The following is a 53,554-nucleotide window of genomic DNA, read 5'->3' as shown; positions in this document are numbered from 1 at the left end:
GCAGCTGTCCACCCCACACGGTACGGCGGTTGGCCCACAGGTCGGACCAGCGTGTCTCCTGCCCGAACACCGCGCGCGAATGCACGAAGAGCAGGCTGCGATCGAGCCAGGGCTTGAGCCAGAAGATCAGCAGGCTGGGCAGCCAGCCCGCGATCTCGACCGTGCTGAGTGCCAGCAGCACCGTCACGACGTACACCGGCAGGAATGTGCGCCACACCGAGCGCGCGTGGCTGCGCACCAGCTGCGCGCCAAGGTCGGCGGCCTCGGCCATGGGCCGCGGCCGCAACGCGATGGCGAGGCCGTCAACCTGCATGATCTTCCCCGGCCTGCGAATCAGTGGAGCGCGGCCGTCCCTGCCAGCCGAGGTACGCCAGCACCAGCACCCAGCAGGCACCGCCAACGCCGTACTTCACGGCCGGCGCGATCCAGCGCGCCGAGGACCAGAAGGCCTCGACCGCCGCGGCGAGCAGCAGCAGCCCGATGACGCCGTAGACGATCACCACCGCATGGCGCGCGGCCAGCCGCAGGGCTTCGAGCCGCGTGTGCCGCCCCGGCGCCACCCACGAGTAGCCGAGCCTGAGGCCCGCCGCGCCGGCCAGCACGATGGCCGTGAGCTCGAAGGCCGAGTGCGTGACGACGAAGGAGAGGAAGTTCCGGGCATGCCCCGAGCCGATGAGATAGCCGCCCACGGCCCCGATCTGCACGCCGTTGAACACCACCACAACCGCGCTGCCCACGCCGGCGAAGATGCCGGCAGCGAAGCAGCGAAAGCCGATGCCGATGTTGTTCATGATGTAGAAGCCGAACATCTGCCAGTCGTCGCCCGCGCTGCGCGTGCGGCCCAGCGACTCGGCACTGTCGCTGTACATCGAGTCGAACTCCTGCACCGAGTTGGCGTCGAGCAGGTGCAGGATGAAGCCCGGGTCGCGCCAGGCCGCCCAGCCCGCCACCAGCAGCGGCAGCACGAACATCAGCGCCGACACCAGCAGGTAGGCGCGATGCGCCCGCACCGCCTCGGGAAAGTCGACCAGCGCCAGCCGCGCGAAGCGCGCGAGGCCGTAGTCGTGCCGGCGGTAGATCAGCCGGTGCGCGCTTTGCGTGAGGCTTTCGAGCCGCTGCGTGAGATGGATCGGATAGGCCCGCGCCTGCGCCAGCGCGAGGTGCTCGCACACACGGCGGTACAGCGTGGCAAGCCGCGCGCCGTCGAACTTGCGCCTGGTCTCGGCCACGCGGATGACGGCCTCGAGCTCGGCCCACAGGGGCGCGTAGGCGGCTTCGAAATCGAGCGGCGTCATCGCCCTGCTCCCCCACGTGCATCGGCGGCGCCGGCACCGTTGCGACGGCCCAGCACCCATTGCGCCACGCCGAGCAGGCGCTGCGACGCGGAGGCGCCGGTGGTGTCGGGGCCCAGCACCGGCTCGGCGACACGGGCGAGCTCGTCGAAGCGCTCGGGTGTGAGGCGGGTGGCGCGGCCGGCCCACGACACAATGGCCATCTGCTCGCGCGCCGATAGCGGCCGCGCGGGCGCCTGCGGCTCGGCCACGGGCAGGCTGCCGTGCAGGCTCACCTGGTCGCTGAACACCACCAGCGTGCCGGCGGCGAGATCGCCCAGCCGCTTGCTGTCGTGCCGCCACAGCATCGACACGATGCCCGCGCCGTAGAAGGACGGCACGAAGTCGGCCGCGCGCAGCAGGTTGCGCGTGAGCGCGGCGGCGGGCGTCACCGGCAGGCCCGAGTCCATCACCACGCGCAGGCCCATCACGCGCTTGCCGGGCGTGGCCGCCGCGCGCGTGAGCTCGAAAACCACGGGGTAGAACCACTCGAGGCAGAAGTAGGCGATGAGCAGGATGCCGACGCCCATCTTGCCCATCATGCCGACGGCGAAGGAGATGGCGACGAAGATGCCGAGCCGGATCGCGAAGTCGATGAGGTACGCCAGACCGCGCGCGACCAGCCCGGCCGGGCGCAGCGACAGCGCGATGCCTTCCGGGGTCTCGGCGGTGTAGAGCGTGTCGAGGCTCACTGGCGTCGCGCCCGGCTCAGGCCTGCAACACGACGGTGTCGGCAATCTGGTCGTGCAGACAGCGGCGCGACGCGCGGAAGATGAAGAGGCAGTCGATCAGCACGTAGATCGGCCCCAGCAGCGGCCAGATGCTGGAGAAGAACATCGGGCCGTCGCGCAGGGCGAGGATGCGGCCGATCTGCGCACGCGATCCGTCGGGCCGGGCGATGCGGATCCTGAACAGCGCCTTGCCGATGGTCTGGCCGCGGGTGGCCAGCAGGTAGCCGTGCAGCACGAGATAGAGCACCATGCCGGCCGCCGCGCTGGAGATGCGCGGCTCCCACATGCCGAGGCCGTCGTCTTCCCAGAGGTTGATGGGCGTGAGCTTCGCGAGGAGCCAGATCACGGCGATGGAGATGCCGGCGTCGAGCATCGCGGCGAAGAAGCGCGTGCCACGCGATGCGAGCTCACCGGACTGAGCCCCTCCCGGCTGCAGCACGTCTTCCACATGGGATTGCGGCGGCGCGTAACGCGCGTCCTGCGACTTGTCTTCCATGCCCGTCCCTCTCCGAAACGAATGAATTTTCGGAAGATTCTAGGGCGTCGATGCCCCTCGCAGACTGTCGGACTGCTTCGGCGGACGCGGATCGAGGGCGCATTGCAGGCGGCGCAGGTCGTCGAGGAGCAGGCCCAGCGGCGCGGCGAGCGGCGCGTTCGCGGCGGTATCGCGGGAGTCCTGTGCACGGCGGCCGAGCTCGGCCAGATCCGGCGGCGGGCCCTTGCCCTCGAGCGCGTCGGCCATGCCGCTGACGGCCGTGCCGGCTGCCTGCGCGGCTTCGTGCCAGCCTGCATCGGTCCGGGCGCCTTGCGCCTGCCGCAGCACGCGGTCGAGCATCGCGGCGTCCTGGAAGATGCGCGCCGCCAGCCGTGCCTTGTCGCGATACGAAGTGCCGCGTGCCAGGCCACGGCGCCACCACCGCGCCTCCAGGTCGGCGCTGCCGGCCAGAGCGGTCAGTCGGCCCAGCGCCGCGCGCGTGCCTGCCTGGATGCGCTCTGCCTCCGCTGCATCCACAGGAGGCCGTCGCGAGGCGCCCATGCGCCTGCCGAGGCCACGCAGCAGCGCGGCGCAGCCCTCGTCGAAGCGGGCGCCCGCGTGGTATTCGGACATCACCGTCGAGACCGCCAGCGCCACTCCCACGCCGATGCCGATCTGCACCATGCGCAGCATCGCCACCTGCAGCGCCGAATGGCCCGGAATGCCGCCTGCCGACAGAATGATCAGCGCAGCCACCGGCGCGCTGCGAAGGCCCGGCACGGATGCGCCGGCAAACGACAGCAGCATGACAACGCCCAGCGTGGTCGCGAGCACCGGTGCGCCGTGGTGCTGCAGATAGACGCCGGCAAGCCCGAAGAGCGCGCCGGCGGCCGTGCCGCGCACGCGGTCCCATCCGGCATCGAGCGTGGACCCGGCGCTCGGGCGCATGACGATCAGCACGCTCATCACGGCCCAGAAGCTTTCGGGCAGGCGCAAGGCCGTCGCCACGCCCCACGCGATGGCCACGGCCACCGCGAGCTGCGCACCGGAACGCCAGCGGCCATGCCGCCAGGGGCCGGTGAGGCGCTGCAGCGCGCTCGAGCCGTTCACGGCCCTGGCTCCCTCGCTCCGCCGCCGAGCGTGGCCGCGATGCCGTCGATCAGTCCGCAGGCCTGCAACAGCAGGGCGCGCTGGTCGGCATCGAGCGTGGCGCCGATCGCCTCGGCAAGCGCCGCTTCGCGCGTGCGCATGATTGCCTTCAACCGGCGCGTGCCCTCGGCGGTGAGAGACAGCAGCCACTGGCGACCGTCGGCCGGATGCGGCGCGCGGCCGATCCAGCCTTCGGCCTCCAGTTCGGCCAGCAGCCGGGTCAGCGACTGGAGCTTGACGCGCTCGAGCCCCGCCAGCGTCGTGGGCGTGCACGGCCCATGCTGGTGAAGCTGCCCCAGCACGCTGAGCTTGGCCACGCTCGGCCCTTCGGGAGTGGCGCTGCCGCTGCGCAACTGGCGCGTCAGCAGCGACACGGAAGTGCGAAGACGCGAGGCGCACTGCGCCGGATCCGGGATGGTGGAAGCCATGCCCAGATTGTAAGACGTGTCTTGGTATTTTCGGCGCCTGGCGCCGCTCAGCCCCGGTTCGGCGACGAAGTCACCGGGTAGGTGACTGCAGGCGCGGGCACTGGTGCCGGCTGGGACGAGGAAGCAGCAGGTGGTGGCGATGCGGCCGGCGTTTCGGCGGGCGCCCCGGCCTCCTCTTCGCCTTCAGGCCCTTCGAGATAACGGTCGAGCAGCGAGAAGAACCGGTCGTAGAAGCGCTCGTCGGTCAGCGTCTCGCTCGCCACCTTCACCATCGCATCGTCGCTGCCCGAGAACGGCAGCGAGAGCGAGCCGATCGCGCCCACGCCGAGACTCGCCGAGTTGTTCACTTTCTTCAGGCCGTAGCGGTCCTGCAGTGCGGTTGCGAAGGCCACGGTGTTCCGGCTCGCCTTGCCGCTCCGGGTGCTCTCCCGCGCACAGACCACCCGGAACTCGACCTCCACATGCACTTCGGACGCAGGCTGGAAGCTCTTGCGCCCGGTCACGAGGTCGGCGTTGGCGGCCGTGATCATGTAGCCCTGGCTCAGCAGCGCGCGGCGCGCGGCCTCGCAGGTCTGGGCCTCGGTGGCCTCGTAGTCGCGGGTGTGGGTGGTGGTCGAGCCGAAGGCTTCGGGCTCGTAGTTCACCCGGCGGGAGGTACTGCCGCAACCGGCAAGCACGAGGGCGGAAAGCAGGCCGATGACGACGACCCGGGCGTGGACGACAGGAAGAAAGGAGGTATGCATGGACGGCATGGAGCGGCGAATGCTAACCGGCGCCTTGCCGGCAGGGCTTCGAGCGCGCGCCATGCGGCTGCGTTCCCCTCAGCCGTGCGAAATTTTGCGCAGGGATCAGGACCAGGGCAGCATGTGATGCGCACGCACCCGCGTCGCCGCAATCAGCCGCGCGTTCGGCGCATCGGTGCTCTCGACCCAGGCGCGCGCTTCCTCCGCGCTGCGGCCGAACTGCTGGTGGCGGCGCACAAGGCGCTCCTCGCGCACCGCGTCGTCGATGTCCACGTACCAGACCTCGTCGAGCATCGCCGCAGCGCCCGCCCACGGGCCGACGTCGTGCAGCAGGTAGTTGCCCTCGGTGATGACGAGCTGCGTCGAAGACAGCACCGCGATCGCACCGGCGATCGGCTCCTCGATCTCGCGGCGGAATTCGGGGGCATAGACGATGTCGCCATCGGGCCGCTGCTCGCGCAGGCGCTGCAGCAGGGCGACGTAGCCGGCGCTGTCGAAGGTGTCGGGCGCGCCCTTCCAATCAGCGCGGCCGAGCCGCTGCAACTCGACGTTGGCGAGATGGAATCCGTCCATGGGCACGACCTGCGCGCGATCGGCCCCCACCGCCTGCAGCAGCGCCGCCGCAAGCGTCGACTTGCCCGCGCCGGGCGCGCCGACCAGCCCCAGCAGCCTGCGCTGCCCGCTGGCCATGAGGGCCTGCAGGCGGGCGGCGCTTTCGGTGGGGAGAGGAGGAAGAGAGGGGAGCTTTTGCGCGGGGTTGGTGGTCATCCCCCGAGCGTAGCCTCCCCGGACGTCAAAAAAAGATCAATCAGGGATACAGGCCGCGTTCCTGGCGAGCCATCAGGATGCGCTCGCAGGCCACCGCGTACGTCGCCGTGCGAAGCGTGATCTTGTGCTTGTCCGCCGTGTCCCAGATGTGGTTGAGCGCGTTCATCATGATGCGATCGAGGCGCACGTTGATCTCGTCCTCGTCCCAGAAGAAGGACGAGAAGTCCTGCACCCATTCGAAGTAGCTCACGGTCACGCCGCCGGCGTTGCAGATCACGTCGGGCACCACCAGCACGCCGCGCTCGGCGAGGATGTCGTCGGCCTGCGGAACGGTGGGGCCGTTGGCGCCTTCGAGCACCAGCTTTGCGGTGGTCTTCTGCGCGCGCTCGGCGGTGAGCTGGCCTTCGAGGGCGGCCGGGATCAGGATGTCGCAGGGCGTGTTCCAGAAGTCCTCGTTCGGCACGATGTCGCCGCCGGCCTTGAAGCCGATCACGCCGTCGGTGCGCGAGATGGGCACCAGCTTGGCCAGGTCGAGGCCGTTGCTGTTGACGATGGTGCCGGTGTGGTCCTGCACCGCGACGATCTTGGCGCCGGCTTCGGCGAAGAGTTCTGCCGCGACGGAGCCCACGTTGCCGAAGCCCTGCACCGCGATGCGCGCACCGCGCAGGTCCATGCCCAGGCGGCGTGCCGCTTCGCGGCCGGTGACGAACACGCCGCGGCCGGTGGCCTTCACGCGGCCCAGCGAACCGCCGAGGTGCAGCGGCTTGCCGGTGACGACGCCGGTGGCGGTGCCGCCGACGTTCATCGAGTAGGTGTCCATCATCCACGCCATGATCTGGGCGTTGGTGTTGACGTCGGGCGCGGGAATGTCGGTGTGCGGGCCGATGATGATGCCGATCTCGCTGGTGTAGCGGCGAGTGACTTTCTCGAGCTCCTGCAGCGAGAGTTTCTTCGGGTCGACGCGGATGCCGCCCTTGGCGCCGCCGTACGGCAGGTTGACTGCCGCCGTCTTGATGGTCATCCAGGCCGACAGGGCCATCACTTCTTCGAGCGTGACGTCGGGGTGGAAGCGCACGCCGCCCTTGCCCGGGCCGCGGCTCATGTTGTGCTGCACGCGATAGCCCTCGAAGTGGGCGATGGTGCCGTCGTCCATCTCGATGGGCACGTCGACGATGAGCGCGCGCTTGGGGCGCTTGAGGGTTTCGACCCAGCGGGCCAGCGGGCCGAGGTACGGCACGACGCGATCGACCTGCGAGAGATAGGTGCCCCACGGGCTGTTGGCTGTAGGACTGACGAAGGAGAGTTTTTCGCTCATATGAGTTCCCTTGCTTGGTTTGTTAGGGTGGCCGCAACGATAGACCTCCGCCGCGCGTTGCGCCATGGCTTATGCGCGCCGCGGAGGCGGTTATGCAAGAGACGTTGGTCGGGCCGCGGCGCGCACATTGCGCCGATGTAATCGCAGCGTGAAGTGGCTGACGGCGTCGCTTCCTAGATTGGCATGGCATGCCGGCCAGTTTCCGGCATGGCCGGCGCCATGTCGGCGGCGGCGGACAAGCAACCAGGAGATATCGACTATGCTGCATCGCACACTTCTTTCCCCTCTTCTTGCCGTGGCCACCGGTGCCGCCGCGCTGGCGCCGCTGGCCGCGTCGGCCGCCGGCGAATACCACTTCGCGCCGACCGAGGCCGGCGTGACGCGCTACCCCGACCACGCGAAGCAGGACCCGTCGCGCGACCGCGTCGTCGCAGAACTGGCGACGGCGCAGAAGCAGCCCGCGTGGAACAACGTGAGCCGCGGCGCACCCTGGCCCGCCGCGCGCACCGGCCAGCCCGCCACGCGCGAAGCGGTGGAAGCCGAGGCCATCAAGGCCATGCGGGCGGGAACGATCCCGTCGGGCGAGCGATAGGCGAATTCCTCGGGCGGCGTAGATGACAGAAACGTCATCAACGGGTTATCGACCTTGCGGATCCGCTTCGTAGAGTTGGCTTCACCAACCAAGGCAAACCAACCAACCTCAAGGAGTTCACGAATGAGCAAGCAAGCTTCCGCCACCCGTCTGCTCGGCACCGCCGCCCTCGCCGCCCTGCTGGGCACGCTCGCCGCGCCGAGCTTCGCCGGCAACTACGCCGAGGGCGATCCGCGCCCCGCGCCGCTGGCCTCGTCGACGACGCGCGCCGCGGTGACCGCCGACGCGGTGCAATGGCTGAAGACCGCGCCCACGCAGGGTTACACCAGCGGCTACCAGCAGGAGCCGGTCGCGGTCTCGGCCAACAGCCGCGCCGCGGTGGCTGCCGACACGCAGTTGTGGATCCAGTCGGGCCTGGCGGCCCAACAGGCCAGCGAAGCCGGCGCCGATTCGATGAAGCCGGGCTACCGCGAGGCGGCCGCCGAGTACGCCAAGCTGCGCTCGAGCCCTGCCTACGGCGCCCTGGTCGACCAGTTCAAGAGCCGGCAGGCGGCGGCGCAGTCGCAAACGCAAGTTCGCTGACGGCGAACAGGACGCGCGGCGGCCCCTTGGGTAATCCGGGGTAGGCCGCCGGCTGTTCCTTGGTTCTATCTCCTATAGCCGGGATCCATAGGCCGCATCTTCCGCCACGATTCGAGGTTCGGGCCGGATAATCCTCCGATGCTCGACTTGGACCGCATCGATCTCCGGCTGCTGAAGATCCTTCAGGAGGACGGCCGCATCACCAACCTCAAGCTGGCCGAGGCGGTGGCGCTCTCGCCCACCGCGGTGCTGGCGCGGGTGCAGCGGCTCACGCGCGACGGCTTCATCCAGGGCTACGAGGCGCGGCTCGATCCGCACAAGCTGGGCCGCGGCTTCACCGTCTTCGTCGAAGTGCTGCTCGACCGCACCACGCCCAACGTGTTCGATCAGTTCAAGGCCGCGGTGCAGGTGCGCGACGAGATCATGGAATGCCACATGGTCGCAGGCGGCTTCGACTACCTGCTCAAGACCCGAATGGCCGACATGGCCGCCTACCGCGAGTTCGCGGGCACTGTGCTGTGGCAGCTGCCCGGCGTACGCGAGACGCGGACCTATGCGGTGATGGAAGAAGTGAAGAACAGCGCGCGGCTACCGCTCGGGGTCTGACGCACGAAGAGGCGATCAGGCCGGCTTGGCGTAGGTGCGCCCGCCGAAGATCGCCGTGCCCACGCGCACCATGGTGCTACCTGCGCTGATGGCGGCCTCAAGGTCCGCGCTCATGCCGAGCGACAGCGTGTCGAGCGCGATGCCCGCGTCGCGGATCGACTGGTAAACCGCATGCGCGCGCAGGCAGAGTTCGCGTTGCGCCTCGAAGCCCACCGCCGGCTCGGGAATCGCCATGAGTCCGCGCAGCCGAAGTTGTGGCAACGCCGCCACAGCGCGCGCGAGCGCCAAGGCCTCTTCCGGAGGCACGCCGGACTTGTTGGCGCCGCCGTCCACATTAACCTGAAGGCATACATCCAGCGGCGGCAGATGCGCCGGCCGCTGGGCCGAAAGACGCTCGGCGATCTTCAGCCTGTCGATGCTGTGGACCCAGTCGAAGTGCTCCGCAACCGGCCGCGTCTTGTTGCTCTGCAGGGGCCCGATGCAGTGCCATTCGAGGGAGGAACGCAGGTCGGCGAGGGCCTCGATCTTGTCCAGCCCTTCCTGCACGTAGTTCTCGCCGAAGGCCGACTGGCCCGCCGCATGCGCCTCGCGCACCGCCTCCGGTCCGAAGGTCTTGGACACCGCCAGCAGCCGCACTCCGGCCGGGTCGCGGCCGGCCGTTACACATGCCTTTGCGATCCGGTTGTTTACTTGCTGGAGGTCGTCGCCAATCATCGTCATAATCGTCCAAAATCGTATCAAAACGTCACCAGACTCGAGCCGAGGAGCCCCGTGGACATCACCCAATTGCTGGCGTTCAGCGTCAAGAACAAAGCCTCCGACCTGCACCTTTCCGCAGGCCTGCCGCCCATGATCCGCGTGAACGGCGACGTGCGCCGCATCAACGTCGACGCGCTCGACCACAAGGGCGTGCACGCCATGGTGTACGACATCATGAGCGACACGCACCGCAAGCACTATGAAGAGTTCCTGGAGGTCGACTTCTCGTTCGAGATCGACGGCCTCGCGCGCTTCCGCGTGAACGCCTTCAACCAGGCACGCGGCGCGGCGGCGGTGTTCCGGACCATTCCCTCGAAGATCCTCACGCTCGAGCAGCTGAATGCGCCGAAGATTTTCGGCGAACTGGCGCTCAAGCCGCGCGGGCTGGTGCTGGTGACGGGCCCCACGGGCTCGGGCAAGTCGACCACGCTGGCCGCAATGGTCAACTACCTCAACGAGAACGAGTACGGTCACATCCTCACGGTGGAAGACCCCATCGAATTCGTGCACGAGTCGAAGAAGTGCCTGATCAACCAGCGCGAAGTGGGGCCGATGACGCTGTCGTTCTCGAACGCCCTGCGCTCCGCGCTGCGCGAAGACCCCGACGCCATCCTGGTGGGCGAGCTGCGCGACCTCGAAACCATCCGCCTGGCCATGACCGCCGCCGAAACGGGCCACCTGGTGTTCGGCACGCTGCACACCTCGTCGGCCGCCAAGACCATCGACCGGATCATCGACGTGTTCCCGGGCGAAGAAAAGGAAATGATCCGCGCGATGCTCTCGGAGTCGCTGCAGGCCGTGATCTCGCAGACGCTGTGCAAGACCAAGGACGGCCAGGGCCGCGTGGCGGCGCACGAGATCATGCTGGGCACGCCGGCCATCCGGAACCTGATCCGCGAGGCCAAGGTGGCGCAGATGTACTCCACCATCCAGACCGGCCAGGGCTCGGGCATGCAGACGCTCGACCAGAACCTGACGGAACTGGTGCGCCGCAATACCATCTCGGCTGCGGAAGCCCGCGGCAAGGCCAAGATTCCCGAGAATTTCCCCGGCTAGTCATGAGGCCCCCCGGCTTTTCACTTCGCTGCGCTGCGTGTAACTCCACCCCCAAAGGGGGAGGCGCGGCCGCCTTGGGGCGGCCCGGCGGTCGGCCGCCAACGGGTTCAATCTAAACAGATCAAGGAGCGCTCTCATGGAACGCGATCAAGCCAGCCAGTTCATCAACGACCTGCTCAAGCTCATGGTGAGCCGCAACGGCAGCGACCTGTTCATCACCGCCGACTTCCCGCCGGCCATCAAGGTCGACGGCAAGGTCACCAAGGTCTCGCAGCAGGCGCTGGGCGCGCCGCACACGCTGGCGCTCACGCGCTCGATCATGAACGACCGCCAGACGGCCGAGTTCGAGCGCACCAAGGAATGCAACTTCGCGATCTCGCCGACCGGCATCGGCCGCTTCCGCGTGAACGCCTTCGTGCAGCAGGGCAAGGTCGGCATGGTGCTGCGGACCATTCCCGCCAAGCTGCCGACCATCGACGGGCTGGGCATGCCGCAGGTGCTGAAGGACGTATCGATGACCAAGCGCGGCCTGTGCATCCTGGTGGGTGCCACGGGCTCAGGCAAGTCGACCACGCTGGCGGCGATGATCGACTGGCGCAACGAGAACTCCTTCGGCCACATCGTGACGGTGGAAGACCCGGTCGAATTCGTGCATCCGCACAAGAACTGCGTGGTGACGCAGCGTGAAGTGGGCATCGACACCGACAGCTGGGAGGCCGCGCTGAAGAACACGCTGCGCCAGGCGCCCGACGTGATCCTGATGGGCGAAATCCGCGACCGCGAAACCATGGAGCATGCCGTGGCCTTCGCCGAGACCGGCCACCTGTGCATGGCCACGCTGCACGCCAACAGCGCCAACCAGGCGCTGGACCGGATCATCAACTTCTTCCCCGAAGAGCGCCGCGCGCAGCTGCTGATGGACCTGTCGCTGAACCTGCGCTCGCTGGTCTCCCAACGGCTGGTGCCGACGGAAGACGGCCTGGGCCGCGTGGCGGCGGTGGAAGTGCTGCTGAACACGCCGCTGATTTCCGACCTGATCTTCAAGGGCGAGGTGGGCGAGATCAAGGAAATCATGAAGAAGAGCCGCAACCTGGGCATGCAGACCTTCGACCAGGCGCTGTTCGACCTCTTCGAGAGCCACTCGATCAGCTTCGAAGACGCCATCCGCAACGCCGACTCGGCGAACGACCTGCGCCTGCAGATCAAGCTCAACAGCCAGCGCGCGCGCAGCACCGACCTGGCCGCGGGCACGGAGCATTTCGCGATCGTCTGATCGCCGCAGCGGAACGGTCAGTCGATCGTCCGCTGCCACGCGGCAAAGATGCCTGCCGCCAGCGCAATCACAGCCATCGCGGTGAAGCCGTCCAGCGAGGCCATGAAGGTGGCCTGCTGTTCGAGCGTGCGGTAGAGCGTGCCGAGCGCCATCGCATGCGCCTCGCCTGCCGCATGGCCGGCCGCGGCGAAGCCTCGGGTCAGTGAGTCCAGCGCCTGCATGAAGCTCGCGTTCGCGGGGTTGGCCGATTCGCTCAAACGCACCTCGTGCAGCGCCAGCCGGTGCTGCTGCAGAGCGATCACGGTCGACGTCGCGAACGAGATCGCCAGCTGGCGCACGAGATTCTTGAGCCGGTAGCCGTGCGCGAACTCCTCCGCCGCGAAGGGCTTGAAGGTGAGGTTCGCCACCGGCAGCACGACGAACAGCATCAGCAGTCCGCGCAGCAGCAGCGGCACCAGCAGGGCCTCTCGCCCGGCCTGCGGAGTAACCTTCGAGAGCCACCACGCCGCCAGCGCCGCGATGCCGAAGCCAGTGACGATGAGCCACTTCTTGCGCGCCAGCCGGGCCGAGTACTTCAGGTAGACGAACACCAGCAGCCCGGTCGCCAGCGAGGCCGCGCCCGTGAAGTAGCCGGTGTTGCCAACGGTGAAGCCGAGGCCGCCTTCCATCATCCGCGGCAGCAGATAGCTGAAACCCGTCGAGAGGTAGTAGTAGACGACGTAGAGCGCCAGCCCGATGCGGAACGACGCATTGCGCAGCGCATGCAGCCGTACCAGCGGCGCAGGATGCTGCCACTGCTGCCAGCCGAACCACGCGAGCCCCGCGACGCCGGCGATGGTGAGGCCGATGAGCGCCGGCGAGCCGGTGAACAGCTCGAAGTGCGAGCGCGTCAGCACCACCTGCAGCGCGGCCTGCGCGAGCGCGAACACCACGTAGGCGATGTAGTGCGGCTCGGTGCGTTCGTGCGGCTCGACGTCGCCGATGTCGGGCAGCGTCCAGAGCACGAGCAGCCCGATCAGCGCCGCGACGGGCGCGGTGCTCGCGAACAGCCAGCGCCAGTCGAACTCGGTCACGAGGAATGCGCCGGCAATGGGCGCCAGCGCGCCGCCGAAGACGATCAGCACCATGAAGGCCTTCAGCGCCTTGGCGCGGCGCGCGGGCGGAATGCCGATCTGGATCAGGATGCGGCAGGCGCCCAGCATCGGGCCGACGAAATAGCCCTGCACGGCGCGCGCGAGCGTGAGCTGCGTCGAGCTGTCGCACAGCGCCGCCCCCACGCCGCCCACGGCGAAGGCGAACATGCAGACGGCCAGGTAGCGCCGGTAGCCCAGCCGCTCGATCCACGCGTGCTGCTGCAGGATGCCGAGCACCGCGCCCAGCGCGTAGGCGCTCGAGGCCCACACGAGCTCGTCGGGCGAGGCGTTCACGCCGCCGGCGATGTAGCTGGCGAAGAAGGCGAAGAGCGCGTTGTCGAAGTAGTCGATGGCCGTGACGAGGCCGATGGCCCAGGGCAGCAGCGCGACCGCGGCGTTGCTGCCGCGCGGAGGCCACGCCAGGGCCGGAGAGGTCATGGTGCCGGCCGCTCCTTGCGGCGGCTTTCCAGCGCCTCCTCGACGGGCTCGCCGGCGAGACGGCGCTCCACATAGTCGAGGTCGCGCCTCAGCTGTGCCTGCATCGCCGCCGCCTCCTTGAGTTCCCTGCGGACCTGCGCCACGCGCGCGTCGAGCGTCTGCAGCTGCCCGGTGAGCGTTTCGCGCAGCGTCTTGAGCGAGGCATTCGACAGCCGCGGGCGGCCGCCTTCGGCCGGCGCCTCCATCGGCTGCTGCAGCATGGTGGTGACGGCCGTGAGCGAGAAGCCCAGCGAGCGCATGCGCAGCGCGCGCGCCAGCTTGTCGAGATCGGCCTGCTCGTAGAGGCGGTAGCCGCCCTCGCTGCGCACCGGCACCACGATGCCCAGCTCCTCGTAGTACTTGAGCGTGCGCGGCGTGACACCGAGCCGGGCCGCGGCATCGCGCACGGTGATGGTCCTGGCGGGGTTCGGGTCGGTCATGATGTTGGCATTTTACCCAAACCTGTACGTTCACGTATAGGTTTGAGCCATCACACCTGTCGTGGAATGGCCTTAAGCTGTCGGCCCATGAGCAGCATCAACCCCCGCACCTACGAATCCATCCCCGCCCAGACGGTGGCTTTTCTCGGCCTCGGCGTCATGGGCGGCCCGATGGCCGGCCACCTGGCCAAGGCCGGCCACAGCGTCACGGTCTACAACCGCACCCCCGCCAAGGCGCAGGCCTGGGCCGCCGAATTCGGCCCGCCCGGCCGCCACGCCGCCACCCCGCGCGAAGCGGCCGCCGGTGCCGACATCGTGTTCTGCTGCGTCGGCAATGACGATGACCTGCGCTCGGTGGTGCTGGGCGACGACGGTGCCTTCGCCGGCATGAAGAAGGGGGCGGCGCTGGTCGACCACACCACCGCCTCGGCCGACGTGGCGCGCGAACTCTCCAAGGCCGCTCAGGCGCTGGGCCTGCACTTCATCGACGCGCCCGTCTCGGGCGGCCAGGCCGGCGCGCAGAACGGCGCGCTCACGGTGATGTGCGGCGGCGACGCGGCGGTGTTCGAACGCATCAAGCCGGTGGCCATGGCGTTCTCGCGCGCGGTCACGCTGCTGGGCGAGAGCGGCGCCGGCCAGCTCGCAAAGATGGTGAACCAGATCGCCATCGCGGGCCTGGTGCAGGGCCTGTCGGAAGCCATTGCCTTCGGCCAGCGCGCCGGGCTCGACATGGAAGCCGTGCTGGGCGTCATCAGCAAGGGCGCCGCCCAGAGCTGGCAGATGGAGAACCGCGGCAAGACCATGATCGAAGGCAAGTTCGACTACGGCTTCGCGGTCGACTGGATGCGCAAGGACCTGGGCCTGGTGCTCGACGAAGCCAAGCGCAACGGCGCGCGCGTGCCGGTGACGGCGCTGGTCGACCAGTTCTATGCCGATGTGCAGCAGGCCGGCGGGCAGCGCTGGGACACGTCGAGCCTCATCACGCGGCTCAAGTAGCAAGCAGAGAACCAAACAAAAAAGCCCGCATCAGCGGGCTTTTTTGTTGGCCAGGCTCCGCTTGCTTCAGCGCACCGGCGAGGTCGTCGCGCCGCTCGAGGACGGCGTGGACGTGGAGGAGCCCGACGCGGGCAGCGGCTCCATCGGCGGCAACGGCACGCGCGAGGTGGAGGAAGAAGAAGACGACGAAGAAGGCGTCGAAGGCGTCGAAGGCGTTGCCGAGGTCACCGGCGCCGGTCCCGTGCCGCCGCGCTGCGCTGCGGCCTGGTTCGCCGCCTGGCTGGCCGCCAGATCGGCCTCGCTAACGACCTCGACCACGCGCACGACCTTGACCACGCCCGACACGCCGCGCGTGATTTCGGTGGCGCGATCGGTCTCGCGCCGCGTGGCAATGCCCATCAGGTAGACCACGCCGCGCTCGGTCACCACCTTGAAGGAATTGGCGAAGATGTCCTTGGCATCGAGCAGCGAGGCTTTCACCTTTCCGGTGATGTACAGGTCGTTCGAGCGGTCCTGGAAGGTGCTCGAGGAGCCGACGGTCAGCTCGTTGACCACCGAACGCACGTTCACGATGCGGCCCACTTCCTCTTCGACGCGGCGGCGGTCGGCGTCGCTGCCCACCGCACCGGTCAGCAGCACCTGGCGGTTGTAGCTGGTGACGCTCACGTACATCTGGTCGTTGGCGATGTCGCGCACGCGGGCCGCGGCGCGCAGCTCGATGCCCTGGTCGTCCAGTTGCGCGCCCGAACTGCGGCGGTCGGTGGCCACCATGCCCACGCCCACCACGGCCGCGCCGCCGACGACGAGCGGCACGCAGGCGGACAGGCCCGCGACCAGAGCGGCGCCCAGGGTCAGGGCAAGGGCGAAACGTTGGGTCGACGTCGTCGTCATGGTCTTCAAGGTCATGAGGAGGCTTCCTGTTCTCCGAGTAGTTGGGCATCCACGCCGTCGCACAGGCAGTGCAGCGCGATCTGGTGGATCTCGTGAATGCGCGCCGCACGCTCGTGCGGCACGCTGATCTGGACGTCGGTCTCGCGCAGTGCGCGGCCGATGGCGCCGCCCGAACCCGATGCGGCATTGCCGAGCAGGGCGACCACGGTCATGTCGCGCTCGTGCGCCGCGGCCACCGCGGCAAGCACCGCCGCCGACTGGCCGCTCACGCTCAGGGCAAGCAGCACATCGCCGGCCTGGCCGAGCGCGCGCACCTGCCGGGCGAAGCGATCGGCATCCGTGGCGCTGGCGCTGTCGGCTTCCGGGTCGGTGGCGTCGCCGGGCAACGCGATGGCGCCGAGCTCGGGACGTTCACGTTCGAACCGCCCCACGAACTGCGCGGCGAACTGGGCCGCCAACAGCCCCGACACGCCGGCTCCGCAGGCGAGCACCTTGCCGCCGCTGGTGACGCACGCCAGGATGGCCTGCATCGCTTGGGAGATGGGTTTGCTGAGGACCGGCCCGGTCTGGTATTTGAGGTCGGCACTGTCGATGAAGTGCTGCTGAATCCGTTGCTCGAGCATGAGGCGGGATGATAACTGGGGGTCGTGAAACAAGACGTTTGAGTTGTGGAGCCTTCGGCAACGCTTCAGTTCCCTTGCGGGACGCATCAGCCGGCGTCGAAGGCCGCCTGCAACCAGGTGATTTTCTCCTCGACCAGCACCACGTCGAAGCGGCACGGCGGCACTGCGCGCAGCCGGCTCAGGTAGTGCTGCGCGGCGAACACGATGCGCCGCTGCTTCGGCCCCGTGATGCTGCCGCCCGCGCCGCCGTGCGCGCCGGTGCTGCGCTGGCGGACCTCAACGAACACCAGTGTGCCTCCGGGCAAAGGGCGCGGATCGCGCATGATCAGGTCGATCTCGCCGCCGCCGCGCCCGGGCGTCCGATAATTGCGCGCGAGCAGCACGAGGCCGGCGTCCCGCAGGTGGTCGAGCGCGGCGTCTTCCGCCGCATCGCCCCGATGCTTCGTTGTTTTGTTGTCGGTCTTCATGGCCCTCCCTGTCTGCGGCCTGCTTGCGTTCTATTTTTCTGACTTCTTTTTCGTTCCGACGGAGAAACCTCTTGGCTTCACTCGCCCCTGCTTCTTTCGGCGCCGCCCTCGCGGCCGCGCACGACGCCGCGGGTGCGCAGCATTATCCGCAGGGCACGCTCTATGTCGTCGCCACGCCGATCGGCAACCTGGCCGACATCACGCTGCGCGCACTGCACGTGCTGCAACTGGTGGACGCCATCGCCTGCGAGGACACGCGCCACACGCAGGCCCTGCTGCGCGCCTACGGCATCGACCGCCCCGGATCCCGGCTGCTGGCGGTGCACCAGCACAACGAGGCCGAGGCCGCGCAGGCCGTGGTCGCAAGGCTCGCGCAGGGTGAACGAATTGCCTACGTCAGCGATGCCGGCACGCCCGGCGTGAGCGACCCCGGCGCGCGCCTCGCAGCCGCCGTGCGCGCGGCAGGGCAGCGCGTGCTGCCGCTGCCGGGTGCCAGCAGCGTGACCACGCTGGTCGGCGCGGCAGGGCTGGTGGCCGATGGTGGTGACGGCAATGCGAGCAGCGCCTTTGTCTTCGCGGGCTTCCTTCCAAGCAAGGCCGGGGAGCGCGACGCAGCCGTGCAGGCGCTGTCGCAGGAGCCGCGCGCCGTGGTGCTGCTGGAAGCGCCGCACCGCGTCGAAAACCTCGCGCGCGCGCTGGCCACGCTGGGCGAGCGGCGCGTCACAGTGGGCAGAGAACTCACCAAGCAGTTCGAGGAAATCGCCACCGTCGCGGCCAGCGCGTTGCCCGACTGGTTCAGCGCCGATCGCGACCGCACGCGCGGCGAATTCGCGCTGGTGCTGCACCCCGTGGCGGTGAGCGACGACGGCGGCGCCGAAGGCGAGCGAGTGCTGCGCCTGCTGCTGGCCGAATTGCCGGTGAAGACCGCGGTGAAGCTTGCGGCCGAGATCAGCGGTGCCCCGCGCAATACGTTGTACGACGCTGCGCTGCGCATCCGCAACGAAGCGGAACCGGACTAGTCGTCCGGCAGGAGAAACTCCGGCGGTACGGCGGCTGTCAGCCAGACCCCGTTCTCCGCACGATGGAAAACGCCGCCCAGCGAGTGCATGCGGCCCGCGTCGACCTTGAGCACATGCGCCTTGCCATGGCGCTGCCCCACCTGCACCGCCGTGGTCTCGTCGGCGGACAGGTGCACGTGCTGCCGCGAACCGGGCAGCAGGCCTTGTTCGCGGATCGCAGCCAGAAAACGCGTGGCCGTTCCGTGGAAAAGCAGCGAAGGCGGCGCGACTGCCTCGAAGCTGCGGCTGACCTGCGGCGTGGAATGGCCTTGCAGTGCGCGAATGTGCTGCCCGTCGGTCGACAATTCGTAACGCTTCTTCGCGCCTGAGTTCACCGCGCGCACGACATCCGCCGTCGTCAGATCGCGTCCCGCCGCCGCGGCCCCCGCCACCAGCGCCTCGATGCCTGCCCAGCCCTGCGCATCGAGCCTCAGTCCGATGGACTCCGGCGCATGCCTCAGCACATAGGCGATGAACTTGCTGACGTCTTCGGGCGTCATCGGGTCTTCCAGTGGTCGCCGTGCGCGAGCAGTGCGTCCATCAGCCGCTGCACGTGCGCGGTCGGTGGCCGGTCGGCAGCATGGAACACGTGGTAGTCGAGCGACGGATAGCCCTGCAGGGGAATCGCCACCAGGCCATTGGGAATGTGGCAACAGGCATTCACCACCGTCAGGCCAAAGCCCAACTGGGCGAAGCGCAGCATCAGCTCCCAGCCATTGGCTTCGAGCGATGGCTGCCACTGCACCGACTCGGCCTGCAGCAGGCGGCCGAGCAATTCGCGGTGCGGCCTCCCCGCCGGCGGCACGATCAGTTGTGCGCCTTTCAGGTCGCGCAGGCGCACCGACTTGCGCGAAGCCAGCGCATGCGCGCGCGGTACGACCAGCACCTGCCCCACGGAAGTCAATCGAACGGCGTGCAAGTCGGCCGGCACGGTGCCGAGCGGTGCGATGCCCAGCTGCGCCTGGCCTGCACGCACCGCCTGGATCGACTCGTCGCGATCGCGCGTGAGCAGTTGCAGTTGCGGCGATGCGCCCGCCCCTGAAAACCGCGACAGCGCCTTGCCCAGCAGGTAGAGGTATGCGCCCTCGCCGGCGGCCAGCGTGACGACAGGCGCGTCTTCCCCTTGGGCCAGCCCCTTCACGAAACGCTGGTTGAACGCGAGCAACTCCCGCGCATGCCGCGCGACCTGCTCGCCCGTGGCCGTGAGTTCGAGAGCACCGCCCACCCGTACGTAGAGCCTTGCGTCGATCTGCTCCGACAGCTTGCGCACCTTGGCATGCAGCGCCGGCTGGCTGATGTGCAGCAGGCGCGCCGACTCGCTGAAGTTCAGCGTATCGGCGAACACGGCGAACGACTGCAGCGCATCGAGGTTCGTGCGTGGAATGTCCATCTATCCATTTTATGGATAGCACATCCAATATCAGTAGTTCCTGGTGATGACTTTCATTTCTACGATCCGCCCACTTCAAGACAAAGAGGAACAAGAAATGAAACACGCATCTGCATCCGCATCCGGACTCCCCCGGCTTGGCATCGACATCGGCCGCGTGCTGATCGCGGCCGAAGGCGCCGGAGGCGCGGACACCTCCTTCATCGGCGGCTCGCTGCAGGACGCGCTGGACACGCCGCCCTACGAAGGCATGTTCGAGGCCGTGGCGCCGCTGGTCGAAAGATTCGAAGGCCGCGTCTGGCTCGTGTCGAAATGCGGGCCGAGCGTGCAGGCCAAGAGCCGCGCGTGGCTGCATCACCATCGCTTCTTCGAACGCACCGGCGTGCCTGCGGCGAATCTGCGCTTCTGCCTGCAGCGCCCGCAGAAGGCCGATCACTGCCGCGAATTGCGCATCACGCATTTCATCGACGACCGGACCGACGTGCTGCGCCATCTGGAAGGCATCGTGCCGAAGCGGTATCTGTTCGGCCCGCAGCGCAAGCCGGTGACAGTGGAGGGGCTGGTGCTGCTGCCGGCATGGAGGGACGCCGCGGCGCTCGTCGGCTGAGCGCACGGCCGGCGCTTGGCTGGCCTAGCCGTCCAGTTCGGCGTAGCGCCTGAAGATGCCGTCTTCGTTGAACGCGATGCGGCGAGGGCTCTGCAGATAGGCCTGCACACTCTGGCGTCGCCGGACATTGACGTGCAGCTTCTCGACCGCGGGAGTGGCCGCCAGTGCACGGGCCGTGGCTTTTGGAAACGCGTAGCGCAGGCCGTCCACCAGTTGAAACAGCGAAAGGTCCGCGTAGGTCAGCGTGTCGCCAACCAAGTGCAGGCTGCCCGCGGGATTGCATTGCAGCACCCGCTCGAACCAATCGAGGAATTTCGGAATGCGCTCGTCACGAAAGGCCCGGGCACGCAGCACCGCCGCATCGCGTTGGTCTTCGTAGTAGGCGCCAACCGAAATCGGATGGTGCGTGTCGTGCGCCTCGGCCACCGCGTCGGCGATAGTGAGCTGAAGTTGATGTGTCCACAGCCCGTCCGATTCGCCCACGCCCGAGAGGCCGAGCCTGGGGCCCAGGTACAGCAGGATCGCGGCGGTCTGGCCGACCACGATGTCGCCATCAACGAGGAACGGCGGCGCGAACGCCGGGCGCGCGCTGTTGAGGTCGCCCAGCCGCTCACCCAGCGCGGATTCGCCGCCGCCCTCGGCCTCGGGCAACCGCGCCACATCTACATAGTCCGCGCCAGCCGCCTCGAGCGCGAGCCGCACGAATTCACCGCGGCCCTGGATGGTGGGCCAGTAATGGAGTTGGTAGGGCATGCGGGGATGGTGGCACGGGCAGGGAGCGGGGGCAATCACGAGCGCCTCGCAGCAAGGGCACGGACTCGTGCGTCAGCACCAGCGCTCCGTGATCCAAGCATTTGCTCAAGTCCCTGCCCTTAAGGAGCTCGAGTGATTGGAGGAAGAAGTGAGCAGAAGGCACGCTCAATCTCTTTCGCTCTTGCGGGCGCCTTCAACACTTGCGGGTAGGTTTTGACCCTTCTCGTACCAACCGTGAAGCTCATCATGCGGAAGGATCTTTCTCCGTCATAAAAAATGATCCCATCCAATCCGTCACGGGCATTTGTCTCCAGATGCCTGAAGGAGCGCAACACATGGCTCAGTGCAGAGAAAGATTCACTATCGCGTTCGATGAAAACCTTTCTGAGCAAATCATCTGGAATTTTCAAGAGGCGATTGTTGAAGTACAACATCGAGTCATTGTTTTTCCATTGAATATCGCAAGCAGAGTCGATGCGATCGCTATTCGCAAACTCTTTAATTTTTCCTGCAATCTCTTGACTTTCCATGCCACCCCCGAGGCTACCCCATGCAACAAAATGATCGCTCCGCGACCCAGCAAAAGAGTCAATCGGAAGCAGAATGCAAATTGCAAGAGCAGCCATGCCTGCAACACGCCTCTGAAGAAGATTCATCATCTCATTTCCCCAGGGCAATCGCACACCCTTTGCCATCCAAGAATACTGACTCGAGCATCGACGCATTCGCACACGCAATTCACACGGCAATTACTTGCTACCTCCAACTCTATGAAGCAGGAGTAATCAAAGAAAAAGCAAACAGGAAGCATGCCTGATCAAGACTGCGGCAATTGGATGATTTATTTTTATGACGCCCTGGTGATGGGGGGCAAAAGAGCACAAAACGCCTCCTCCACATCCTCTTTCATTGGAATATTTCCCTGTGAAGCAACAGCCACAGATTCAACTCTCCGCGTCCTGACTGTAAAGCTCATTATTTTCATCTCGGGCTGGCGCGAGTAGACAATGATTCCATCAAGGCCATCGTGGTGCGGAAATTCTGCGTCCCTGTAGCTTCTCAATGCAGCATCCAATTGTTTCATTTTTGTTTTCTTTTTCCCCAAGAAAACATCCCGAACCAGCCCATCATCGATCGATGGTGGGCGCCTTTTCATATACAAAAGTGAATCTCCCATTTTCCATTGCCCATCGCACTCGACCGACTTATTTGCAAGAAAATCAACAATAATTCGATCGACCTCTTTCCCATCAGAAGAGCGATCAAGATTCACCCACACCACATACGGCCCACCAGCATATCCAGCAAAAGAAAAAATCGGAAATAGAACAACAAAGAGAAGCGCTCCTTGCCGCAACAACTTAAATGCGAATGATCGCAATCGAAAAACCAAAGCCATATCACCTGAAATTTGGAGTTGCATTTGCCGCACTAGATTTATCAGCCTCAATTCCCATCCCTTTATTAATCTCTGACGCGCTCCGCTCCTCTATTCCGGGATTCAGAAGATCTCTCCTGGCTTGCTCATAATAAGCAATCGGAACAAAATATTTCAGGTAGGTCGAGCTCCCCTTATGTCTGATGATTTCACCTTTTTTGTTTTTCGTCACATATGGAGCGACAGGCACAACATTGACATATGAGAAGTTGATCTGACTCCCCTGATTCCCTCCAAGTAAAACCAATCCATTGGATCCGCTCTTTGCGTATACAAATCCAACATGCTGCCCTGAACCCGCCGAAGACGTAACCATGGCAATGGCTCCATAAATCGGCCTTTCCAGCTCAACAAATAATGGATTTCTGATCTTTTTCGTCACCTTTTCCGACTTCTCTTTTGGTCCATCTACTTCGTAGAATCCATGCGCTCGTGCTTTCGCCACTTTGCGCCCCGGATAGTTCATGTTCTCGATGGGGTAGTTTGCTTGCATCAGACACCAATTCACAAAGGCCGCGCACCAGGCGTTACTCCTCCCGATCATGGATTTGATGCTGTCGTCAACTTCGACGTGATAGTTGATCTTGTCCTGCAGCGTGAACTCAGTCTCCCCGCGCCTGAGCTTTGCTTCGGCAATGGCAATAGGCATCCAAGGCGCCCGCCCCGACATCGGGTTGATGAGGGCAAGAACCTTCCCTGTTCCCTCTTTCGATCGCTCCGAATCCGATGACCTGATTCCAGATGAAACAGGCGGTGGTGCGGGAGCAGAAACACTTGCGCGCCTCGGAGGAGGCCCCAGACTCGGCGGTGCACTCACAGGTGGGGGCTTGGCGGCCAAGGGCGGAGGACTCGATGACCTGCCGTCCGGCTTTGCCTTGCCGCTCCCGGTGATCAACAGCACCTCACCGGGATAGATGCTGTCACTCTCCAATTCATTGGCCTCCTTGATGGCTTCCACGCTGGAGCGATACAGCTTCGCGATCTTCCAGAGACTGTCCCCAGGCTGCACCACGTAGCTCATGGGCTTCCTCTGCCCCGCCGTCGAGCTGTTGACCTTCTCCGATCCGGCAACGCCCTTCCATCTCCTGAATTTCGCCAGCAGATTGAAATCCTTCCCGACGTCGCCCTGAATGGTTCCGACCACCACGGCCTTCTTGCTCCTCGGCTCCGCCACCTTGACGTGCACGGCCGATTTGTCGGCAGGATGAATCACTGGAGGAAATCGCCCCGTGGCATCGGACTTGACCGTTTCCTCCTTGCCTCCTCTTTGCAGAATGATCTCGGCGCCGGGCAACGGCTGACTGCCATCCGTCGCATTGATCCTGCTCACGGCAACCCAGGTTTCCTTTCGGGTCTCGGCGTTGGCGTGATACCCCTCGATCTCCGCAATGCTGTTCACTATTTTTTCAAGTTCGGCATCGCTGCACTCGCCAATCTTTCTGCTGGCTGGAATGCCGCTCGTTTTGAGCAGATCGCGCGCATATTTTTCCGTGTCGTTTTCCTTCTTCGGGGCGTAGATGGGAATGGCTTCCGGGATCGTCCTGTCGCCGTGCAGTCGCTTCAGGTTCGCCTTCAGTTCCTCTCGCCCCGCATCTTCATCGGGGAAGATCAGGAAGGTCCTGCCCGATCTGGTCGTGGCGAATCCGACGTAGCCCTTTGCCTTTCTGGGCGCGGGCACCCCGTCGACCATCCGGGCTGTCAGGTCGCCGGGGTTGTTGATGCGCCATGGCAGCGTTCCGCCCGAGCGCAGCAGGTGCCGGCCGTCTTCGCAGATGAACTCGGCGACTTCGATATTGGGGTGGTAGGTAGCGGATATCAGCTTGGGCATGCTTGGTCTCTCGCGCTCAGGCCAGGCTGCTCAGATGAGCTTCGACCGCCGACTCGGTGAGGAAGCGACTGAAGGCCGAGGTGCCACCCGGCGGGACATATCTCGAATTTTCGGCATCGGGCGGTTCATCGTCCTCGTCGCCTTCGTCGCTGTCCGGACTGCCCTGCAGCGCGTGGATCGTCGGGACAGGCGCCCAGTCCCAAGCCTCTTCGCCCACGATCAGCACCGCCTCGTCGGGCGTCTCGAAGCTGATCCTGGGGAGCCGCCCGTCGTCGGGAATCACTCCCTCCGCCTTGATTTCCTGTTTCTCGCCGAGGATCCGGTAGGGCTGTCCCGCCATCTCCACGTGCTTGAAGACTTCGTCGCTGCCAAGAGGTGCAAAGCGAACGCTGTATTTGTCGTCATGGCTCACGCCCTGCATGCGAAGGCGCTTGTCCACGTCCATCGGCCCCGCATAGCTGTGGGTAGCGGCGTGTTCGCGCCAGAGGCCCCTGGTTCCATGCACGATGCCGGAGGCGGTCCACTTGCTGAAGCTGCCGCCTCCGTTGATCACGATCTCCTCTTTCGCGGTGATGCTGATCCTCTCCGCCTCCAGCTTGATATCCAGCTTGGCCAGCAGGTTGATGCTGTTCTGCAGCGCGACGATGTCGATGCCCGCGGTCGCGGCAGTCAGGCGGATGGCCTTGTAGGCGAACACGCGCGCGGCCTCTCTGACGCTCACCAGGAAGCTCTTGCCCGCGCTGATGCTGGTGTGGCCACCACTGCTCAGTGCGTTGTGCGTGATGCAGGCAATGTGGGTGGCGCCCGCTGCGGTGCTCTGGATGCCGGCCGCGCTGGCGAGCACCAGGTGAGGCTCGCTGAGCTCCGGAAACGTGCTCCGCCCCGAACCACCGCCCTTGATCGCGTCGTTCTGCTCCTTGAGCGCCTTGGTGACCGCGTCCTGGTCACCCCCTTCATGAGCCCTGGCCTCCTGCGCGGTCTGGCTCTGGCGCTCATGCAGATCGCGCGCGGCCGTCAGGCGAGCGATGGTTTCTCCGAGGTCGGTGATATGCGCCTGTGCGCCGGGCCGTGCCTCGGTGGTGAGCAGCAGCCCCAATGCGGCACGCACAGCGGCGTGGCCATCGGTACGCAATTCAGCGCCCTCGCCTCGGTCATCCTTGCGGCCCGAGGTGTCGTCGATGCGGCCGACATGACCGAGGCTCAGGCTGCTGCAGAGGTGATCGCTCTTGAGTTGCGCCTGGAGCTTTCCATGATGGTCATCCAGCGCCAGGTGATTACCCCTTGCCCCGCTCGGGCGGCCCGCGCCGTCGCTCGCGCCCAACTCGCGGCTGCGGATGCCCGAGAGATTCTTCTGGTCGGGCAGATGCCACGCAGGCATGTTCTCGGCGTTGAACACGCGGCCGGTGACGATCGGGCAGTCCGGGTCGCCGCTCAGAAAGTCGACGACCACCTCATGGCCGACCCGTGGCAACGCGACCGCGCCGAACGCATCGCCGGCCCAGGCCATTGACACGCGCACCCAGCAACTGGAGCTCTCGTCGTGTTGGCCGAGGCGATCCCAGTGGAACTGGACCTTGACGCGGCCGTACTGATCGACCCATATCTCTTCATTCTTCGGACCGACCACGATGGCGGTCTGCGGACCGCGCGTGCGAGGCTTCGGCGTGATGCGCGGGGGCCGCCATGCATGGTTGACTGGCTGCGCCTCGAAGCCGAAGCGCTGGATGGAGCCTTCGCCCGCATCGGCGCCTTCGCTGGCCCGGAGGTTTTCCTGCAGCTCGTAGTCGACGGCTGTCACGAGGTATTGCTGGTTCTGGTCGTCCCTCGGATGGCTCGCAAGCCGGAAGGTGTAGCCCGGTGCGAGTTCACGTCTGTTGGAACGCCCGCTCGCAGTGCAGCGTCCGGTCAGCTGCTCCTCGGTCCGGATGCGCGTGCAGGTCTCGCCGTCGTCGTATTGCCTGTAGCCGCCGGGCCATTCGTAGAGTTCGAAGTCGTCGTGCGCATGGCCTGGGCGCATCTGCCGCTGGCAGGAAAGATCCGCTCTCGGCTTGAGCGGGTCGTAGTCGTTGGTGAAGTGAAGACCCGACCGGATTTCCTCGCCGGACGTCCATTCGTAGATGCGCTCGTTCGGGCTCGTGCCCCCTCCGGTCATGCCCGCCTTCTCCAGGGGATGGAAGCGCACGACGTCTCCTCCCGGCAGCGGATCGTGCGAAGTCGCGATGTCGTCCGCGAACACCAGCATATGCCGTTCCGCTTCATGCCTGAAGTAGTAGCAGATGCCTTCCAGTTCGCACAGGCGCGAGATGTACGAGAAGTCGCTCTCGTGGTACTGCACGCAGTAGTCCCGGACGCGGTACTCGCGGCCGAGTCTTTTCTCGATGGGGTAGCCGTAGCCGCCGAGCACGTCGGCGAGGATTTCCGGAACCGTCTTGTTCTGGAAGATGCGGAAGTCGCTTCGGCGCGTCGCGAGCCACAGCCACGGGCGCAGCTTCAAGCGATAGAAGGAATGGCGGGCATCTTCCCCGGTCAGGCCGAAGGATGCGACGACACCGCCCAGATGGCGCGTGCCCCCGCTCTCCGTCTGCACCGCCACGCTGGCGGGCCTGCCAAGCAGCATCTTCGGGTCGACGCTGTTGCTGCTGCCCAGCAGGTCGACCTCGAAGTCATAGAGCTGGCTCAGCGCTTCGCGGCCCGTCAAGCGGTGGAATTGCAGCGCCTCCCCCGCAGGCGTTCGAATGGTGACGCGACGTGTCATCGCACCGCCGAAGACGCAAGAACGCACGCCGGGCGCATATGCCGGCACGTGCCATCGAAGATGGACATGGATCCTCCCTGAAATCGTCGCCGCTCTGATCGGCGGCATGTTTCGTCGGAGTATCCGAGGGCCCTGGGTCTTCCATCAGACAACGGCGAGATGCCGTGCCGATTCGTGAACGAATGCGCATGCAGCCGGCCGCACAGCTCCCTGCCGACTTGCACTTCTTATTTATTTACTTTTGTTATTTAAAGATAGTAGTAGTAGATAAGGGTAAACCCGCGCTGTGGACAGCACCGTTTTTTCCTTGCGCGACAAGGACTTGCGAATCGCATACCGTTGTGTGTGCGCCTGCTTCGGGACTGCACCGGAAATGGAACAACATCGCAGAAGCTGTTCCCGCTGTGGATAAGACCCGACTTGTGCCGAAACTGTCCCCAGAGTTGTCTGATACCTGGTGGACGCTCGCAAGCTGGCGGCTTGCGCAGTTTGCTGCGCTGAAAAACAAAAAAGCCGGACACCTTTGAAAAGTGTCCGGCTTGGTAGCTGGTCCCGCCGCCAGGAATCGAACCTGGATCTCAGCCTTCGGAGGGCCGAATTCTATCCGTTGAAATACAGCGAGGAATCTGGGTCCGGCATTCACCGGAGCCACGCATTATCGCCTATCAGGCGACGACGGTTTCGGCCTCGTCCGCAACGGTCGCGCCCGGCGGCTGCCGGGTGAACCCGAGCCCCGCAAGGTAGACCCTGAAAGTGCGCCTGCCCGTGGGCACCAGGTCGAAGGCCTCGGGGTCGAGCAGCCAGTTCTGGATGAGCCCGCTGATCAGCGCGTGGAGCCCCTGCGCCGCCACATGGCCCGGCACCGGCAGTTTGAGGCGGCCGCGGCGTGCGGCCATGCGAAGGGCCTTTTCGAAATCGGCCACGCAGGCGTTGCGGGCGTCGAGATGGCGCTGCTGCACGGAAGCCATGTCGTGCGTGTATTCGACCTTGTGGGTTGCGATGTCGAACACGCGGCGCACCTGCAGGTCGGTGGTCATGAGTGTGAGCGCATGGACCATGCCCTCCTCGATCTCCGCCAGCGGGTCGTCGACGCCGGGAGCGGTCGCCGCCGCCCTCGGCGTGGCCTCCAGGGGCAGGATGACGCGCTCCATCATCGCGTTGAAGAGATCGGCCTTGTCCTTGAAGTGCCAATAGATGGCGCCGCGCGTTGCGCCGGCCTGCTGCGCGATCTGCTGCAGCGTGGTCTGCGAAACACCCTGTGCCTGAAACAGCAGCTCCGCGGCATCGAGCAACCGATGCCGCGTGGCCAATGCTTCTTCCTTCGTACGACGTGCCACCAAGTCTCCTGATTTGTAAAGACAACGCCCTCTATGTATCGTGGGGCCATTGCGTGGCTGTCACTATACATCCATGAATGTATGTAAACTAGCCGGCTTCCCCGATGGCCGACCTGGCTGTACAGGTTTCCGGTTCGCACCGCGAGCCCGCCATCTCCCGTCTTCGCATCAAAGGAATCGCATGCCTCTCCTGCATGTTTCGCGCCAATCGTCCTTTTCGCCGCGCCTCGCGACCGTGGCCGCCGTTGTCCTGCTGGTCCTCGCCGGCTGTGGCAAGAGCGACGCGCCCGGAGGTCCGGGCGGTGGGGGCGGTGGCGGTGGTCACCCAGCGCCCGAAGTCGGCGTGGTCGTGGCCGCGCCGACCGACGTCGGCCTCGTCACCGAACTGCCCGGCCGCCTCGAAGCCTCCCGCGTCGCCCAGGTTCGCGCCCGCGCCTCGGGTATCCTGCTGAAGCGCGAATTCCGCGAAGGCAGCGACGTGAAGGCCGGCCAGCTGCTGTTCCGCATCGATCCGGCACCGCTGGTGGCCGCCACCCAGAACGCGCAGGCCACGCTGGCCCGCGCCGAAGCCAATGCAGTGCAGGCCAAGGCCCTGGCCGAGCGCTACAAGCCGCTGGTCGAGGCCAATGCGGTCAGCAAGCAGGAATACGCGACCGCCGTGGCCTCCGCCAAGCAGGCCGAAGCCGACGTGGTCTCGGGCCGCGCAGCCCTGCAGACCGCGAAGATCAACCAGAGCTATGCCGACGTGACCTCGCCCATCGCGGGCCGCATCGGCCGCGCCCTCGTCACCGAAGGCGCGCTGGTGGGCCAGGGCGACGCCACCGAGCTGGCCGTGGTGCAGCAGATCAACCCGCTGTACGTGAACTTCACGCAGTCGGCCTCCGACGCCATGAAGCTGCGCCGCGCCGTGGCTGCCGGCCAGTACAAGCGCGCGAGCGGCGAGGAAGCGGCGACCATCCGCGTGGTGCTGGAAGACGGCACCGACTACCCGCTCGAAGGCAAGCTGCTGTTCTCCGACCTCACGGTCGACTCCACCACCGGCCAGGTCACGCTGCGCGCCGAAGTGCCCAACCCCAAGGGCGAGCTGCTGCCCGGCCTGTACGTGCGGGTGAAGCTCGAGCAGGCGCAGGCCACCAACGCGATCACTCTGCCGCAGCAGGCCGTCACGCGCACCCAGCAGGGTGACACCGTCTCGGTGGTCGACAAGGACGGCAAGATCAGCAAGCGCGAAGTGAAGATCAGCGCCGCCAAGGACAACCAGTGGGTGGTACTCGACGGCCTGAAGGCCGGCGAGCAGGTGATGGTCGACGGCTTCCAGAAGCTGCAGATGATGCCGCCCGGCACGCCGGTGAAGGCGGTTCCGTGGACCAGGCCGAACCCGAACGGCGAAGCGGCCAAGCCGGCCGCCGCGGGAGCCGCATCGACGGCGCCCGCCACGGCCGAGAAGACCCCGGCCGACAAGAAGTAATCAGGAGCGCCCCCTCAAATGGCCAAGTTTTTCATCGACCGACCGATCTTCGCCTGGGTGATCGCACTGTTCATCCTGGTGGTGGGCGGCGTGTCAATCACCCAGCTGCCGATCTCGCAGTACCCGCCGGTGGCGCCGCCCGCCATCGTCATCAACGTCGCCTACCCCGGCGCCTCGGCCCAGACGCTCGAGGACAGCGTGCTGTCCGTCATCGAGCGTGAAATGAACGGCTCGCCGGGCCTGATCTACATGGAATCGGTGGCCCAGGCCGACGGCACCGGCTCCATCACGATCAGCTTCGAGCCCGGCACCAACGACGACCTCGCGCAGGTTGACGTGCAGAACCGGCTGTCGCGCGCGACGCCGCGCCTGCCGGCCGCCGTGACGCAGCAGGGCGTGCGCGTGGACAAGTCGCGCAACAACTTCCTGATGTTCGTGATGCTGTCTTCCGACAACCCGAACTTCGACCCGGTTGCGCTCGGCGACTACGCCGCGCGCAACGTGGTGCCCGAACTGCAGCGCGTGGTCGGCGTGGGCCAGGCACAGCTCTTCGGCTCCGAGAACGCGATGCGCGTGTGGATCGATCCGGCCAAGCTGCAGGGCTTCAACCTGTCGGCGACCGACGTCAACAACGCCATCCGCGCGCAGAACGCGCAAGTGTCCTCGGGCACGCTGGGCGACCTGCCCAACATCCCGGGCCAGGCCATCGCGGCCACGGTGACGGTGAATGGCCAGCTCGTCAACGTCGAGCAGTTCAAGAACATCGTGCTGCGCGCCAACACCGACGGCTCGACCGTGCGGCTGAAGGACGTGGCGCGCGTCGAACTCGGCGGCCAGTCGTACGCCACCTCGGCGCGCCTGAACGGCGTGCCCGCGGTCGGTGTCGGCGTGCAGCCCACACCCAACGGCAACGCGCTGCAGTCGGCCAAGGCGATCCGCGCCAAGATGACCGAGCTCGAGCGCTACTTCCCGCAGGGCGTGAAGTGGGCCATTCCGTACGACAGCTCGCGCTTCGTGCAGATCTCGATCACCGAAGTGGTCAAGACGCTGCTGGAAGCCGTGGCGCTGGTGTTCATCGTGATGTTCCTGTTCCTGCAGAACTGGCGCTACACGATCATCCCGACCATCGTGGTGCCGATCGCGCTGCTGGGCACCTTCGCCTCGCTGCTGGCGTTGGGCTTCTCGATCAACGTGCTGACCATGTTCGGCATGGTGCTGGTGATCGGTATCGTGGTGGACGACGCCATCGTGGTGGTGGAGAACGTCGAGCGCATCATGAGCGAGGAGGGGCTGTCGCCGCTCGAAGCCACCCGCAAGGCGATGCGTCAGATCTCCGGCGCCATCATCGGCGTGACGGTGGTGCTGATCTCGGTGTTCGTGCCGCTGGCCTTCTTCGCGGGCTCCACCGGCAACATCTACCGCCAGTTCTCGGCGGTGATGGTGGCCTCGATCGCCTTCTCGGCCTTCATGGCGCTGTCGCTCACGCCGGCGCTGTGCGCCACGCTGCTCAAGCCCGTCGAGGCGGGCCACCACCACGAGAAGACCGGCTTCTTCGGCTGGTTCAACCGTGGCTTCGCACGCACGGCCAAGGGCTATGAAGGCGTGGTCGCGCGCATCCTGCGCCGCGCCGCGCGCTACCTGGTGATCTACGTCGCGATCATCGGCGCGGTGGTGTTCACCTACACCCGGCTGCCGAGCTCGTTCCTGCCGCAGGAAGACCAGGGCAACATCATCGTGAACGTGCAGCTGCCGCCTGGCGCGACGCAGGAGCGCGCGCTGTCCGTCATGCAACAGGTCGAGGGCTTCATCCTGAAGCAACCCGAAGTGGAGAGCATGGTGGGCGTGATGGGCTTCAGCTTCTCCGGCCAGGGCCAGAACGCAGGCCTCGCCTTCGTGACGCTGAAGGACTGGGAAGAGCGCAAGGACCCGGCCCACTCGGCCAGCGCGCTGGCCGGCCGTGCCTTCGGTGCGCTGTCGGGCATCCGCGACGCCTTCATCTACCCGCTGAGCCCGCCGCCCATTCCCGAACTGGGCAATGCCAGCGGCTTCAGCTTCCGCCTGCAGGACCGCTCGGGCGCAGGCCACGATGCGCTGATCAGCGCACGCAACCAGCTGCTGGGCATGGCCTCGCAGAGCAAGGTGCTGGCGCAGGTCCGTCCGGACGGCCTGGAAGACGCGCCGCAGCTGCAGATCGACATCGACCGCGACAAGGCGAACGCGCTGGGCGTGAGCTTCGACGCGATCAACGCGACGCTGTCGACCGGCCTGGGTTCGAGCTACATCAACGACTTCCCGAACCGCGGCCGCCTGCAGCGCGTGGTGGTGCAGGCCGACGCTCCGGCGCGGATGCAGCCCGACGACCTGCTCAAGCTGAACGCCAGCAACACGCAGGGCCAGCCGGTGCCTCTGTCGGCCTTCGCGACCACCAAGTGGGTCACGGGCGCCACGCAGACGGTGCGCTACAACGGCTACCCGGCGATCCGTATCAGCGGCGACGCGGCACCCGGCTACAGCACGGGCGCCGCGATGGCCGAGATGGAAAAGCTCGCCAAGCAGCTGCCGCAAGGCTTCGGCTTCGAATGGACCGGCCAGTCGCGCGAAGAAAAGCTCGCGGGTTCGCAGGCCATCGTGCTGTACGCCTTCGCGATCCTGGCGGTGTTCCTCTGCCTGGCCGCGCTGTACGAGAGCTGGTCGATCCCGCTGTCGGTGATCCTGGTGGTGCCGCTGGGCGTGCTGGGTGTGCTGGTGGCGACGATGCTGCGCTCCTATTCGAACGACGTGTACTTCCAGGTGGGGCTGATCACCATCATCGGCCTCTCGGCGAAGAACGCGATTCTGATCATCGAGTTCGCGAAGGATCTGCAGGCACAGGGCAAGGGGATCATCGAATCGGCGCTGGAAGCCGCCCACCTGCGGTTCCGTCCGATCATCATGACCTCGCTGGCCTTCGGCCTCGGCGTCGTGCCGCTGTTCATCGCCTCGGGCGCTGGCTCTGCGAGCCAGCGCGCCATCGGCACCGGCGTGCTCGGCGGCATGGTGACGGGCACCGCCCTCGCCGTGATCTTCGTGCCGGTGTTCTTCGTGGTGGTGCGCAAGCTGTTCAAGGGCAGCGCGCGCCAGCATGAGGCCGACAAGCGGCACGCCGAAGCCGCCGGCATTGCCCCGGAGCAACCCCAACCATGATCAAACCCGGGCACACCCCCAGGCTTCGCGCACTGCGTGTCGCTGCGCCCACCCCCTTGCAGGGGGCAACACCTGCGGCCCGGCAGAGCCGGTTCCGCGGTGTTTTCCGAACAGGCCGTGCTGTGCTTGCAGCGCGAGCGGCCATGGAGTCACTATGACAATGACGAAATTCATTCCAACAGCCCTGGCCGCCGCGATGCTGCTGGCCGGCTGCTCGCTGATCCCGACCTACGAGCGCCCCGCCGCGCCAGTGCCGACCACCTACCCCGGCGACCCGGCGCAGCCGTCCGGCCAGGCCGCGGCCAACCTGCCGTGGCAGGACTTCTTCACCGACCCGCGGCTCGCGGGCCTGATCCGGACCTCGCTCGCGAACAACCGCGACCTGCGGGTGTCGGTGCTCAACATCGAGCAGGCGCGCGCGCAGTTCCAGATCGAGCGCTCGAGCCTGTTCCCGGCGCTGGGCCTGACGGGCACCGGCTCGCGTTCGAGCCCCAACGCCTACCAGGCGATCGACCCGAGCCAGGGCAGCGTGTCGTCGCAGTACGCCGTCAACTTCGGCTTCACCTCGTGGGAGATCGATTTCTTCGGCCGCATCCGCGCGCTGAAGGACCAGGCTCTGGCGCAATACCTCGCCACGGACGAGACCCGCAAGGCGGTGCAGATCAGCCTGATCGCTTCAGTGGCCAACGGCTGGCTCACGCTGCTGGCCGACGACGAGCTGCTCGAGATCACGCGCCAGACCATGGTGACGCGCGAGGAGTCGGTGCGCCTCACGAAGCTGCGCTTCGACAACGGCGTGTCGTCGGAGCTCGACTACCAGGCCGCGAACGGACAGCTCGAAGCGGCACGCGCGGCCTACGCGCAGCAGCAGCGCACCCGCGCACAGGACGAGAACGCTCTCGCCCTGCTGCTGGGCGCGCCGGTGCCGGCCGATGCGACGGCAGGCGGCGCCAAGGGACTGGACGGCATCAAGCCGATGGCCGACGTGCCGGCCGGCCTGCCTTCCGACCTGCTGGCGGAGCGGCCCGACATCCGCTCGGCCGAGCAGACCCTGATCGCAGCCAACGCCAACATCGGCGCGGCGCGCGCGAACTTCTTCCCGCGCGTGTCGCTGACGAGCTCGATCGGCACCGCGAGCAGCGAGTTCTCGGGCCTGTTCGACCGCGGCTCCAAGGCCTGGTCCTTTGCGCCGACGGTGACGCTGCCGATCTTCGACGCCGGCCGCAACATCGCCACGCTCGACTCGGCCAAGGCCGGGCGCGAGATCGCGGTGGCGCAGTACGAGAAGTCGATCCAGACGGCGTTCCGCGAAGTGGCCGACGCGCTCGCGGGCCGCGCCACGCTAGGCGAGCAGGTGCGCGCGCAGCGTGCACAGGCCGATGCGGAAGCGGTGCGCTACAAGCTCTCCGACCTGCGCTATCGCAACGGCATTGCCAGCGCGCTCGACCTGCTCGATGCGCAGCGCTCGCTGTTCACGGCGCAGCAGTCGGCGGTGAACTCGCGCCTGCTGCAACTGCAGAACCAGGTCACGCTCTACCGGACGCTGGGTGGCGGCTGGGCCACGCGCGACGGTAACGGCGAGAAGGGCTGAAAAAACTCCAGGGCGTCTCGCGCTCGATCAGGGCCGAGACGCCAAGGCGTCCCATAAGGGTGCTCCCTTGCCCCCGCCGGCAAGGGCACTCCCTATAATCGCCGGTTGGTTAGGAAAAGCCCCCCGACGAGCCCCCGATAATTGAGGACGCGAATGAGCGCAGACCCGCATTACCAGGCCACAGAAGAAGCCCATACCGGGCCGATCAAGAACCCGAAGCAACTGCTGCTCGCGGTATTTTTCTCCTTCGTTGTCCCGATCCTGATCATCGTGGGTCTTGTCTCCTACGTGGTCTCGGGCAACAAGCCCGCCGGCACCGCGGAGGGCGACAACATGGCGCTCTACGGCGTGACCAAGGAAGCGCGCGACCGTGACGTGGCCGAGCGCCTCAAGAAGGTCGGCTCCATCGAGATTCGCGACGCCAACCGCCCGCTCGCAGCCGGCGAGGCCGTCTTCAAGGCCCAGTGCGTCGCCTGCCACGGAGCTCCCGGCATTCCCGGTGCTCCTCACCTGAACGACGCTGCAGCCTGGGGCCCGCGCATCGGCCAAGGCTATGCAACGCTGCTCGAACATGCCCTGAAGGGCAAGGGCGCGATGCCTCCGCAGGGCGGCGGCGACTTCGAAGACCTCGAAGTGGGCCGCGCGGTGGTCTACATGGCCAACGCAGCCGGCGGCAAATTCCCCGTGCCGGATCGTCCGGCGGCCGCTGCGGCGCCTGCCGAAGGCGCTTCGGGTGCGGCAGCTGCAGCCAGCGCACCAGCCAAGTAAGCGTTTTCCCTGATCAGTCACGAAAGAAAGCCGGCCCAGCGCCGGCTTTTTTCATTCAGCCACGCGAAACGGCTTCGACGTGGCGTTCGGCAGGACTCAGCACGTGGCCGAAGCGCGCGGGCAATTCGCTGGCCTGCACCGCCTCCGGTGTCCACAGGCCACGCTCGACGGCTTCGGCCGCGATGCCCACGTCCTGCGTGTGCACCAGGCCGAGCCCGAGCGGCGAAGCCAGGTAGAGCCGGCCTTCCTCGTCGAGCAGGCAGTCCGACACCTCGGCCGCCTTGCCCGTATGGGCCGCGACGCTGAAGCCACCGCCCGTTTCTTCGGCAATGCGCCACACCAGCGGCGACGCCTCCAGCTCCACATACACGCGCTGCGGCCCGTTCTGGAAGAACCACTGGCCTTCGTCGTCGTGCTCGTAGTTGCGGTGGATGAATTCGATCAGCTTGTCGTGCCGCAGCATCGAGCCCTTGGCCGAACGGAACGGGCCCATGGCCTGCGTGCGGTCGTCGCGCATGTACCAGTTGCCGCGCGCGTCGAGGCCGAGCCAGCCGTAGCAGTGCGGCACGTTGGGCCATTTGGCGAGCGCTTGTTTGACGATGTCATCCATGACGGCATTCTCGTCCTGGCGACAAGCCCCCACCGTCAGCGGAAGCGCCGCCGTGCAGCTGCAGCCAACCGCCGACCCGCTCCGGCATGCCGCGCACATGCCCTGGCGGCGGCCCCATCGGAAAGCCGACATGCCCACCGTGCTCAGGCTGCCACAGCGTGACATGCGCGCCCACCTCGCCGGGCTTCGGCAGGCTCTGCGCCGGAATGAACGGATCGTTGCGTGCGTTCACCACCAGCGCGGGCACGCGGATCGATGACAGGTGCGGCTTGGCCGAGCCCCGCGCCCAGTAGTCGTCGGTATCGCGAAAGCCATGCAGCGGGGCGGTGAAGACGTCGTCGAATTCGTAGAGGTTGCGCGACGACATCAGCCTCTCGCGGTCGAACAGGCCCGGGAACTGCGCCAGCTTGGCCAGCGCCTTGGGCTTCATGGTCGCGAGGAACATGCGCGTGTAGACCAGCTTGTTGAAGCCCCGGCCGATGGCGTCACCACCCGCCGCGAGGTCGAGCGGCGCGCAGACCGAGGCCACGGCGCTCACCACGCTCGAAGCGGTTTCGCCCGCTTCCGAAGCCCATCGCATCAGCGCATTGCCGCCGAGCGACACGCCCGCCGCCAGCACCGGCCCTCCGCCCTTGCCTGAATGCTGCTCGCGCATGCGCGCGAGGATCCAGCCGATCTCCTCGAAGTCGCCAGAGTGGTAGGCGCGCGGCGCCAGGTTCAGTTCGCCGCTGCAGCCGCGGAAATGCGGCACTGCGAAGGCCATGTCGCGAGATGCCGCAAAGGCGGCGAAGGCTTCGGCGTAGTGGCTGCGAGACGAGCCTTCGAGCCCGTGGAACAGCACCAGCAGAGGCCGCGGGCCGGGCACGGGTGCATCCACGAAGTCGACGTCGATGAAGTCGCCGTCCGGCGTGGGCCAGCGTTCACGCCGGTACACGGGGGCCGGTCCGTCGAAGCGCCGGGCATAGAGCGCGGCCCAGATGGTCTGCAGGTTGCCGCCGGGCAGCCAGAGCGGCGCCGCGTAGTCCATCGCCTGAAGGGAAGAAGGAGGATGCGACGCGGAAGGAGCGGGAGAAGCGACGAAGGAAGACATCAATGCAGGGTCTGGGGCGGATCGTTCGCGTCGTCCGGCTCGCGCGCGCTGCCGGGGCTCGCATGGTGCGCCACCATGCGCCAGCCCTGCGCGGTCTTGTGATAGACGTTGGTGGCCAGCACGAAGGCATGGCGCGGGCCTTCGGCCGTGAGCACCTCGATGCGTTCGAGCACGTTGTGCACCGCGCTCGCGAGCGAATCGATCTTGCGCACCCGCGCGGGCATGGCGTGGATCGCGCCGTTGCCGAACATCTGCTCGAAGGCCGCGCGGATCGCCACGGCACCCACCAGCCTCGGACCGCCGGGGTGCACGCAGAACACCTCGTCCTCGTCGGCCCAGCAGGCCATCAGCGCATCGATGTCGCCGCGCTGCAGCGCTTCGTAGAAGGCCGCCTCGACGTCATCGGCAGTGCCGCCGATGGCCGCGGCGGCGCGGAGTGGGGTCTTGGGCATTGCGCGATTTTGCCGCGCAGTCCGTGACGCCGGCACTGCACCGCTTTGGTCCGGGCCGCACCGTGCTGCCGCAAACCTGTCGGATCGCCTGCTCCGTTTTGGACCAAATGGTCAAAACATGAAAGCCAATTTTTCGTAAGTCGTTGATTTAGAAAGATTTATCCAACTGGCACGGCGCATGCAAGGAGCTTTTCGACCTCGCAACAGGAGCCCTTCCATGAACGTCGGCATCTTCATTCCCATCGGCAACAACGGCTGGCTGCTTTCCGAAAACGCCCCGCAGTACAAGCCCAGCTTCGAACTCAACAAGCAGATCACCCTGAAGGCGGAGCACTACGGCGTGGACTTCGCGCTGTCCATGATCAAGCTGCGCGGCTTCGGCGGCAAGACGGAGTTCTGGGACCACAACCTCGAGTCCTTCACGCTCATGGCTGGCCTCGCCGCAGTCACCAGCAGGATCAAGCTCTTCGCCACCGCCGCTTCGCTGGTGATGCCGCCGGCCATCGTGGCGCGCATGTCGTCAACCATCGATTCGATCTCCAACGGCCGCTTCGGCCTCAACCTCGTCACCGGCTGGCAGCGGCCCGAGTACTCGCAGATGGGCATGTGGCCCGGCGACCAGTTCTTCGGCACCCGCTACCAGTACCTGTCCGAATACATCCAGGTGCTGCGCGACCTCTGGGGCAAGGGCACGTCCGACTTCAAGGGCGACCACTTCAGGATGGACGACTGCCGCCTGAGCCCGCAGCCGCAGGCCGACATGAAGGTGATCTGCGCCGGCCAGAGCGACGCGGGCATGGAGTTCTCCGCGAAGTACGCCGACTACAACTTCTGCTTCGGCAAGGGCGTGAACACGCCCAGGGCCTTCGCACCGGCGGCCGAAAAGCTCATCGAGGCCACCGCGAAGACCGGCCGCAAGGTCACGACCTATGTGCTGATGATGGTGATCGCCGACGAAACCGACGAGGCCGCGCGCGCCAAATGGGAGCACTACAAGGCCGGCGCCGATCACGAGGCGATCGCATGGCTGGGCCAGCAGGGCGCGGCCGACACGAAGTCGGGCGCCGACACCAACGTGCGCCAGATGGCCGACCCGACCTCCGCCGTGAACATCAACATGGGCACGCTGGTCGGCTCGTACGGGAACGTCGCGCGCATGCTCGACGAAGTGGCCGAGGTGCCCGGCACCGAAGGCGTGCTGCTGACCTTCGACGACTTCGTGCAGGGCGTCGAGGCCTTCGGCGAGCGCATCCAGCCGCTGATGAAGAGCCGCGCGCATGTGCAGAGCCCCGTGCCCTCGCAGGTCGAGCCAGAGCGCCTGGCGGCATGACGGGAAGGAGCGCAGCATGACCACTCCCGCACGCAACACAACCCTCACATCGAACGTCCCGGTCGGTGCTCCGCGCCTGCCCGGTGCACCCGCGCCGCTGGTGCTGCCCGCGCAGCCAGAACCGCTGGCATTGCACCCGACCGACTCCGCGCTGATCGTCGTCGACATGCAGAACGCCTATGCCTCCATCGGCGGGTATGTCGACTCGGCCGGCTTCGACATCTCCGGCGCGCAGGGCACCATCACCGGCATCCTGCGCGCCATCGCGGCGGCACGCGCCGCTGGCATGCTGGTCGTGTTCCTGCAGAACGGCTGGGATGCGGCCTACGTGGAAGCCGGTGGCCCCGGCTCACCGAACTGGCACAAGTCGAACGCGCTCAAAACCATGCGCGCGAAGCCCGAGCTGCAGGGCAAGTTTCTCGCCAAGGGCGGCTGGGACTACGAACTCATCGAGCAGATGAAGCCGCAGCCCGGCGACATCGTCGTGCCGAAGACCCGCTACAGCGGCTTCTTCAACAGCACGCTCGACAGCACGCTGCGCGCGCGCGGCATCCGCAACCTCGTGTTCACCGGCATCGCCACCAACGTGTGCGTCGAATCGACGCTGCGCGACGCCTTCCACCTCGAATACTTCGCCGTGATGCTCGAGGACGCCACGCACGAGCTCGGCGGACCCGCGATCCAGAAGGCATCGGTCTACAACGTCGAAACCTTCTTCGGATGGGTCTCCACGGTGGACCACTTCTGCAGCGTCTTCGCGCCCGCCTCCACTACGCGACACGCACCGGCCGAAGCGGCCATCGCCTGATTTTTCTTCACGAAGGAGTCTCCATGCCCAAGCAAGCCATCATCCCGCCCGGCACCGGCGTACCGCTCGCCCCCTACGTTCCCGGCACGCTCGCCGACGGCGTGCTCTACGTCTCGGGCACGCTGCCCTTCGACAAGGACAACAACGTGGTGCACGTGGGCGACGCAGCCGCACAGGCGCGCCATGTGCTCACCATCATCAAGGGCGTGGTCGAGGCCGCGGGCGGCACCATGGACGACGTGACCTTCAACCAGATCATGCTCAAGGACTGGGCCGACTACGCGAAGATCAACGCGGTGTATGCCGAGTTCTTCCCCGGCACCAAGCCCGCGCGCTACTGCATCCAGTGCGGCCTGGTGAAGCCCGATGCGCTGATCGAGATCGCCTCGATCGCCCACGTCGGCAAGAAGGCCTGAGCCTCATGAGCGCGCTGCACTACGAGGTGCACGGACCGTCCGGTGCGGCAGCCACGGTGCTGCTGTCGTCGGGCCTCGGCGGCTCGGCCGGGTTCTGGCAGCCGCAGCTCGGCGCGCTGATCGTCGCCGGGTATCGCGTCATCGCCTACGACCAGCGCGGCACGGGTCGCAGCCCCGCCGCGCTGCCCGAGACCTATGCCATCGCGGACATGGCCCGGGACGTGATCGAGATCCTCGACGCGACGAACACCTCGCAGTGCCACTTCGCGGGCCATGCGCTCGGCGGCCTCGTCGGCCTGCAGCTCGCGCTCGATGCCCCTTCGCGCATCGCGAGCCTCGTGCTCGTCAACGCGTGGTCGAAGCCCAATCCGCACTCGGCGCGCTGCTTCGATGCGCGGCTCGCGCTGCTGGGCGCATGCGGTCCGCGCGCATACGTCGAGGCGCAGCCGATCTTCCTGTACCCCGCAGCCTGGGCTGCCGAGCACGCGCAGCGCGTGGCCGACGAAGTCGATCACGCCTTCGCACACTTCCCCGGCGAAGCCAACATGCGAGCGCGCATCGCCGCCCTGCGCGCCTTCGACATCGACACGCGCCTCGCCGACATCACCGCTCCTGCCTTGATCGCCGCCGCCAAGGACGACGCGCTCGTGCCCTGGACCTGCTCCCAGCGCCTGGCCGATGGCCTGCGCGACGTCACGCTCCACTTCGTTCCGCACGGCGGCCACGCTCACAGCGTGACCGGGGCCGAAGCCTTCAACCGAAGCCTGCTCGACTTTCTTTCGCGGGTCAGCGCACCCGCCGTTCCAGCATGACCTCCATCACCACACTCGACGACGCAGCGTTGTCGCTGCTCTTCACCGGCGCACGCACCCACAACGGCTGGACCAGCGAACCCGTCACCGACGCACAGCTGCAGCAGATCTACTCGCTCGCGAGCCTCGGCCCCACCTCGGCCAACTGCTCGCCCGCGCGCTTCGTGTTCGTGCGCACGCCCGAAGGCAAGCAGCGCCTCGCACCGGCTCTCTCCAAGGGCAACCTCGACAAGACCATGGCAGCGCCGGTCACGGTCATCGCCGCGTGGGACCGCAAGTTCTACGACAGGCTGCCCACGCTGTTCCCGCATGCCGATGCGCGCAGCTGGTTCACCGGCAGCCCCGAGGCCGCGCACGAGACCGCCTTTCGCAATGCCAGCCTGCAGGCGGGCTACCTGCTGCTCGCGGCGCGCGCGGTCGGCCTCGACGCGGGTCCGATGTCGGGCTTCGACAAGGCGAAGGTCGATGCGGCCTTCTTCGAAGGCACCGACTGGACCGTCAACTTCCTCATCAACCTCGGCCACGGCGACGCGTCGAAGGTGTTCGGCCGCCTGCCGCGGCTGCCCTTCGACGAGGCCTGCGTGCTGGCCTGAAGGAGTCGCACGACATGCTGCACAACGCCATGGCCTCCCACCCCGCTTCGCCGAACCCCGCCGGCCTGCCGCCCGGCCTGCAGAAGGCCGACTACCGCAATGCGATGGCGCGGCTGGGCGCTGCGGTGAACATCATCACCACCGATGGCCCGGCAGGCCGCGCCGGCTTCACCGCATCGGCCGTGTGCAGCGTGACCGACGAGCCGCCGACGCTGCTGGTGTGCCTGAACCGCTCGGCCTCGGTGTACCCGGCGTTCAAGGCGAATGGCGTGCTGTGCGTGAACGTGCTGGCCGCCGGGCACCAGTCTCTCTCCGCACTGTTCGGAGGCAAGACGCCAATGGACGAACGCTTCGCCGCCGGCAACTGGAGCCGCAAGACCACCGGTTCGCCGATGCTCGACGACGCGGCAGTTTCCTTCGACTGCCGCGTGATGCATGCAACGAGCGCGGGCACGCACGACGTGCTGTTCTGCGAGGCGGTCTCCATAGCCATCGGTGGCGCGGCCCAGGGGTTGATCTACTTCGACCGGCGCTATCACGAGATCGCGGCGCCGCCGCAACACTGAACCTGCCGTTCAGCGCGGCACGATGCCCTGGAGAACGATGCGCTGGACGTTCTCCACCGCGCGCTCGAAGAATCCTTCGTCCTCCAGCGTGTGCCCCGACAGCGCCTGCACCTGCACCCCGAAGTCGGCGTAGTGCTGCGTCACCGCCCACAGCGCGAAGATCAGGTGATGCGGGTCCACGGGCGCCAGCTTGCCCGCTTCGACCCACGCGCGGATCACTTCCGATTTCTTCTCCACCAGCGTGCGCAGTTCGCGGTCGAGCTCGTCGCGCAGCAGCGGCGCGCCCTGGATCATCTCCAGGCAGAAGAGCCGCGATGCATCGGGCCGGTCGCGCGAGATCACCAGCTTGCGGCGGATGTAGTCGCCGATGGCCTCGGCCGGGTCCTGCTCGGCGCTGAAGCCGCGCAGCGGTTCGAGCCACAGCGCGAGCAGGTCGCGCAGCACGTTGACGTAGAGCTCCTCCTTGTTCGCGAAGTAGTAGAGCAGGTTGCTCTTCGACACGTCGGCGCGCGCCGCCACCTGGTCGATCGACGTGCCATGCAGGCCGAAGCGGGAGAACAGCCCCAGCGCCGCGCCGAGGATCGCACTGCGCTTGTCCTCGATCTGGCGCAGCCTCCGGTTCACCGCGGACGCGCTGCGCACCGCGGGCTTCGCGCGCTTGCGCACCGGGCTCTCTTTGCTGGCACTCGCGGCCAGCGCTTTGGTCTTCGGCATCTTCCCTCGCTCTTCCCTTGTTCGTTCAATCGTGATTCGGCAGACAGCACAGCGCACCACTGTAAGGCCGCGATGCATCGCCTTGCGCCGCAACCGCCATCACAGCGCGGCAATGCGCACCATGCTGACGCGACGGATGGGTTTTGTCCATTTGGTCCAACTGGCACAGACGTTGCATGGCGAAAGGCATGCCAAGCAAGAGGAACCTGCCATGACCCTGCTTTCCGTCCCCATCATCGATCTAGCGCCCTACTTCGCCGGCACCGCCGAAGGCAAGGCGGAGGTCGCGAAGAAAGTCGACGAAGCCTGCCGCAGCATCGGCTTTCTCGTCATCACCAACCACGGCATCTCGCCCGAACTGATCTCGCGCGTGTCCTCGCTCTCGCGCAAGTTCTTCGACATGCCGCTGGGCGAGAAGCGCAAGGTCGATCGCCCGCGCGAAGATGCCGTGCGCGGCTACAGCGCCGTGGGCGAGGAAGGGCTTTCCTACAGCCTCGAAGAGGCGGCCCCCGGCGACCTGAAGGAATCGTTCTCGGTCGGCCCCTCGAACGTGCCCGACGACGACTACCACCGCGGCCCCGCCGCAGGCCCGCACTTCGAGCCCAACAGCTGGCCGCCCATCGAGGGCTTCCGCGAAGCCTACGAGGGCTACTTCGATGCGATGAGCGATCTCTCGCGCTCGCTGATGCGCGTCTTCGCGCTCGGCCTGTCGCTGCCCGAGTTCTTCTTCGACGACAAGATCGACAGGCACATCAGCATGTTCCGCGTGCTGAGCTATCCGCCCCAGCGCGAGCAGCCTCTGCCCGGCCAGCTGCGCGCAGGCGCGCACAGCGACTACGGCAGCCTCACCATCGTGCTGCCCGACGACAAGGGCCTGCAGGTGTTCAACAAGGCCGGCCAGTGGGTCGACGTGCCGCAGGTCGAGGGCGGCCTGGTGGTCAACATCGCCGACCTCATGATGCAGTGGACCAACGACCAGTGGGTGTCCACGCTGCACCGCGTGATCAACCCGCCCTTCGAGGTGGCGAGCACCAACCGCCGGCAGTCGCTGGTGTTCTTCCACCAGCCGAACTACGACGCGATGGTCGAGTGCCTGCCGAGCTGCCTCGCGCCGGGCGAAGAGGCCAAGTACGCGCCCATCTCCTCGGGCGACCACCTCACCTCGAAGTTCGTCAAGCAGACGACTTTCGGTGGCACCAAGGTCACGGCCTGAGCCCATCCGAACTCATGGCCCATCTCTCCTACGTCAACGTCTTCGCAAAAGACGTGGTCGCGCTCAGCGGCTTCTACCAGCGCGTGTTCGGCTTCAAGGAGATCGAGGCGATCCGCTCGCCCATCTTCCGCGGACTGGACACGGGCAAGTCGAGCCTGGGCTTCAACGCGCTCGATGCCTACGAGCTGCTGCACCTGAGCGAGTTCTCCGATACGCGCGGCGTGAAGTTCCTGCTGAACATCGACGTCGACAGCCAGGCCGACGTCGACCGCATGGTGCCCGTTGCGCTCGAAGTCGGCGCCACGCTCGTCAAGCCGCCGTACGTCACCTACTACAACTGGTACCAGTCGGTGCTGCTCGATCCCGAAGGCAATGTGTTTCGCATCAACTTCATGATGTGACGCGCGCTGCTCCCCTCCTCTCCCGTTTCCCCTCCGTTCGTCAACTCAACGCCTCCACTCAAAGGTAGTTCCATGCAGCAGCTGCGCACCCTCACTCCCGGCCTGGGCCTAGCGATGACCATCGCGGCCGGCGGCGCGTTCTTCACCTCGCTGCCCGCAGCGGCGGCCGACGGCTTCACGCTGAAGGACAAGCCGAAGATCGCGATGCTCTACTTCGGCCCGAAGAACGACGGCGGCTGGACGCAGGCCTTCGACGAGGCCCGCGTGAAGATCGAGAAGGAGATCGGCCAGAAGATCCAGTTCGTGGAGAACGTGCCCGAGGACGCGTCGGCCATCAAGCCCGCGGCCGAGAAGTTCATCCAGCGCGGCGCCAACATCGTGATCGGCACCGCCTTCGGCTACTCCGACAGCTTCAAGGACCTCGCCGCCAAGTACCCCGACGTGGCCTTCCTCAACGGCTCGGGCACCACCAACGGCAGCAACCTCGAATCGTTCTACGGCCGCACCTACGAGAGCCAGTACCTCTGCGGCATGGCCGCAGGCGCGGCCTCCAAGACCGGCAAGCTCGGCTTCGTCGCGGCCAACCCCTTCGGCGTGGTGAACTGGACCATCAACGCCTTCGCGCTCGGCGCGCAGAAGATGAACCCGAACGCCACCGTCAACGTGATCTACACCGGCGCGTGGAACGACCCCGTGAAGGAGCGCGCGGCGGCCGCCGCCCTCATCGACCAGGGCGCCGACGTGATCGGCCAGCACGTCGACAGCCCCACGCCGCAGATCGTCGCGCAGGAGCGCGGCGTGTACGGTACCGGCCACCACCGCGACCTGCGCCAGTTCGCGCCCAAGGCCACGCTGTGCTCCTCGGTGTGGGTGTGGGACCGATTCCTGACGCCGGAGCTCAAGAAGGTCATCGCCGGCAACTGGAAGCCCGCGCAGTACGGCGCCTTCATCGAGATGAAGGACGGCGGCACCGACATCGCCGGCTTCGGCCCCGCCGTGCCCAAGGACAAGGCCGCGCTCATCACCGCCGAGCGCGACGCGATCATGAAGGGCAAGCAGGTCTACGCCGGCCCGCTCGCCGACCGCGACGGCAAGGAGCGCGTGGCCAAGGGTGCCGTGCTGTCGGACGCCGATCTCTGGAAGATGGACTGGTTCGTCAAGGGCGTGGTCACGCAGAAGTAAGCGATCAGGGAGCCGAGCACCTCATGCCCAACGCGCTGGAACTCACCGGCATCCGGAAGTCCTTCGACGGCTTCGCAGCCCTGACCGATGCCCACTTCGCCGCGCGCTGGGGCGAGGTGCACGCACTGCTGGGCGAGAACGGCGCGGGCAAGTCGTCGCTGATGAACATCGCGGCCGGGCTCTATGCGCCCGAGGCCGGGCAACTGCTGGTGGACGACAACGCGGTGCGCTTCGCCGGGCCGCGCGATGCGGCGAAGCACCGCATCGGCATGGTCCACCAGCATTTCAAGCTGGTGCGGCCGTTCACGGTGGCACAGAACATCCTGCTCACAGCGCCGCCGTCTGCGGAGTTCCAGAGCCATGGCGAGCGGCTGCGCGAGATCACGCGAGATATCCGCAACAAGGCCGCGGAGCTGGGCTTCGACATCGATCCGTCGAAGCGTGTCGACGCGCTGTCGATCGCCGAGCAGCAGCGCGTGGAAATCCTCAAGGTGCTGCTGGCCGGCGCGCGCATCCTGATCCTCGACGAGCCCACGGCCGTGCTGACCGACCAGGAGGCCGCGCGCCTGTTGCAGACGGTACAGGGGCTGGCACGCGCGGGTGCCGCCGTGGTGCTGGTCACGCACAAGATGGCCGACGTGAAGACGTATGCCGACCGCGTGACCGTGATGCGCGGCGGGCGCACGGTAGCCACGCTGAAGCCGGGCGAGGCATCGGTGGTCGAACTGGTGAAGCTCACGGTGGGCGAATCGATTGCCGCACAAGGATTCCAGGCTTCGACCACATCGCGTGGCCCGGTGCGCCTCTCGGTGCGCGGGCTTCGCACGCCCGCCTCGCCCGAGGGCCGGCGCGTGCTCGACGGCGTGGACCTCGAACTGCACGCCGGCGAGATCTACGGCCTTGCCGGCGTGGGCGGCAACGGCCAGGGCGAACTTGCGGGCGCAATCATGGGCCTGCCGGGCGAAGCCACGGAAGGCGAGATCCGGCTCGAAGGCCACGGCGACCTGAAGACCATGGCCGCATCGGCGCGCCGGGGCATCGGCATCGCCGCCATTCCGGCCGACCGCTACGGGCTTGCGCTCGCGGGTGGTCTCTCGGTGGCGGAAAACTACGCCATCGGCCGCGTGCACACCGGCCGCTACGGACCCGTATGGCGCCTGCGCCGCAACCGCATCCAGAGCGACACGCAGGAAGCGGTACGCGCCTTCGATGTGCAGGGCGTGCGCTCGGTCGCGCAGAAGGCCGCGCTGCTCTCGGGCGGCAACGCGCAGAAGCTGGTGCTCGCGCGCGAGTTCGGCAAGTCGCCCACGCTGGTGCTCGCGCACAGCCCGAGCCGAGGGCTCGACGTGCGTGCCAGCGCCGAGGTGCATGCGCGCCTGCGCGCCGCGCGCGACAGCGGCGCGGCGGTGCTGCTCATCAGCGAGGACCTCGACGAGGTGCTGCAGCTCGCTGACCGCGTGGGCGTGATGACGCGCGGGCGCATCGCCGGCGAATTCGCACAACCCGCCGACCGGCAGGCCATCGGACAGGCGATGGTGGACCATGGCTGACGCATCCCTCATGGCCGACATGGCAGCGCCCTCTCCAAAGACCTCTTCTTCCGTCGCGCACGAGGCCCCGCGCACGACGCAGCCACTGGCCCGCCGCCACTACGCGCTGGAGATCCGCCAGCACATGTCGTGGCGCTGGCAGGCACTGATCCTCGCGGCCGCGCTGCTCGCGGGCTTCGCCATCTCCGCGGCGATCCTCATTGCCGCCGGCGTGCCCGCCGACGAACTCGCCAACGAGTTCGTGATGCAAACCTTCTTCGATGGTCAGAACTTCCGCGCCGTGCTGTTCCAGGCCGCGCCGATGATCCTCGTCGGCCTCGCGGGCTCCATCGCGTTCCGCGCGCGCTTCTGGAACCTCGGGCTCGAGGGCCAGATGATCTGGGGCGCCATCGGCGCGACCACCATCTCGATGTGGCAGATCGGCCCCGAGAACCTGCGCCTGCCGCTGATGTTCGCGGCCGCCGTCGGCTGCGGCCTGCTGTGGGTGCTGGGGCCCGCATGGCTCAAGCTGAAGCTCGGCGTGAACGAGATCATCTCGACGCTGATGCTCAACTACATGGCGGCCAACTTCCTGCTGCACCTGGTCTACGGAAGCTGGAAGGACCCGAAGGACAACTTCCCCTACTCGCCGCAGTTCCGCGCCTTCGAGCGCCTGCCCGAGCTGGGTGCCGGCATCGGCAGCTCCATCCTGCTCGCGGGCATCGTCGCGCTGCTGGCGTGGTGGCTGGTGAGCGTGAGCCGCGTGGGCCTCTATCTGCGCTTCGTCGACGCGAACCCGCGCGTGGCGCATGCCAACGGTGTGCCGGTACGGCGCACGATCTACGGCGCGGTGCTGCTGTCGGGCGCAATGGCCGGTCTCGCGGGCTTCGCGGTGGCCGCGGGGCAGGAAGGCCGGCTCACGCAGGCCTTCTACCAGGGCTACGGCTTCTCGGGCATCCTCATCGCCTTCCTCGCGCGCAACAACCCGCTCGCGGCCACGGTGGTGGCGCTGCTGGTGGCGGCGCTCTTCGTCACCGGGCGCAGCCTGCAGGTGTTCTACCAGGTGCCGTTCTCGATGGTGCAGCTCATCCAGGCTGTGATCGTGGTGTGCGTGGCGTCGAGCGACTTTTTCATCCGCCACCGGCTGCGCCGCGTGGGCGGGGAGGCTGTTCAATGAACTGCAGCATTGTTCTCAACTGGCTGGCCAGCACGCCGGACTTCGCGGTGCCCTACGCGCTCGCGGCGCTCGGTCTCATCATCTGCGAGCGCGCGGGCGTGCTCGCACTCGGCGCAGAGGGCCTGATGCTGGTCGGCGCGCTGGCCGGCATCGGCGCGCAGATCGTGATCGGCCAGCCGGCGGTGTCGCTGGTGCTCGCGATGCTGGCTGCCAGCGTGGTCTCGGTGCTGTTCGCGGTGATGGTGATCTGGCTGCGCGTGAACCAGGTGATCGCCGGGCTCGCGCTGGTGTTCTTCTGCCAGGGGCTCACCGCGCTGGTCGGCTCGATGGCCGAGTGGACCAACCATGCCACCGAAGGCATCGGCGCGATGGGGCTGTGGCCGCTGTCGCTGCTGCCGGGCGTGGGCAGGCTCTTCGAGCAGAACGCGATGGTGTGGCTCACGCTGCCGATCTTCGGCGCGGTGGCGTGGTTCTTCGCGCGCACCTCCACCGGCCTGAGGCTTCGCGCGGTGGGCGAGAACCCGCAGGCGGCCGACGCAGCGGGCATCCGCGTGACCGCATGGCGCTTCGCGGCGGTGCTCGCGGGCTCGGCGCTGGTGGGGCTGGCGGGTGCCTACATCTCGGTGGTCAGCACCAAGCTGTGGATCGCGGGCATGACCGGCGGACGCGGCTGGATCGCGGTGGGCCTCGTGATTTTCGCGCGCTGGTCGCCGTGGAAGGCACTGGTCGGCGCCCTGCTGTTCGGTTGCATCGAGGCGCTGATCCCGCAGCTGGCTGCAGCCGGCGTGCAGTTGCCCCAGTACTTCGTGATGATGACGCCGTATGCGGTAACGCTCGGAGTGATGGTGTGGGTCGCGCTCTCCCGGCGCGGCGCCGATGAAGAGCCCGGTGCGCTGGGCCAACCCTATGTGCGGGAAGAACGCCGATGAAGGCCTGGGTCTACGACGAGGAGCGCGAGCTCGACACGGCGAAGTTCGCCGACTACCTGAATCCCGCCACCACCGCGGTCGTCTCCATCGACATGCATCGAGGTCATCTCGACGACGGCCCCGATTGCCCCTGCCCCGCGCCGCGTGCACGCGACGTGGTGGAACCCATCGACGGCTTCCATGACGCGGTGCGCGCGCTGGGCGTGCGAATCGTGCACGTCAGGTCGGTGCTGCGGCCCGGCGGCGTGGACGACATCAACGGCATTCCGTCCGCATGGCGACGCACCTTTCCGCTGCACGTGGGCGAGATTCCGAATGCCGACGCGCATGCCATCGAAGGCTCGAAGTGGACCGAGTGGGTCACGCGCGTGGAGCCCGGCGACATGCGGGTGGACGGCAAGCGCCGGCTCTCGGCCTTCTACCCGACCGACCTCGACTTTCTTCTTCGCAACCAGCGCATCGAGACGGTGGTGCTCAACGGCGGCTTCACCGACTGCTGCGTACTCAACACGGCCTTCGACGCCAGCAACCGCAACTACCGAGTGATCGTGCTGCGCGACCTGGTGCGCGGCACCGACGCGCACCTGGAAGGCGCGGCGCTCGCGATGGTGTCGCTGCACCTGGGGCTGGTGATGGATTCGGAAGAACTGCTGCGGGTGTGGCGCGGGTAGGAGACAACGCCCTCATTTTTCGAGAAACACCGCGGAACCGGCTTTGCCGGGCCGCAGGTGTTGCCCCCGGTAGGGGGTTGGCGAAGCGACACGAAGTGCGCGCAGCCTGGGGGCGAGCCTAAGTCTTGTCCAGCCAGCGTGCGGCCACGGCCTGCATCTGGCCCTGGGCCGACTCCCACACCAGCTCCGGCGCCGCCACATGCACGCCCGGCGGCGCGATGCGCAACGCCACGTCGACCAGCTCGGCCACCTTCGACGCGCGCACCGGCTGCTCGCTGCTCGGCACCATGAAGCGCACGACCGACAGCATCCACGCGGCCACCCGCTCGAAGGGGTTGGCCAGCTTCGCGTTCGCCGGCTTGCGCGCCGAGCGCACGAGGATCACGCGCTCGAAGCCGCAGGCCACCACGGCCTGCTCGTCGAGGCTGGCGAGCCCGCGCTTCAGCGCCTCGGGCAGCTTGCCCTGGTCGTGCGGCTGCACGATGGCCAGCGTCTGCACGCCGCAGGCACGCAGCCAGCGGGCCAGCTCTGGCAGATCCGAAGGCTCGGGCACCCACAGCGCGCGTTCGCGGTCGTGGTACAGGCGCGGCGGATCGAAGGCGATGATGGCGGTGTGGGCCGAGGCCGGCGGCCACTGCGTGATGGGCAGCTCCGGGCTCAGGTAGGTCTCGACGCCGCGCAGCCCGTCGCGGATCGGCTCTTTCGCCAGCACGCGCGTGTGTGCATGGCGGTGGCTGCCCGCCAGTCGTCGCAGCAGCTCCGCACCCAATGCGCCGGTCGCGCCCGCGATCAGCAGCGTTCCGAAGGCGGAAGAGGCAACGGGCAATACCGCACGGTTGGCGGCCTGCAGGGCTTGTAGAGGATCGACGGGCATGGAGCCACCTATGCTACCTTCCGCATCTTCTGCGGAGGTAATGCAAATGATGATGAAGCGCTGGCTCTTGATTCTCGCGGCGGTCGTGTCCCTGAGCGGCTGCGGCTACAACCAGTTCCAGTCCCTCGACGAGGCCAGCAAGTCGGCCTGGAGCGAGGTGCTCAACCAGTACCAGCGGCGCGCCGACCTCGTGCCCAACATCGTGGCCACCGTGAAGGGCGAGGCCAGCTTCGAGCAGGACACGCTCACCAAGGTGATCGAGGCGCGTGCCAAGGCCACATCGATCCAGGTGACGCCCGAGACGCTGAACAACCCCGAGGCATTCAACAAGTTCCAGCAGGCGCAGGGCGAGCTTTCGTCGGCACTGTCGCGGCTGATGGTGGTGTCGGAGCGCTACCCCGACCTCAAGGCCAACCAGGCCTTCCGCGACCTGCGCGTGACGCTCGAAGGCACCGAGAACCGCATCACCGTGGCGCGCAACCGCTACATCGAAAGCGTGCAGGAGTACAACGTGCTCGCACGCAGCTTCCCGACCAACATCACAGCCAAGATCTTCAGCTACGCGCCTAAGCCCAACTTCTCGGTGCAGAACGAGGCGCAAATCTCGACACCGCCCACCGTCGACTTCAGCGCTCCGAAGAAGTAAGCCAGCACCGATGGCCATTGCCGCACTGCTCCGTCGCGCGCTGGCCGCGGTCGTCCTCGCGGCCCTGGCCGGCGTTGCGCTGGCCCAGGGCCTGCTGCCGATCCCCGCGCTCACCGCGCGCGTGATCGACCAGACCGGCACGCTCGACAGCGCGCAGCGCAACGGGCTCGAGACCAAGCTCGCGGCCTTCGAGCAGCGCAAGGGCTCGCAGATCGTGGTGCTGATAGTGCCGACCACCGCACCCGAGGACATCGCCAGCTACACGCAGCGCCTGGGCGATGCCTGGAAGATCGGCCGCAAGAACGTCGGCGACGGCCTGCTGGTGGTGGTGGCCAAGGACGACCGCAAGATGCGCATCGCCACCGCCAAGACGCTGGAAGGCGCGGTGCCCGATCTCGCGGCCAGCCGCATCATCGACGAGGAGATGAAGCCGCGCTTTCGCAGCGGCGACTTCGCAGGTGGCCTGAACGCGGCAGTGGACCGGCTCATCGGGCTGGTCGACGGCGAGCCGCTGCCCGAGCCCTCATCGCGCAACACGGGCGGCGGTGGCAGCGGCAACGATGGCTTCGACTGGGAGAACCTCGCGATCTTCCTGTTCGTGGGCGTCTTCGTCGGCGCGCCGATCGCGCGTGCCATCCTCGGCAAGAAGCTGGGCACGATGGTCGTGGGCGGTGGTGTCGGCGTGATCGTGTTCTTCATCACCACCAGCATCGCCATCGCGGTGATCGCAGGGCTCGTGGCGCTCATCGTCTCGCTCGTCGCAGGTGCCGGGCGGATGGGCGGTGGCGGAGGTGGCGGCGGCTGGAGTTCCGGTGGAGGTGGCGGCTTCAGCGGCGGCGGGGGTGGAGGCGGCTTCAGCTCCGGCGGTGGCGGCAATTTCGGCGGCGGCGGCGCGTCGGGGGACTGGTGAGCACGATGACGACGAAGACCACCGAAGCAAGCCTCTTCTCGAAGCTCGGCCGCATCTGGCGCCACCGCTGGATCGACGAGGCCGAGGTTCGCCGCGCGCTGCCCACGGCCGCGCTGGAGCGCCTCGCGGGCCGCGTGACCGCGAGCGAACGACGCCACAGCGGCGAGATCCGCATCTGCGTCGAAGCCGGCCTGCCGATGTCCTACCTGTGGCGCCATGCACCGCCGCGCGAGCGCGCCGTCACGCTGTTCGGCAAGCTGCGCGTGTGGGACACGGCGCACAACAACGGCGTGCTCATCTACCTGCTGCTGGCCGAGCACGCCATCGAGATCGTGGCCGACCGTGGCATCGACGCGCGCGTCGACGATGCCGAGTGGGCCGCGATGGCGCAGCGCATGAGCGCGGCCTTCCGCGATGGGCGATTCGAGGACGGGCTCACGCAGGCGTTGGAAGAAATCTCGGCCCTGCTGGTCGAGCACTTTCCGCTGGCCGAGGGCGAAGTGGACGTGAACGAGCTGCCGGACGAGCCGGTCGTGCTTTAGCTGTCCTGCGGCGGCAAGGCCCACACGGCCGAACCGCCCACCGCATGAAAGCGCCGCCCCAGTGCCGGCTCCATCAGCCACCCGCCCGTGAACTCGCCGAAGGCCGGCAGCACGGCCTGCTGTTCGTCGCTCGCGAAACATGGCAGCCGCACGCTGTCGCGACCCCGGCCCTGCAGCCTGCAGACGGGGTGAAGATGCCCCGCGAGCACGAAGTGCGTCGCATGCACCTGCGGGTGGTGACAGCAGGCGAAAGGCCCCAGCAGGAAGGGTTCGTCGACCACCTCGATGCCGAGCGCCTCCGGCGGATCGCCCGCGCGGCTGTCGTGGTTGCCGCGCACCAGCGTCATCGCGATGCCCGCATGGCGTGCGCGCCAGGCTTCGACTGCGACGAGCACAGTGCGCGCCTGCGCCGCGTGCAGGAAGTCGCCGAGGAACACGACGCGCCGCGGCGCATGCTTTTCGATCAGTGCATCGAGCCGCGCCAGGTTCTCCTGCGTGGTGCCGCCCGGCACCGGCTGCCCGAGAGCGCGGTACGTCGCGGCCTTGCCCAGGTGCAGGTCGGCCACGAACAGCACGCGCTGCGCGGGCCACCAGAGTGCGCGCTCCGGCAGCAGGTGCAGCAGTTCGCCCGCCCAGTGAACGGCGAGCGGCGACGCGGAGGAATCGGGAGAAGTCACGGAGCCAGTGTCGCAAAACAGGCGACCGCCTTGCAAAGGCCCTCCAGAGCCCCCATTTGCCGGCAATGACCGAATCGCCCCCGCTGCACATCGTCTGCCCGCATTGCCACACGACCAACCGCGTGCGCGCGGCGCAGCTGGGCAGCGCGCCCGATTGCGGCAGCTGCCACCGCCCGTTGTTCACCGGCCACTCGACCGCGCTGCCGGACGAAGCCACCTTCGACCGCCACATCGCGCGCAACGAGATCCCGGTGCTGGTCGACTTCTGGGCGCCCTGGTGCGGCCCGTGCCGGCAGATGGCGCCGGCCTACGAGCAGACGGCCGCCCAGCTGGAGCCCTACGTGCGGCTGGCCAAGCTCGACACCGAGGCGGTGCCTGCCCTGGGCGCGCGCTTCAACATC

General features: G+C 67.0%; 59 protein-coding genes and 1 tRNA gene (2 of these 60 running past the window's edge). 30 read left to right on the top strand and 30 right to left on the bottom strand.

Annotated elements, in window-relative coordinates; translation table 11 throughout:
* The 9 genes from EJO71_RS29700 to EJO71_RS29660 form a co-directional block, all read right to left on the bottom strand.
* On the bottom strand, positions 1 to 313 hold the beginning of the coding sequence (locus tag EJO71_RS29700; protein WP_125952192.1) for a hypothetical protein. Its footprint begins 419 nt before the window's first position; 313 of the gene's 732 nt are visible here — the first part of the coding sequence; it begins with the start codon at positions 311 to 313; its stop codon lies off the left edge, out of view.
* Complete coding sequence (locus EJO71_RS29695; RefSeq protein WP_125952193.1) at positions 303 to 1,295, bottom strand: stage II sporulation protein M; 993 nt, start codon at positions 1,293 to 1,295, stop codon at positions 303 to 305. Before EJO71_RS29695 ends, EJO71_RS29700 begins: the two co-directional genes overlap by 11 nt.
* Positions 1,292 to 2,023 carry an RDD family protein gene (locus EJO71_RS29690; protein ID WP_125952194.1) on the bottom strand — a complete coding sequence of 244 codons (732 nt, stop codon included), beginning with the start codon at positions 2,021 to 2,023 and terminating at the stop codon, positions 1,292 to 1,294. The genes EJO71_RS29695 and EJO71_RS29690 overlap by 4 nt, the downstream gene beginning before the upstream one ends.
* Before the next feature lie 16 nt (positions 2,024 to 2,039).
* Positions 2,040 to 2,558, bottom strand: a complete 519-nt coding sequence (locus EJO71_RS29685; protein WP_125952195.1) for an RDD family protein — start codon at positions 2,556 to 2,558, stop codon at positions 2,040 to 2,042.
* 39 nt (positions 2,559 to 2,597) lie between these two features.
* Positions 2,598 to 3,647 (bottom strand): FUSC family protein, encoded by a 1,050-nt coding sequence (locus EJO71_RS29680; RefSeq protein ID WP_125952196.1) that lies wholly within the window; start codon positions 3,645 to 3,647, stop codon positions 2,598 to 2,600.
* The gene (locus tag EJO71_RS29675) at positions 3,644 to 4,114 is read right to left on the bottom strand and encodes a MarR family transcriptional regulator (protein ID WP_125952197.1); all 471 of its coding nucleotides are present in this window, start codon (positions 4,112 to 4,114) and stop codon (positions 3,644 to 3,646) included. Before EJO71_RS29675 ends, EJO71_RS29680 begins: the two co-directional genes overlap by 4 nt.
* A gap of 47 nt (positions 4,115 to 4,161) precedes the next feature.
* Complete coding sequence (locus EJO71_RS29670) at positions 4,162 to 4,866, bottom strand: DUF2242 domain-containing protein (RefSeq protein WP_125952198.1); 705 nt, start codon at positions 4,864 to 4,866, stop codon at positions 4,162 to 4,164.
* Positions 4,867 to 4,962: 96 nt separating this feature from the next.
* Complete coding sequence (locus EJO71_RS29665) at positions 4,963 to 5,625, bottom strand: nucleoside/nucleotide kinase family protein (RefSeq protein ID WP_125952199.1); 663 nt, start codon at positions 5,623 to 5,625, stop codon at positions 4,963 to 4,965.
* 40 nt (positions 5,626 to 5,665) lie between these two features.
* The gene (locus EJO71_RS29660) at positions 5,666 to 6,940 is read right to left on the bottom strand and encodes a Glu/Leu/Phe/Val dehydrogenase (RefSeq protein WP_125952200.1); all 1,275 of its coding nucleotides are present in this window, start codon (positions 6,938 to 6,940) and stop codon (positions 5,666 to 5,668) included.
* 259 nt (positions 6,941 to 7,199) lie between these two features.
* Between EJO71_RS29660 and EJO71_RS29655 the strand changes: the two genes are divergently transcribed.
* The 3 genes from EJO71_RS29655 (at position 7,200) to EJO71_RS29645 (ending at position 8,720) form a co-directional block, all read left to right on the top strand.
* Entirely contained in the window at positions 7,200 to 7,532 is a 333-nt protein-coding gene (locus EJO71_RS29655) for a DUF4148 domain-containing protein (protein ID WP_125952201.1), read from the top strand.
* Between the two features lie 123 nt (positions 7,533 to 7,655).
* On the top strand, positions 7,656 to 8,114 hold the full coding sequence (locus EJO71_RS29650; RefSeq protein WP_125952202.1) for a hypothetical protein: 459 nt from the start codon (positions 7,656 to 7,658) through the stop codon (positions 8,112 to 8,114).
* A gap of 138 nt (positions 8,115 to 8,252) precedes the next feature.
* Positions 8,253 to 8,720, top strand: coding sequence for an Lrp/AsnC ligand binding domain-containing protein (locus tag EJO71_RS29645; protein WP_019657564.1), 468 nt, complete (start codon positions 8,253 to 8,255; stop codon positions 8,718 to 8,720).
* Between the two features lie 15 nt (positions 8,721 to 8,735).
* Here the strand turns inward: EJO71_RS29645 and EJO71_RS29640 are convergent, their stop codons facing one another.
* The gene (locus EJO71_RS29640; RefSeq protein WP_125952203.1) at positions 8,736 to 9,440 is read right to left on the bottom strand and encodes a YggS family pyridoxal phosphate-dependent enzyme; all 705 of its coding nucleotides are present in this window, start codon (positions 9,438 to 9,440) and stop codon (positions 8,736 to 8,738) included.
* 51 nt (positions 9,441 to 9,491) lie between these two features.
* On the opposite strand from EJO71_RS29640, the gene EJO71_RS29635 reads away from it, so the two are divergent.
* Together EJO71_RS29635 and EJO71_RS29630 are read left to right on the top strand one after the other, a co-directional pair.
* Entirely contained in the window at positions 9,492 to 10,535 is a 1,044-nt protein-coding gene (locus EJO71_RS29635) for a type IV pilus twitching motility protein PilT (RefSeq protein ID WP_007833310.1), read from the top strand.
* 136 nt (positions 10,536 to 10,671) lie between these two features.
* Complete coding sequence (locus EJO71_RS29630; protein ID WP_125952204.1) at positions 10,672 to 11,808, top strand: PilT/PilU family type 4a pilus ATPase; 1,137 nt, start codon at positions 10,672 to 10,674, stop codon at positions 11,806 to 11,808.
* A gap of 17 nt (positions 11,809 to 11,825) precedes the next feature.
* On the opposite strand, the gene EJO71_RS29625 is transcribed toward EJO71_RS29630, so the two are convergent.
* Entirely contained in the window at positions 11,826 to 13,379 is a 1,554-nt protein-coding gene (locus EJO71_RS29625) for an MFS transporter (protein ID WP_125952205.1), read from the bottom strand.
* Entirely contained in the window at positions 13,376 to 13,858 is a 483-nt protein-coding gene (locus EJO71_RS29620) for a MerR family transcriptional regulator (RefSeq protein WP_125952206.1), read from the bottom strand. Before EJO71_RS29620 ends, EJO71_RS29625 begins: the two co-directional genes overlap by 4 nt.
* A gap of 87 nt (positions 13,859 to 13,945) precedes the next feature.
* Here EJO71_RS29620 and EJO71_RS29615 point away from each other — a divergent pair, with 87 nt between their 5' ends.
* Positions 13,946 to 14,854 carry an NAD(P)-dependent oxidoreductase gene (locus EJO71_RS29615; RefSeq protein WP_125952207.1) on the top strand — a complete coding sequence of 303 codons (909 nt, stop codon included), beginning with the start codon at positions 13,946 to 13,948 and terminating at the stop codon, positions 14,852 to 14,854.
* 66 nt (positions 14,855 to 14,920) lie between these two features.
* On the opposite strand, the gene EJO71_RS29610 is transcribed toward EJO71_RS29615, so the two are convergent.
* The 3 genes from EJO71_RS29610 to EJO71_RS29600 form a co-directional block, all read right to left on the bottom strand.
* Positions 14,921 to 15,760 (bottom strand): BON domain-containing protein, encoded by an 840-nt coding sequence (locus EJO71_RS29610; protein WP_125952208.1) that lies wholly within the window; start codon positions 15,758 to 15,760, stop codon positions 14,921 to 14,923.
* Positions 15,757 to 16,368: an SIS domain-containing protein gene (locus tag EJO71_RS29605; protein WP_125952209.1), complete on the bottom strand. Its 612-nt coding sequence runs from the start codon at positions 16,366 to 16,368 to the stop codon at positions 15,757 to 15,759. Before EJO71_RS29605 ends, EJO71_RS29610 begins: the two co-directional genes overlap by 4 nt.
* Positions 16,369 to 16,454: 86 nt before the next feature.
* Entirely contained in the window at positions 16,455 to 16,835 is a 381-nt protein-coding gene (locus EJO71_RS29600; RefSeq protein WP_125952210.1) for a YraN family protein, read from the bottom strand.
* Positions 16,836 to 16,906: 71 nt separating this feature from the next.
* Between EJO71_RS29600 and rsmI the strand changes: the two genes are divergently transcribed.
* Complete coding sequence (gene rsmI, locus EJO71_RS29595) at positions 16,907 to 17,854, top strand: 16S rRNA (cytidine(1402)-2'-O)-methyltransferase (protein WP_125952211.1); 948 nt, start codon at positions 16,907 to 16,909, stop codon at positions 17,852 to 17,854.
* On the opposite strand, the gene EJO71_RS29590 is transcribed toward rsmI, so the two are convergent.
* Both EJO71_RS29590 and EJO71_RS29585 read right to left on the bottom strand, forming a co-directional pair.
* A complete protein-coding gene (locus EJO71_RS29590; RefSeq protein WP_125952212.1) occupies positions 17,851 to 18,393 on the bottom strand; it encodes an RNA 2'-phosphotransferase in 543 nt (180 codons plus the stop codon). The two genes, rsmI and EJO71_RS29590, sit on opposite strands and share 4 nt — an antisense overlap.
* Positions 18,390 to 19,283, bottom strand: a complete 894-nt coding sequence (locus EJO71_RS29585; RefSeq protein ID WP_125952213.1) for a LysR family transcriptional regulator — start codon at positions 19,281 to 19,283, stop codon at positions 18,390 to 18,392. The genes EJO71_RS29590 and EJO71_RS29585 overlap by 4 nt, the downstream gene beginning before the upstream one ends.
* A 97-nt stretch (positions 19,284 to 19,380) precedes the next feature.
* Here EJO71_RS29585 and EJO71_RS29580 point away from each other — a divergent pair, with 97 nt between their 5' ends.
* Positions 19,381 to 19,890, top strand: a complete 510-nt coding sequence (locus tag EJO71_RS29580) for a hypothetical protein (RefSeq protein ID WP_125952214.1) — start codon at positions 19,381 to 19,383, stop codon at positions 19,888 to 19,890.
* Between the two features lie 24 nt (positions 19,891 to 19,914).
* Here EJO71_RS29580 and EJO71_RS29575 read toward each other — a convergent pair whose 3' ends face one another.
* From EJO71_RS29575 to tssI, 5 genes are all read right to left on the bottom strand, one after another.
* Positions 19,915 to 20,643, bottom strand: a complete 729-nt coding sequence (locus tag EJO71_RS29575) for a glutathione S-transferase (protein WP_125952215.1) — start codon at positions 20,641 to 20,643, stop codon at positions 19,915 to 19,917.
* A 119-nt stretch (positions 20,644 to 20,762) separates the two neighbouring features.
* A complete protein-coding gene (locus EJO71_RS29570; protein ID WP_125952216.1) occupies positions 20,763 to 21,269 on the bottom strand; it encodes a hypothetical protein in 507 nt (168 codons plus the stop codon).
* Positions 21,270 to 21,490: 221 nt separating this feature from the next.
* A complete protein-coding gene (locus tag EJO71_RS29565; protein WP_125952217.1) occupies positions 21,491 to 22,066 on the bottom strand; it encodes a hypothetical protein in 576 nt (191 codons plus the stop codon).
* Entirely contained in the window at positions 22,044 to 23,909 is a 1,866-nt protein-coding gene (locus EJO71_RS29560; RefSeq protein ID WP_125952218.1) for a LysM peptidoglycan-binding domain-containing protein, read from the bottom strand. The genes EJO71_RS29565 and EJO71_RS29560 overlap by 23 nt, the downstream gene beginning before the upstream one ends.
* 16 nt (positions 23,910 to 23,925) lie before the next feature.
* Positions 23,926 to 26,664, bottom strand: coding sequence for a type VI secretion system Vgr family protein (tssI, locus tag EJO71_RS29555; protein ID WP_125952219.1), 2,739 nt, complete (start codon positions 26,662 to 26,664; stop codon positions 23,926 to 23,928).
* A 188-nt stretch (positions 26,665 to 26,852) separates the two neighbouring features.
* On the opposite strand from tssI, the gene EJO71_RS29550 reads away from it, so the two are divergent.
* Entirely contained in the window at positions 26,853 to 27,191 is a 339-nt protein-coding gene (locus tag EJO71_RS29550; protein ID WP_171022560.1) for a hypothetical protein, read from the top strand.
* 20 nt (positions 27,192 to 27,211) lie between these two features.
* Here the strand turns inward: EJO71_RS29550 and EJO71_RS29545 are convergent.
* Both EJO71_RS29545 and EJO71_RS29540 read right to left on the bottom strand, forming a co-directional pair.
* Positions 27,212 to 27,286: transfer RNA gene (locus tag EJO71_RS29545), tRNA-Arg, on the bottom strand.
* A gap of 43 nt (positions 27,287 to 27,329) precedes the next feature.
* The gene (locus tag EJO71_RS29540; RefSeq protein WP_125952221.1) at positions 27,330 to 28,004 is read right to left on the bottom strand and encodes a TetR family transcriptional regulator; all 675 of its coding nucleotides are present in this window, start codon (positions 28,002 to 28,004) and stop codon (positions 27,330 to 27,332) included.
* 178 nt (positions 28,005 to 28,182) lie between these two features.
* Here EJO71_RS29540 and EJO71_RS29535 point away from each other — a divergent pair, with 178 nt between their 5' ends.
* The 4 genes from EJO71_RS29535 to EJO71_RS29520 all read left to right on the top strand — a co-directional run bounded on the left by EJO71_RS29535 (position 28,183) and on the right by EJO71_RS29520 (position 35,011).
* The gene (locus EJO71_RS29535; RefSeq protein WP_125952222.1) at positions 28,183 to 29,469 is read left to right on the top strand and encodes an efflux RND transporter periplasmic adaptor subunit; all 1,287 of its coding nucleotides are present in this window, start codon (positions 28,183 to 28,185) and stop codon (positions 29,467 to 29,469) included.
* An 18-nt stretch (positions 29,470 to 29,487) separates the two neighbouring features.
* Complete coding sequence (locus EJO71_RS29530) at positions 29,488 to 32,652, top strand: efflux RND transporter permease subunit (protein WP_125952223.1); 3,165 nt, start codon at positions 29,488 to 29,490, stop codon at positions 32,650 to 32,652.
* A 160-nt stretch (positions 32,653 to 32,812) separates the two neighbouring features.
* The gene (locus EJO71_RS29525; RefSeq protein ID WP_125952224.1) at positions 32,813 to 34,243 is read left to right on the top strand and encodes an efflux transporter outer membrane subunit; all 1,431 of its coding nucleotides are present in this window, start codon (positions 32,813 to 32,815) and stop codon (positions 34,241 to 34,243) included.
* Between the two features lie 153 nt (positions 34,244 to 34,396).
* Positions 34,397 to 35,011, top strand: coding sequence for a c-type cytochrome (locus tag EJO71_RS29520; RefSeq protein WP_125952225.1), 615 nt, complete (start codon positions 34,397 to 34,399; stop codon positions 35,009 to 35,011).
* 55 nt (positions 35,012 to 35,066) lie between these two features.
* Here EJO71_RS29520 and EJO71_RS29515 read toward each other — a convergent pair whose 3' ends face one another.
* The 3 genes from EJO71_RS29515 to EJO71_RS29505 form a co-directional block, all read right to left on the bottom strand.
* Positions 35,067 to 35,621 carry a DUF2946 family protein gene (locus EJO71_RS29515; RefSeq protein ID WP_125952226.1) on the bottom strand — a complete coding sequence of 185 codons (555 nt, stop codon included), beginning with the start codon at positions 35,619 to 35,621 and terminating at the stop codon, positions 35,067 to 35,069.
* Positions 35,614 to 36,648, bottom strand: coding sequence for an alpha/beta fold hydrolase (locus tag EJO71_RS29510; protein WP_125952293.1), 1,035 nt, complete (start codon positions 36,646 to 36,648; stop codon positions 35,614 to 35,616). Before EJO71_RS29510 ends, EJO71_RS29515 begins: the two co-directional genes overlap by 8 nt.
* A 62-nt stretch (positions 36,649 to 36,710) precedes the next feature.
* Entirely contained in the window at positions 36,711 to 37,163 is a 453-nt protein-coding gene (locus EJO71_RS29505; protein ID WP_125952227.1) for a nuclear transport factor 2 family protein, read from the bottom strand.
* A gap of 217 nt (positions 37,164 to 37,380) precedes the next feature.
* Between EJO71_RS29505 and rutA the strand changes: the two genes are divergently transcribed.
* From rutA to rutF, 6 genes are read left to right on the top strand one after another with little or no spacing between them, the layout of a single operon-like run.
* Positions 37,381 to 38,493, top strand: a complete 1,113-nt coding sequence (gene rutA, locus EJO71_RS29500) for a pyrimidine utilization protein A (RefSeq protein WP_125952228.1) — start codon at positions 37,381 to 37,383, stop codon at positions 38,491 to 38,493.
* Between the two features lie 16 nt (positions 38,494 to 38,509).
* On the top strand, positions 38,510 to 39,301 hold the full coding sequence (gene rutB / locus EJO71_RS29495; protein ID WP_240651556.1) for a pyrimidine utilization protein B: 792 nt from the start codon (positions 38,510 to 38,512) through the stop codon (positions 39,299 to 39,301).
* Positions 39,302 to 39,324: 23 nt separating this feature from the next.
* A complete protein-coding gene (gene rutC, locus EJO71_RS29490; protein ID WP_125952229.1) occupies positions 39,325 to 39,717 on the top strand; it encodes a pyrimidine utilization protein C in 393 nt (130 codons plus the stop codon).
* A gap of 5 nt (positions 39,718 to 39,722) precedes the next feature.
* On the top strand, positions 39,723 to 40,529 hold the full coding sequence (gene rutD, locus EJO71_RS29485) for a pyrimidine utilization protein D (RefSeq protein ID WP_125952230.1): 807 nt from the start codon (positions 39,723 to 39,725) through the stop codon (positions 40,527 to 40,529).
* Positions 40,526 to 41,122 (top strand): malonic semialdehyde reductase, encoded by a 597-nt coding sequence (locus EJO71_RS29480; protein ID WP_125952231.1) that lies wholly within the window; start codon positions 40,526 to 40,528, stop codon positions 41,120 to 41,122. The genes rutD and EJO71_RS29480 overlap by 4 nt, the downstream gene beginning before the upstream one ends.
* Before the next feature lie 14 nt (positions 41,123 to 41,136).
* Complete coding sequence (rutF, locus tag EJO71_RS29475; protein ID WP_125952232.1) at positions 41,137 to 41,688, top strand: NADH-dependent FMN reductase RutF; 552 nt, start codon at positions 41,137 to 41,139, stop codon at positions 41,686 to 41,688.
* Between the two features lie 9 nt (positions 41,689 to 41,697).
* On the opposite strand, the gene rutR is transcribed toward rutF, so the two are convergent.
* Positions 41,698 to 42,402: an HTH-type transcriptional regulator RutR gene (gene rutR / locus EJO71_RS29470; RefSeq protein WP_125952233.1), complete on the bottom strand. Its 705-nt coding sequence runs from the start codon at positions 42,400 to 42,402 to the stop codon at positions 41,698 to 41,700.
* Between the two features lie 211 nt (positions 42,403 to 42,613).
* On the opposite strand from rutR, the gene EJO71_RS29465 reads away from it, so the two are divergent.
* From EJO71_RS29465 to EJO71_RS29435, 7 genes are all read left to right on the top strand, one after another.
* On the top strand, positions 42,614 to 43,615 hold the full coding sequence (locus EJO71_RS29465; protein ID WP_125952234.1) for a 2-oxoglutarate and iron-dependent oxygenase domain-containing protein: 1,002 nt from the start codon (positions 42,614 to 42,616) through the stop codon (positions 43,613 to 43,615).
* Between the two features lie 14 nt (positions 43,616 to 43,629).
* Positions 43,630 to 44,016, top strand: a complete 387-nt coding sequence (locus EJO71_RS29460) for a VOC family protein (RefSeq protein WP_125952235.1) — start codon at positions 43,630 to 43,632, stop codon at positions 44,014 to 44,016.
* Between the two features lie 72 nt (positions 44,017 to 44,088).
* Positions 44,089 to 45,198: a BMP family ABC transporter substrate-binding protein gene (locus EJO71_RS29455; protein WP_125952236.1), complete on the top strand. Its 1,110-nt coding sequence runs from the start codon at positions 44,089 to 44,091 to the stop codon at positions 45,196 to 45,198.
* A 23-nt stretch (positions 45,199 to 45,221) separates the two neighbouring features.
* Positions 45,222 to 46,748, top strand: a complete 1,527-nt coding sequence (locus tag EJO71_RS29450) for an ABC transporter ATP-binding protein (RefSeq protein WP_125952237.1) — start codon at positions 45,222 to 45,224, stop codon at positions 46,746 to 46,748.
* On the top strand, positions 46,741 to 47,904 hold the full coding sequence (locus EJO71_RS29445; protein WP_164546927.1) for an ABC transporter permease: 1,164 nt from the start codon (positions 46,741 to 46,743) through the stop codon (positions 47,902 to 47,904). Before EJO71_RS29450 ends, EJO71_RS29445 begins: the two co-directional genes overlap by 8 nt.
* Positions 47,901 to 48,833: an ABC transporter permease gene (locus EJO71_RS29440; RefSeq protein ID WP_125952238.1), complete on the top strand. Its 933-nt coding sequence runs from the start codon at positions 47,901 to 47,903 to the stop codon at positions 48,831 to 48,833. Before EJO71_RS29445 ends, EJO71_RS29440 begins: the two co-directional genes overlap by 4 nt.
* Positions 48,830 to 49,504, top strand: a complete 675-nt coding sequence (locus EJO71_RS29435; protein WP_125952239.1) for an isochorismatase family cysteine hydrolase — start codon at positions 48,830 to 48,832, stop codon at positions 49,502 to 49,504. Before EJO71_RS29440 ends, EJO71_RS29435 begins: the two co-directional genes overlap by 4 nt.
* 118 nt (positions 49,505 to 49,622) lie before the next feature.
* On the opposite strand, the gene EJO71_RS29430 is transcribed toward EJO71_RS29435, so the two are convergent.
* Complete coding sequence (locus tag EJO71_RS29430) at positions 49,623 to 50,378, bottom strand: hypothetical protein (RefSeq protein WP_125952240.1); 756 nt, start codon at positions 50,376 to 50,378, stop codon at positions 49,623 to 49,625.
* 52 nt (positions 50,379 to 50,430) lie between these two features.
* On the opposite strand from EJO71_RS29430, the gene EJO71_RS29425 reads away from it, so the two are divergent.
* From EJO71_RS29425 to EJO71_RS29415, 3 genes are read left to right on the top strand one after another with little or no spacing between them, the layout of a single operon-like run.
* Positions 50,431 to 51,024, top strand: coding sequence for a LemA family protein (locus tag EJO71_RS29425; protein WP_125952296.1), 594 nt, complete (start codon positions 50,431 to 50,433; stop codon positions 51,022 to 51,024).
* A gap of 10 nt (positions 51,025 to 51,034) precedes the next feature.
* Positions 51,035 to 51,934, top strand: a complete 900-nt coding sequence (locus tag EJO71_RS29420) for a TPM domain-containing protein (protein ID WP_125952241.1) — start codon at positions 51,035 to 51,037, stop codon at positions 51,932 to 51,934.
* Between the two features lie 5 nt (positions 51,935 to 51,939).
* A complete protein-coding gene (locus EJO71_RS29415) occupies positions 51,940 to 52,476 on the top strand; it encodes a TPM domain-containing protein (protein WP_125952242.1) in 537 nt (178 codons plus the stop codon).
* On the opposite strand, the gene pdeM is transcribed toward EJO71_RS29415, so the two are convergent.
* The gene (gene pdeM / locus EJO71_RS29410) at positions 52,473 to 53,153 is read right to left on the bottom strand and encodes a ligase-associated DNA damage response endonuclease PdeM (RefSeq protein WP_125952243.1); all 681 of its coding nucleotides are present in this window, start codon (positions 53,151 to 53,153) and stop codon (positions 52,473 to 52,475) included. The two genes, EJO71_RS29415 and pdeM, sit on opposite strands and share 4 nt — an antisense overlap.
* A gap of 65 nt (positions 53,154 to 53,218) precedes the next feature.
* On the opposite strand from pdeM, the gene trxC reads away from it, so the two are divergent.
* A protein-coding gene (gene trxC, locus EJO71_RS29405) for a thioredoxin TrxC (protein WP_125952244.1) crosses the window boundary here: on the top strand, positions 53,219 to 53,554 show its 5' portion. 114 nt of this gene lie beyond the right edge of the window; only the first 336 of its 450 coding nucleotides appear in the window; its start codon is at positions 53,219 to 53,221; its stop codon lies beyond the right edge, outside the window.

The organism is Variovorax sp. 679 (genome assembly GCF_003952185.1).
Taxonomy (GTDB): Bacteria; Pseudomonadota; Gammaproteobacteria; order Burkholderiales; family Burkholderiaceae_C; genus Variovorax.
Note: the sequence above shows the minus strand (reverse complement) of the source record. Positions and strands in the feature narration are given on the sequence as shown.

Excerpts from the sequence above, each read along its gene's own strand:
- EJO71_RS29695 (WP_125952193.1), bottom strand. The coding sequence starts at position 1,295 with ATGACGCCGCTCGATTTCGAAGCCGCCTACGCGCCCCTGTGGGCCGAG.
- EJO71_RS29685 (WP_125952195.1), bottom strand. The coding sequence starts at position 2,558 with ATGGAAGACAAGTCGCAGGACGCGCGTTACGCGCCGCCGCAATCCCAT.
- EJO71_RS29675 (WP_125952197.1), bottom strand. The coding sequence starts at position 4,114 with ATGGCTTCCACCATCCCGGATCCGGCGCAGTGCGCCTCGCGTCTTCGC.
- EJO71_RS29670 (WP_125952198.1), bottom strand. The coding sequence starts at position 4,866 with ATGCCGTCCATGCATACCTCCTTTCTTCCTGTCGTCCACGCCCGGGTC.
- EJO71_RS29665 (WP_125952199.1), bottom strand. The coding sequence starts at position 5,625 with ATGACCACCAACCCCGCGCAAAAGCTCCCCTCTCTTCCTCCTCTCCCC.
- EJO71_RS29660 (WP_125952200.1), bottom strand. The coding sequence starts at position 6,940 with ATGAGCGAAAAACTCTCCTTCGTCAGTCCTACAGCCAACAGCCCGTGG.
- EJO71_RS29655 (WP_125952201.1), top strand. The coding sequence starts at position 7,200 with ATGCTGCATCGCACACTTCTTTCCCCTCTTCTTGCCGTGGCCACCGGT.
- EJO71_RS29650 (WP_125952202.1), top strand. The coding sequence starts at position 7,656 with ATGAGCAAGCAAGCTTCCGCCACCCGTCTGCTCGGCACCGCCGCCCTC.
- EJO71_RS29645 (WP_019657564.1), top strand. The coding sequence starts at position 8,253 with ATGCTCGACTTGGACCGCATCGATCTCCGGCTGCTGAAGATCCTTCAG.
- EJO71_RS29640 (WP_125952203.1), bottom strand. The coding sequence starts at position 9,440 with ATGACGATGATTGGCGACGACCTCCAGCAAGTAAACAACCGGATCGCA.
- EJO71_RS29630 (WP_125952204.1), top strand. The coding sequence starts at position 10,672 with ATGGAACGCGATCAAGCCAGCCAGTTCATCAACGACCTGCTCAAGCTC.
- EJO71_RS29625 (WP_125952205.1), bottom strand. The coding sequence starts at position 13,379 with ATGACCTCTCCGGCCCTGGCGTGGCCTCCGCGCGGCAGCAACGCCGCG.
- EJO71_RS29620 (WP_125952206.1), bottom strand. The coding sequence starts at position 13,858 with ATGACCGACCCGAACCCCGCCAGGACCATCACCGTGCGCGATGCCGCG.
- EJO71_RS29615 (WP_125952207.1), top strand. The coding sequence starts at position 13,946 with ATGAGCAGCATCAACCCCCGCACCTACGAATCCATCCCCGCCCAGACG.
- EJO71_RS29610 (WP_125952208.1), bottom strand. The coding sequence starts at position 15,760 with ATGACCTTGAAGACCATGACGACGACGTCGACCCAACGTTTCGCCCTT.
- EJO71_RS29605 (WP_125952209.1), bottom strand. The coding sequence starts at position 16,368 with ATGCTCGAGCAACGGATTCAGCAGCACTTCATCGACAGTGCCGACCTC.
- EJO71_RS29600 (WP_125952210.1), bottom strand. The coding sequence starts at position 16,835 with ATGAAGACCGACAACAAAACAACGAAGCATCGGGGCGATGCGGCGGAA.
- EJO71_RS29590 (WP_125952212.1), bottom strand. The coding sequence starts at position 18,393 with ATGACGCCCGAAGACGTCAGCAAGTTCATCGCCTATGTGCTGAGGCAT.
- EJO71_RS29585 (WP_125952213.1), bottom strand. The coding sequence starts at position 19,283 with ATGGACATTCCACGCACGAACCTCGATGCGCTGCAGTCGTTCGCCGTG.
- EJO71_RS29580 (WP_125952214.1), top strand. The coding sequence starts at position 19,381 with ATGAAACACGCATCTGCATCCGCATCCGGACTCCCCCGGCTTGGCATC.
- EJO71_RS29575 (WP_125952215.1), bottom strand. The coding sequence starts at position 20,643 with ATGCCCTACCAACTCCATTACTGGCCCACCATCCAGGGCCGCGGTGAA.
- EJO71_RS29570 (WP_125952216.1), bottom strand. The coding sequence starts at position 21,269 with ATGGCTGCTCTTGCAATTTGCATTCTGCTTCCGATTGACTCTTTTGCT.
- EJO71_RS29565 (WP_125952217.1), bottom strand. The coding sequence starts at position 22,066 with ATGCAACTCCAAATTTCAGGTGATATGGCTTTGGTTTTTCGATTGCGA.
- EJO71_RS29560 (WP_125952218.1), bottom strand. The coding sequence starts at position 23,909 with ATGCCCAAGCTGATATCCGCTACCTACCACCCCAATATCGAAGTCGCC.
- tssI (WP_125952219.1), bottom strand. The coding sequence starts at position 26,664 with ATGACACGTCGCGTCACCATTCGAACGCCTGCGGGGGAGGCGCTGCAA.
- EJO71_RS29550 (WP_171022560.1), top strand. The coding sequence starts at position 26,853 with ATGCAGCCGGCCGCACAGCTCCCTGCCGACTTGCACTTCTTATTTATT.
- EJO71_RS29535 (WP_125952222.1), top strand. The coding sequence starts at position 28,183 with ATGCCTCTCCTGCATGTTTCGCGCCAATCGTCCTTTTCGCCGCGCCTC.
- EJO71_RS29530 (WP_125952223.1), top strand. The coding sequence starts at position 29,488 with ATGGCCAAGTTTTTCATCGACCGACCGATCTTCGCCTGGGTGATCGCA.
- EJO71_RS29525 (WP_125952224.1), top strand. The coding sequence starts at position 32,813 with ATGACGAAATTCATTCCAACAGCCCTGGCCGCCGCGATGCTGCTGGCC.
- EJO71_RS29520 (WP_125952225.1), top strand. The coding sequence starts at position 34,397 with ATGAGCGCAGACCCGCATTACCAGGCCACAGAAGAAGCCCATACCGGG.
- EJO71_RS29515 (WP_125952226.1), bottom strand. The coding sequence starts at position 35,621 with ATGGATGACATCGTCAAACAAGCGCTCGCCAAATGGCCCAACGTGCCG.
- EJO71_RS29510 (WP_125952293.1), bottom strand. The coding sequence starts at position 36,648 with ATGGACTACGCGGCGCCGCTCTGGCTGCCCGGCGGCAACCTGCAGACC.
- EJO71_RS29505 (WP_125952227.1), bottom strand. The coding sequence starts at position 37,163 with ATGCCCAAGACCCCACTCCGCGCCGCCGCGGCCATCGGCGGCACTGCC.
- rutA (WP_125952228.1), top strand. The coding sequence starts at position 37,381 with ATGAACGTCGGCATCTTCATTCCCATCGGCAACAACGGCTGGCTGCTT.
- rutB (WP_240651556.1), top strand. The coding sequence starts at position 38,510 with ATGACCACTCCCGCACGCAACACAACCCTCACATCGAACGTCCCGGTC.
- rutC (WP_125952229.1), top strand. The coding sequence starts at position 39,325 with ATGCCCAAGCAAGCCATCATCCCGCCCGGCACCGGCGTACCGCTCGCC.
- rutD (WP_125952230.1), top strand. The coding sequence starts at position 39,723 with ATGAGCGCGCTGCACTACGAGGTGCACGGACCGTCCGGTGCGGCAGCC.
- EJO71_RS29480 (WP_125952231.1), top strand. The coding sequence starts at position 40,526 with ATGACCTCCATCACCACACTCGACGACGCAGCGTTGTCGCTGCTCTTC.
- rutF (WP_125952232.1), top strand. The coding sequence starts at position 41,137 with ATGCTGCACAACGCCATGGCCTCCCACCCCGCTTCGCCGAACCCCGCC.
- rutR (WP_125952233.1), bottom strand. The coding sequence starts at position 42,402 with ATGCCGAAGACCAAAGCGCTGGCCGCGAGTGCCAGCAAAGAGAGCCCG.
- EJO71_RS29465 (WP_125952234.1), top strand. The coding sequence starts at position 42,614 with ATGACCCTGCTTTCCGTCCCCATCATCGATCTAGCGCCCTACTTCGCC.
- EJO71_RS29460 (WP_125952235.1), top strand. The coding sequence starts at position 43,630 with ATGGCCCATCTCTCCTACGTCAACGTCTTCGCAAAAGACGTGGTCGCG.
- EJO71_RS29455 (WP_125952236.1), top strand. The coding sequence starts at position 44,089 with ATGCAGCAGCTGCGCACCCTCACTCCCGGCCTGGGCCTAGCGATGACC.
- EJO71_RS29450 (WP_125952237.1), top strand. The coding sequence starts at position 45,222 with ATGCCCAACGCGCTGGAACTCACCGGCATCCGGAAGTCCTTCGACGGC.
- EJO71_RS29445 (WP_164546927.1), top strand. The coding sequence starts at position 46,741 with ATGGCTGACGCATCCCTCATGGCCGACATGGCAGCGCCCTCTCCAAAG.
- EJO71_RS29440 (WP_125952238.1), top strand. The coding sequence starts at position 47,901 with ATGAACTGCAGCATTGTTCTCAACTGGCTGGCCAGCACGCCGGACTTC.
- EJO71_RS29435 (WP_125952239.1), top strand. The coding sequence starts at position 48,830 with ATGAAGGCCTGGGTCTACGACGAGGAGCGCGAGCTCGACACGGCGAAG.
- EJO71_RS29430 (WP_125952240.1), bottom strand. The coding sequence starts at position 50,378 with ATGCCCGTCGATCCTCTACAAGCCCTGCAGGCCGCCAACCGTGCGGTA.
- EJO71_RS29425 (WP_125952296.1), top strand. The coding sequence starts at position 50,431 with ATGAAGCGCTGGCTCTTGATTCTCGCGGCGGTCGTGTCCCTGAGCGGC.
- EJO71_RS29420 (WP_125952241.1), top strand. The coding sequence starts at position 51,035 with ATGGCCATTGCCGCACTGCTCCGTCGCGCGCTGGCCGCGGTCGTCCTC.
- EJO71_RS29415 (WP_125952242.1), top strand. The coding sequence starts at position 51,940 with ATGACGACGAAGACCACCGAAGCAAGCCTCTTCTCGAAGCTCGGCCGC.